We start from the raw sequence: 57062 nt of genomic DNA on the forward strand, positions 1-57062 counted from the left end.
CTCGATACGGAGCAGAAACTCTCCACCTGTTTTTTTCGCCCAAAGCCATGAGAAAAGTGCGGTTCTAAGTCCGCCGATATGCAAATACCCTGTCGGAGAGGGTGCAAAACGTGTGACTGCCATAGTAATACCTTGAAATTAAATTATGAAATTGTAACAAAGTTGTGGTTAAAAGGAGAGTGTCACACCGACAAAGAGAATACTCCTCTCTGCCGATGTATTTTCGGCTAAGTTTTTGGACTACTTAGACCTTCTATTTTGATTTGACATCGTTTTTGACATTCTCTACCGTTGATGCCCCGATACCCTTCACTCTGACAAGATCATCTACAGAGCTAAAGGCACCCTTTTTTCTCTCTTCAATGATCGCTTCAGCTTTTGCAGCGCCGATGCCCTTGATCGCCATCAGCTCCTCTTTTGAAGCCGCATTGAGTTCACTGACGCTCATCGCCATCAATGAACTGCCGACAAACACTAAGATACCCAGAATGATTTTCTTGAACATTTTGTCCCCTTTTTATTGATATTACCCCTCTTCCAAGAGGCAACCTATCTTAGCATATTTATCTTTACGTTAAATATAGTGCATTTAAGCTATCATGTTAAAATTTCTTTAAAAAAGGTACTTCATGACCTATGCATGGGAGCTTGCATTCAGTGCATTTCTGATCTCATTGGCAGTGCAGATCATTACTATCAGATACAGCAAAAGGTTTAACCTCTTTATAGACTCTCACCTGGAGGATAAACCTCAACGGTTTCACCAGGATTCAACACCACGTGCAGGAGGGATCGGTATTCTGCTGGGTATGTTCACCCTCCTCTTCACGCCTATCGGCTGGAAACTGCTTGTTTCAATGATCTTAGCCTTTTGCAGCGGTATCTTTGAAGATTTTCACCGATCTATGCCGCCAAAGGTCCGTCTGCTCTTACAAATGTTTGCTGCCGGAGCTGCGATCCTGCTTATGCACTCGGTTATCAGTTACCTGGGCCTTGGTATCTACCTGCCCTACCTTGTAGCCATCACCTTCAGTCTCTTCAGTATCGTGGGATTGATGAATGCCATGAATATTATCGATGGCTTCAACGGTCTTGCATCGGGAGCTGCTTTGATCATACTGCTTTCTCTTGGGCATACCGCATTGATCGTAGGAGACCAGGAGATGCTCAACATGATCCTGATCGTGGGAAGTACCCTGCTGGCATTTTTTATCGTCAACTTTCCCAAAGGGCATATCTTTATGGGAGACGGAGGGGCATACCTCATCGGCTTTGTCATCGCACTGATAGGTATCTTTTTGGCAAGTACCTACACCAAAATCAGCCCGTGGTACATTTTGGCTATCCTGATCTATCCTGTATGGGAGGTGATCTTTTCGATCTACCGCAAGCTGAAAGCGGGACGTTCCCCTCTGCAGCCGGATGCCTACCATCTTCATATGCTTGTCTACAGGCACCTTACGAGAAACAACCCGCTGACTTCTATACTGCTGCTTGCGGGTTACGCACCTTTTATCCTCTTCTCATCGCTATACCCGCACAACTCAAAAGCCAATATCCTGATCGTAGTGGTATTTGTCATATGCTACGGTATGCTCTACCGCTTTCTCTTTCAAAAAGAGAAAACAGCGTAGTGCTTTCTCTTATTTTTTGAGACGATAGATCTTGCTGTAGGGGCTTGATACCACAAGCTCGAATAGATCTGAGTTATATTTCCCCAGTATAAACATCTGAACATAGGTAGAGTGGAATGTCTCTCTGTCCATCATAAGAAACTGTCCGTAACTTTTCATATAGATGACAACATACTTGCCCTCTTCATGATACGGTTGCGCTTTAGCCTTTACTTCACCATTGGTTAAGTTTTCTGTCACGATAAACAACTTGATATCACTTTTTTGTCTGCCAAGGTACAGTTCACCTTTTTTCACATCCATCACAATACCGTTGCTAAACTTCCAGAGTTCATTGTTCTGCTCCGCCAGAGATAAGGAGTAGAACTTAACCTCACGCAACGGTTTCCCGGTATTCAGGTCCAGATTTCCAAACTGCGTTACCGTAGGGAATATCCGCAACATACGGTAAGGAAGATAGAGGTAGATATCTCTTGTCTTTGGAGGCAGTTGATAGCTTGGCAGCTCCAGTTCAGAGAGCATCAGATTCGGATCGAGCTGATCCTTCTGTCTGTTTTTAAAGAGCGTGTCTGCAACCACTTTATACCCGGAGTCTACATAGGTCTCTACTGCCAAACGACTGAGGTTAGCCGCAAGTTCCGCAGAAGGGGTCTGTAGAAGCTTTGAAATGATAAAGTTGTCATTCTGGTGCTTCCCGCCATCGATCAATGTATTGGTTTCAGAATAAAACCAGACAGGGTACCCGTAGTCCCACCAGGTCAAGGTATAGTCTTCAGGCTTTGCTATCGACTTCAAGGTCTCCAGGTCCTGTACCTCATTGTTTGTCAAGACCGTCGGGACTTTATATCCGATGATATGCGTGATATTGGGGTAGAGCAGTGCAGCAGTAGCGGCCACGACCAATGCATACTGTGCTTTTTTACTGCCGAAGTAACTTCCCAGAAGATAAAAGAGGTAGACTGCACCCATCGCTGCTACCGGCACAGCATATACCGTAAAACGCAGTCCCCCCCACAAGGCGAACATACCAATCCCCATCAACGGAAGTGCCAAAAGAAACGCACGATGCTTCACGACCAACAGCAGATAACCCAGCATTGCAACAATCAATCCGGGTACCGAACCGCTGATACGGTTGGCAAACACATCAAACGGTATCTTACCTGCCTCTCGTACCGTCTGATGCACTCCAAAGAAATGAAGCCCTTCAGCTTTGGTTCCCGTAGCCATATAGCTCATCATCTTGCCCAGGATAAGACCAAAGACATTCCCAAAGAAAAGCAATGCGATAAAGGCTGCTGCGGATGCACCGATAAGATATTTCTGGGATATTGATGTTTTTGAGAGGACACCGTAGGCTGCCAGAACCAACACGATATGGACCAGATACTCGGAAGGATCAGGCAGGCCGAAGGGGATCATCGCAAGGAATACCAGCAAAAGTGAGCTATAGGTCAACTTCTCTTCACGGTGATACCAGACAAGATAGAGCCCATAGATGATCCCTATCGCATAGATGACCGATGCACCCTGATCATACAAAAACGGGTAGATAGAGATCGCGATCGCCGCATACAAGGCACTGCGCAGATTGAAGTCAATCGTACTCTTCATCAAAAAGTACAGAATGAACATCGGCGCCATCGCCGAAAACATATCGGTATCATAGTAACCGATCATCGTACGGTTGTAGTAGCTCCATGCGATCGAACCCAGCAGCGCAGCGAAAAATCCCCAGAGAGCCTGACCATACAGTCTTGCGATCAAAATAACAGGGATCACCACGAGACTTGATATCACTGCCGGTAGATAAAGTGTCACTGTCTCCAGACTAAAAGGGGTCAGCTTCACCAGCCAGGTCGTCAAAAAGACCATCCCGTAGCTATAGATATCCGGAATCCTCGGGTTGTGCTGATGCATATCAAAAAGCGCCTGCTGCGCACCAGCCGCAAAGAAGTAACCATCATTGGTATTGATCATGATTTGATCATTCCAGTAAAAATTCGGGTTATCCTGAAACTGCCATACCCATATCATACGGATCAGAAAACTAAAGGCGTAGGCCAAAAGCATCAGTAGCACTAGATATTTTGTATCAACTCTTTTATTGTCATTCATTGGGGACTGCATATATACCTCTCTGGATTTTTATGATTTATACTTCAAAAGACTTCTATAAGTATACCAAGCAAAGTAGTAAACCGCTTTATACCAGGGCAGTTTTTCTACTTCACGGTAAAGTTTCCAGTTATATTTACTTGTAATGATCTTATTGCTGGAGATAGAGTCTGTATGTATCCTGTAATAGGCCAAAGGTTCTTGAAGCGCATAGGCATAGGGAACTTCTTTTAAGATCTTCAGCCATAGGCCAAAGTCCTGCCGCTTGCGTATCAGCGGCATAGTGACTTTTCCCAATATCCCGGTGTCATACACCGCTGTCAAACATCCGATGATATTCTGCTTGAGAAGTTCATGATAATCCACCTTCAACGGCACAGTGATCTCATCTTTGATCTGATCTTTAGATTGTTCAAAACGGTAGTATCCGGTGTAACTCAAAGCGATGTTTTCTTTTTGCATAAAGGCGATCTGTTTTTCAAGCTTTTGGGGCATCCAAAGATCATCCGCATCCAAAAAGGCGATGTATCTCCCTTGTGCCTCCTCGATCGCCCTGTTTCTTGCCACTGCAGGACCGCTGTTCTCTTCCAGCACAATACACTTAATGCGTGTATCTTTTTGTGCATAAGCGTCAATAAGCTTCACAGAATTATCCGTACTTTGATCATCAACAATGATCATCTCCCAGTTATTATAGGTCTGATCCAACACAGCCTCTATCGTCTGGGCAATGAACTTCTCACTGTTATAGGAGGGGGTGATGATAGAGACTAATTCACGCATCACATTTCCTGCTTAAAAAGTCATAACTGCCTGACCACATCAGTTTAAGATACCGATAGAATGTATACTCTTTTTTGTACTCTTTGTGATGTTTCAAACTGAAATATATATCCACAATAAAAGACAGATACCCAAAAACTCTTGCGAATACTGCTCCTTTTGCAAACACAATCTTTGCGGTCCAATCATTTCCTGTGCTGTTTTGCGGATGTTTTACAATAGGTATCGGGACAAACAGCATTTTTGCTTTTCTTTTATACAGATCCATCGTAAAAATAAAATCCTCACCCGAAGGATACCTTTGAGTACCTGGACCAAAGTTTTCATCAAACCGTATTTTGTGACGGAGAATAAAGTCACTCTTAAAAGCGATCTCCGTTGTTCCTATTCCGGTAAGTGTGCGTAAGCTATGCCATTGTTTTACTTTGGGATAGGACTTAAAATCCTTATCCTCCAAGTCTAAAATTTTAAATGATATGAAGTCCGCAGAAGGGTTTTCTTTAAAAGTTCGGCGTACATTACCCAATGCATTTTTGCACAAAACAACATCATCATCCAGTATCAAACAGAGAACAGAAGGTCTAATGAGATTTAGAGTATTGTTTCTATTGATCGCTACGCCTCTGTCTTCTAAAGCACTATAAGTTACATCTTCTCGTTGTTCAAGTTCATTGATAAATTGCTCTATAGACAGATCATCTATCTCACCATTCTGCTGATGACTGATGATATAATGAATATTTTCATCGTAAGACTGTAAGATATTTTTGATGTTTAAAATTCTACTGTCTATCGTAGATATTAATACATATAGTTTATTGATCATTTTATTAATTGTTTCACTTTGTTGATAACGAATCCTTAGATTAAAATCATTGCAAACTCTTTTTATTCTATAGGCTAGATTTAGATTATCTTATTTTAGCATAACTCCCAAAACACCCTGATATTGCTAGAGAGTCTCTTTCTTAAAACATATTAAATCAGCAACTACAAGAATTATCTCATGAGACTTCTAAAATTTTATTATATAGATTACTCCATGAGTACTTTTTGATTATATAGTCTCTCAAACTTTTTCTACTTATTTTGTTCGTTTTATAATAAAGCTCATATGCTTTCAGAATTGCTTCACTATAGCTTTTAGGACTTAGCTCTTGAGCATAAATGGCATAATCAGCAAGTATATCTACCGTAGCAGTCTTTACGATACTACTGTCAAAAGCAACGGTAGGAATACCACAACTTGAAGACTCCAAAAGTGTTTGCCCAAAAGGTTCATAGATTGAAGGGAGTAAAAAGATATGTGCTTTACTATAATATGAAACCACCTCTGCCTGAGCACCCTCAAATTTCACTCTTTCCTCTAACTTTAATTTAGCAGATAATGTTTGAAGCTCTTTAAGTAATGGACCATCTCCTACGATCGTTAATCTATAGTTAGCAGGAAGATATAAAAGCGACTCAATAGCTATGTTGATGTTTTTAGCCTCAGTTAATCTAGCAACGATAAGTAAATGAATGAGTGAGTTACTCTGCTCTTCTATATAGTAAAATCTTTCGGAATCTACTCCAGGTGAAGTTTTAATCACGGTACATGATTTATCAACTGAATGTACTTGTTTTTCCATATTGTCACTAAATACAAATACTCTATCACTCACTTTAAAAGCCAAATACTGTAAACAGTAATGATAATAATAAGATATATTACGGATTATAGAGTTTGAATATTTGTTTGCACTTTCAAGCGTAGTCTGATATTTCACGACTCCGGGAACGATATAGTTTATATTTCTCAATCCGGCAAGATAACAAAGCACAGTACTAAAATGATATCTACTTATTACGATATCACAACCTTCTTTTTTCATCTGTCTATATGCATTGATAGCGTTTTTCCAATTTAAAATTATTTTTAATACTTTATTTTTATTTCCTGGAACATGATATCTGATAATACGACAATCCAATTCCTCTCTTTTGCTTGAACCTTCAACTTTATTAACAATATCACTAGATACAATTGTTATATTATCTTGTGTTCCAGCTTTTGCAAGATAGTAAAGTGAATTTTCTATACCTCCAATATTTGGTAAATAAGTACTACTTGTAATTAATACATTTTTCACTTTTCATTTCTCCAAAATACTCTTAGAAGAAAAATAAACAATTTCTTTCCATGCTAAATCGTTTTTTGTCCTACCAAAACCCAAATAATCTAGACCCTTACCAATAGTATTATTGTAAATTTTATTAATAAAAAATTTTTTATGTACCAAAAAATTAATATTGTCTAACCCAGATGTATGTTTTAAGTATATATTTTCCCTATCTATATATGGACAGGCCGATATATTAATATTTTTTCGCATTGATGCCATTTTGAACCATAGATCATCTGTCGTAGGAGCAATATTTAAATATTTTTTATCCAGTAAAAATTGAATATCCAGAAAGGATTTTTTAAAAACAGTACCTGCGCCATTGGTTGGTAATATATTTATTTGTTTGTGAGTCTTATTGATTAAACTCCACATACTGTAGTTTGTATATTTTCCAAAAATATTCTTTTGCATCTTTCTCGCTCTGCAACATACAATATCTTTTGGATTTCTGTCACTCTCTTTCACTAAATTTTTTATCCAGTTTTCACCATATAAAATATCATCATCCGCCGTGATAATCAAGTCGTCATCTTTAACTAAATTTTTCTCAAATAAAGGATTTAATTTTCTATATGGTCCTGTATTTTCAACAAAATTAACAATAACTTTCTCATTGTTTTTCAACCAATCGGGTAACGTTGATATACCCTCGTCAAATAAATAAGGTTGTTTTGAAAGATTGATATAAATGAGGTCCGGTTGTAAAGTCTGTTTTTGCAATGAAATCAACATATAATACAAAAAGTTCAATCTATTTTTTGTAGAAGTACAGCTTATTATTATTTTTCTATTTTGCATTTTATGGTTTCCTTAGTATATTTTTAACTGAAGTTAAAAATGAATAAAAATAGATATAAGTATAAAAGTATAATCTATTTTTCGATGGTACGCTATATCTTAATTTTAATAAAATATTATTTTTATATGCATGATTATATATTGATTGATATAGTGGATACGATTTCCTATATAACGCCATATTTAAATAGTCACAATGAATATTTTTTATTCTTAAATCTACTGCTTCACCGGGAATGTCTCTCATCTGTTTCATCATTTTAGTTAAATGTATCACTTGTTCAAATCGCTCGATTACTTTATCATTTGTCATCTTTTTTGTATTTATAGTATATGAGCCAGATACATTTCTACGATATACACTCATTGTTTTTGGTAAGTATGCCAACCCATTTTTTCCAATAATTGCTTCTATAAAATAGTCCCCAAACGGCAATTTTTCTTTGAAAAACCATTCTGGCATATCCTTTAGAGCTCGACTCCTAAATAAATATGATGCTGTCGGAGCAAATTGAGACAAAGAAGCGATCGCATCAAAACCATTTAATATTTTTTCTTCATTTCCATGATAGTATTTAATAGTTTTATGATTATTTACAACATCATCCATTTCAGCCGGATGAATACTAATATTTAGTTTGAAATAGCGACTTAATAAACCTACCTGAACCTGCAACTTTTCAGCATCTGTCCAATAATCATCCCCCTCACAAAGTGCAATAAACTCTCCCTGTGCTCTAGGGAAGTTAAAGGTTGGATTCATCGTATACCCTTTAGAATACTGATTTTCCACTTGATAAATTGGCTTAATAAGCTTCGGGTACTTCGCCTCATACTCTCGAATGATATCTGCCGTACGGTCGGTAGATGCATCATCATGTATGAGTATCTCAAAAGGGAAATCTGTCTCTTGTATTAAAAAACCCTCTAGTGCATCTTCGATATACAGTTCATGGTTATAAGTGATACAGCACACACTGACTACAGGTTTATTTAGATCACCTTTCCAGTTTTGTATGATCTCTTCCTCTGTTCTTAGCTCTCTCACCTTCTTCCTCTCATCTTTTTCATCACTAGTTCTTTTGCCATCTCATACGCATGCAGTTTCAGGATATGCGCTCCTGTCAAATACAGCAATACCGCCATACTTCCAAATGCTACCAGCTCTGCCCAGCTTCTCCATTGCACCCATAGTTGCAAAGTGTAGACTACCAATGCAACACCACTACTGAGCAGCATCACAGGGGTGAAGTCAGCTATCTGCTCTTTAATACCATAGTCTATGAGCTTAGCAGAGTAATAGCTGTTTGGCACATATGCCAAAAATGAACTAATGATCTGACCTATTAATATCCCCATGATTCCAAACTTTATACTAATCGAGAGTATCATCACGATCAAAATCTTTTTAAGAATTTCTAAGTACAAAAATAGATCTGACCTACCTTTGACTTTGAGGATATTGAGGTTTATCGCATGAAGTGGGTACATAAGCCCGGCTACGCTCATTAGCTGTAAATATACCACCGCACTCCACCACTTTTGAGGCAACAAAAACTCAAACAAAGGTTCTGCCAATGCTGCCAAAAACAGCATCGCGGGAAAGAGCAAAAAAGTCGTCACGCCTATCACTTTTTTGTACCCTTGTTTGAGCCTTTTATTATCATCTTGCATCGTAGCCAATGCAGGATAGGTTACTGTCTGTACAGAAGTCACAAGCTGAGATATCACAAGCTCTTTTATCTTTTCAGCAAAAAAATACAAGCCCGCTACAGATGCACTGAAAATCTTGGCGATCACTATCACATAAAGATTTCTAAAAACAGTATCAAGGATACCTGAGAGAAAAAGCTTATAGCCAAAGTTGTACATACTCTTAAGCGATATAACACTAAAGCTCATAGTAGGTCGCCAAAGTCCCTGTAGCCACAAAAACAATGTCAAAAGCAGAGCTGAGACTAACATCTGAGCCACTAGTACCCACACGCCAAACTCGAGATACGCCAAGACAACAGCAACAATACTGGAGATTGTCACAGCAGGCAGATTAGCTTTCAGCTGGGCTTTAAAGTTTAACTCCCGGCTCAAAGTAGCTACCTGCACCACCTGAAATGAATGTATAATGACTGCCAAAGATGCCACACGTACCAACTCTATCAGCCTGGGTTCTTCATAAAATTCTGCTATATATGGAGCCACTACAAAAAGCACTCCATAACTCAATATTCCCAAAGCAATATTCGCATAAAAAGCAGTGTCAAAGTCAATCTGACGGGTATCCTTCATGCGAATAAGCGCTGCCTTGAAACCTGACTCCATCAATGTAGATCCAAGTGCCAAAAAGACAGCCATCATCGCTACGAGCCCATAGTCTTCAGGAGCTAAGAAGTATGCTAGTATCAACGTTACAACAACGCTGATCCCACGCCGTGCTAACTGTTCTGCAAAGTTCCACGCAATACCTATAGTAGTTTTTTTAGCTAGACTCATTTAGTACTATTCTCTTTATTTATCATATATTTACTTCTATTGTCTCTCTAGACTCTAAACCAGAATCTCCTACTATAGTGATATTGTCAGTATTACTAATTTCATCTTTATGATACTCTATAAAACTATCATCTATATCATACAATACTTACCTCCATCGTTTTATAAGAAAAGTCTCATAATGTACGAATTGTTTCTTTTTTCAATAACTGTAAAACCATTTTTTTTATAAAATTGAATTGCACGTTCATTATATTGATTTACTTCTAAGTTAACTATCCTAAAGTCAATTTTATTTAAATGTTTTAACGCACTATTTAATAACTCTTTTGCAACGTTTTTGCCACTATAATTTATCTTAACTCCAAAAGTAGATATAAAAGCTACTTTCGTTTCTAAGTCATTACAATACATTGACACTATACCTATATCATCTCCTTCATCTTGCGCTATAAAGGTTTGAGCATTATTAGCTAACTTCTCTGCATAATTTTCAAGTGAGCTTACTTGCTCAGATAAAGAAGGAATATAGTAGTCTTTAATTTTCAGTAAAAGAGCATAAATTCTTTGCTTTTGTTTATTTTTTATATGTTCTATATACATTTGAGTTTTAAAGTTTCTTTAGTAAATTGAAATTTTCTTGAGCCTTGTTTTTTACCTCAGGAATTTTTTTCTCTAAAAATTCTTTATACTGAATATTATTATTCCAACATTTTTTGATTTTACCGATAATATCTTCCTTGATAGCTGGATCAGCGACATACTCTTCCACCCCTGCAACAGTTGCAAATCCCATAATTTTATGTGCTTTAGGTTCATGTCCGTAATCTATGATAACGGTTGGTACACATTGAGAAAGTCCACCTACTGCACCGTGAACCCTACCGCTTACAAGCATGTCAAAGTTTCCAAGTATGGCCTTAGTTTCCCAAGTATCATATATGCCATCCAGTGCATATACGTTTTTAGCGATTCCTCGTTTATGCACCACTTGCTGGAGCTGTTTTATGATAGGGTAATCTCTACCGTGTATTAACTTAAACTCTTTTGGAGGTATCGGGAAACCGTTCGAGTGAGACATAAGATATACATCCAAACCCAACTCTTCAGATATAAATTCTATTGCTTCTGCAAATTGAGTGAACTCACTGTCTTCTCGTTTTTCTTTATCAAATGGTCCTAGAGTAAAGTTCCATCCACATAAGATAAATCCAACTTTTGGTCTATTGCTATTCAGACCTTCGGCTTTTATAAGTTGATTTACCTTTTCACCTTTTGCAGGTTCGAATATAAATGCTGGACAAGCCAAGCTTTTGGTATTTGATGTATTAAACCCTTCTTTATTCATCAGATCTATACTAAGAGGCTCTCTATTGGTAACTAAATCAAAGTTTTCATATACTTCTTTAGCAAACTCTTTTACTTTTTGATTTTTGAATGGCCCTGGTGAGCCTGCAAGCATAACAGTCTTTTTACCTAATAACTGAGGAACTCTATCCTTGATAAGCCCTATTAAAAACCTGTCTTTACCTAAAAAGTCCGCATTATCTCCCCATATATCACCACTAAAGTCTATGACCAAGTCCGCCCACTTTACCTCTCTTATATATGGTGTTTCCTTTGGCAGCGTACCTGTTTTTCTATATATGTCTGCACTTGCCAACTCACTTAGAGCTATATCCAAATCATCTTCACGCCAACCATAGTAAAGTTCCATTGGCAAGCACTCAACGCTTTCATCCTTTTGAAACCTTTCACTCATTTGCATGGTTGTTTTGATCTTGGCATTTGGAAACACTTTGTAGAGTTCTCTCACAAATGGTTCAATAATATAATAATTTCCAATATTCCCAAACTCCATTCTACCCCAATGAAGTGTACACTGTCCTATAATTAATATATTCATCTAATCGTTCCCTGTTAATGTATATTGATTTAACATCTCTTTTATCTCACTTTTACTATTAAACATAAGGATATCAATGATAGATAGATATGGGATGAAATCGTAGTTAAATTGTTTATACTCTGGTAAATCAGATTTTAAAAATAGAAGCTCTATATTTTCAGAGCTAAACACATTTTTATCATACAACTCCACTCCACCTATCGGATTGATATATCTATTGGCACCCACTGCTTTATTGAGCGCGATAACCTTATCTTGAGATTTTAGAGTATGGTCTATATTTATCGTTGATGATATGATTATTTTAGTATCTATTTCTAAAAATTTACATACCTCAACAATAGAGTGATAGATATAATCAAATAAATTTTTTCCCTCAAACAAAAAAATCTTTTGAATCAATGGATATACTTCATCAAAATATGGAGCCTTTCTGTAACTACTTTGTATTTGTCTAAACATTTTATCAATCTGTTGATATGAGGTTTCAGATAAAAACCGATCTTTCACATCTAAATAATCAGAATCTTTTTTTATGGGTATAGAAAATAATGTTTTTTGCCCATTAACCAAAATATTATTTCTATGGAACCAACCCTTTTTAGAGAATTGAATATTATCATACACGATAAATGTATCTACGGCATTGATAAGTTGCCAATATCCAATATATGGGCATAAATAGGGCTGCATAATAGCTAATGTCATAACTGCCCTTTCACTGTTTTTATAATTGCCATTTGATCTTTATATGCTAGTTCACTATAAAGTGGTAAACAAAGTATCCTCTTTGAAATATCTCTTGAATTTTCACACTTTTGTTTTGCTTCAATATACTCCAAAGTATCAAGAGAGGGATAAAAATACCTTCGTGGGAAAATCTCTTTTTCATTTAATGCTTTTTGCACCTTCAGAAGTTCTTCTTCACTCTTAAATACTACCGGACAATAGCTATAGTTTTGCGTATCATATTCATTTTGTTTTTGAAACTTCACTATGCCATATAACTCTTTTTTATATAAGTCATATACTTCCTGTCTTTTTTTATTTATGACGTCCATCTCATCAAGCATACACAATCCCATTGCCGCTTCAAATTCGTTCATCTTGGCATTGGTTCCAAGCTCAGGAATAGACTCCGGATTTTTTATACCAAAATTGATAAGGTATCGTGCTTTTTCTACTAGACTGTCATCATTGATGATCAGTGCTCCGCCTTCAATTGTATGAAAAAGCTTGGTTGCATGGAAACTGAGCGTCGAGATATCACCATAGTTAAGAATACTCTCTCCTTTATAGTTCACACCGAATGCGTGTGCAGCATCGTAAACGACTTTCAAACCATATTGATCTGCAATCTTTCCTATTCTTTCTACTTCGCAGGCATTTCCGAAGACATGGACCGGAACGATCGCTTGCGTATCGGGAGTGATCAACGCTTCTATATTGTCCGGGTTTAGATTGAAAGTGTCAGGGTCTATATCTGCAAAAACCGGCTTGATCCCATTGGTCACCAAAGAGCTTGTTGTTGCGACAAAAGAAAAAGGTGTGGTGATAGCTTCTTTACTTAAACCAAGTGTTCTGTATGCGATTTCCAAGGCTGCCGTCCCATTGGCAACCAAAACGATATGCTTCACGCCAAGATACGCTGCAAGCCTTTGTTCAAGTTTTCTTACCAGTGGTCCATTATTCGTCACCCAGCCATTCGCATAGATCTCATCCACATATGCTTTATATTTATCCTTATCGGGGAGGTGGGTTTTGGTTACATTAATCATGATACCGCCCTAAATACCACTGCACGGTCTTAACAATCCCGCTCTCAAAATTCTCTTCAGCTTTCCATCCAAGCTCACGCTCTATCTTGGTAGCATCGATTGCATAGCGCCTATCATGCCCTGCCCTGTCTTCGACATAAGTGATCTGTTCTCTATAACTGCTGTTTTCTTTTGGCCTTAGCTCATCAAGGATACTGCAAACCTGCTGTGCGATATAGTTGTTCGTGCGTTCATTCTTTCCACCGATATTGTACACCTCACCACTGCTCCCTTTATGATAAGCCAAGTCGATCCCCTTGCAGTGGTCGAGTACATAAAGCCAATCACGGATATTGTTCCCATCCCCATAGATAGGAATTGTATTACCTGAAAGTGCATTACGGATGATCGTAGGTATCAGTTTTTCATCGTGCTGTTTTGGGCCGTAGTTATTGGAACAGTTTGTAATAACCGTATCCATCCCATAGGTATGATGATAACTGCGAACAATCATATCGCTTGAGGCTTTAGATGCTGAGTAAGGTGAGTTGGGGGCATAGGGGGTAGTTTCAGTAAAAAACCCGGTTTTTCCTAGACTTCCATAAACCTCATCCGTTGAGATGTGATGAAAACGGCATCCTCTATAGGCATCTTTGTATACAAAAGGTCGCTCCATCCACTTCTTATAGGCTACATCAATGAGTGTAAAGGTTCCATTCACGTTAGTCTCGATAAATACTCCAGGATTTTTGATAGAGTTATCTACATGGCTTTCAGCCGCGAAGTGGATCACACCCCGGATATCATACTCCACAAAAACCTTTTCAACCAGTTCCCTGTCACAGATATCTCCTTGGACAAATTGATACCTGGGATGATCTTCTACCTCTTTTAGGTTTTCAAGATTTCCTGCATAGGTTAAAAGATCAAGATTGACCAGCTTATAGTGAGGATACTTTTCTAAAAAATAGGGAAGAAAGTTCGACCCTATAAATCCTGCCCCTCCTGTCACCAATATCGTTTTAGTTGTTGGATTAGACATGTTTCTCTTTCACAAGGTCTTGAAGATATTCTCCATAACTGTTTTTACTCAATGGTTTGGCTATTTCCAATACCTTTTCTTTAGTGATCCATCCATGATTATAGGCAATCTCTTCCAGACAAGCGATCTTGTACCCCTGTCTCTTTTCAATCGTCTGGACAAACTGTCCTGCATCTATAAGACTCTCATGTGTTCCCGTATCCAGCCATGCAAACCCACGTCCAAGCAGTTGCACTTTAAGCTTGCCTCTCTTAAGGTACTCTTGATTAATCGAAGTAATTTCCAGCTCTCCCCTCTCTGAGGGCTTCACTTTTTTTGCTATCTCTATCACATCATTATCATAAAAATAGAGCCCTGTAACAGCAAAATGTGACTTTGGATCTTGCGGTTTTTCTTCGATACTGATCGCATTTCTCTCCTGATCAAATTCAACCACTCCAAAACGTTCCGGATCTTTTACCTGGTAACCAAATACGATAGCACCATTCTGCAACTGAGCTGCATCTTGCACCATAGGCCGAAGCCCGCTACCATAAAAGATATTATCACCCAGGATCAAGCAGACACTATCCTCGCCGATAAACTCTTCTCCCAGGATAAAAGCCTGGGCGAGTCCTTCCGGTGAAGGCTGTGCTTTATACTCCAGTCTTATCCCCCAATCACTTCCATCTCCTAAAAGCTCTTGAAACTTCCCTTCATCTTCAGGGGTCGTGATGATAAGTATCTCAGTAATTCCGGCTAACATCAAAACAGATAGAGGATAGTAGATCATAGGTTTGTCATAAATAGGAAGCAGCTGCTTACTGATACTTTTAGTGATAGGGTATAATCTGGTACCGCTTCCTCCCGCTAAAATAATCCCTTTCACTCTCCTTCTCCTGTATCGTTTTCATATAAATTCTTATCTTTCTCTAAACTTTCCTGCAACACCTCATACTCTCGCTTTTTAATCTCGATAAACGCTTCGGTTAGACCGATTTTCTTTTTCAGTCCTGCTTTGGTGAGGAGGTAACGGTAGGCTCTTTTGTCTTCAGCTTTGACGAACTTGTTCATCTTCACATAGCCTTTTTCGAGCAGTGCCTTGACGACATAGTTCACCTTCCCTACACTGAAACCTACATTCTGTGCCAACTCTTTTTGGGAACTGCATCTCTCGATATGTTGCATCACCTGCAGGTGATCTTTCTCTTCCGGTGTTACTTGCATAAAAACTCTTATGTAATATTCATTCAATGATTGAATGAATATTGTATACTTTTTCATATCTTATGTCAAATGATTCAGACAACAAATTACTTATCCCTGTAACTTTTACCCCTTTATGCTATAATTTTTAAAATTAAATCGGGACTGATCATTCAATGCTAAAAAAAATCACACTTTTACTAAGCCTGCTTTTTTCTCTTTCTGAAGCGAAAGTACTGGATGCCATCGCAGTCACTGTGGATGGTGAAGCGATTACCACTGCCGAGATCCGTGCAGTAAGAGAACAGATGGATGTCTCCAAAAAAGAGGCGATCGACATTTTGATACAGGACAGACTCCAGCAGATTGCTATCAGGGATATTCATGTACCCGAAAGTGATGTGGACAAAAAAATTGAGATGATCGCAAAACAGAACAATATCAGTGTCTCTAAAATGCAGAAGGTCCTCAAAGAGCAAGGCACCTCGTGGACGCAATACCGCACAAGCATACAAAAGGCGATGAAAAAAGAGAAATTCTTTGCTCAGAAAGTAGCCAGAGAGATGCCTCAGGCAACAGATGAAAAACTGATGGCTTACTACCAAGAGCATCAAAACGAGTTTATGATACCTGCCACGATCTCTGTAACCGAGTATAGTGCATCCACAAAAAAAGGGCTGGAACAGCTTATGAAGAGGCAAGAGGGAGTTGAGGGGAAAGCCCAGGAACTGGATACCGCTGCGCTCAATCCAACAATGCTTCAGATGATGCTTCAGACACCAACCGGAGGATTTACACAGCCTCTTAATGCAGGGGATAGATATATCGTCTATAGAGTAGAATCCAAAAACGGTCAGGCACAAATAGCATTTGAACAGGTAAAACCGGTACTTGCAGGTAAATGGCAACAGGAACAACGGGAAAAAGCACTCAAAGACTACTTCAAAAAGATGCGTACCGGTGCAGTTATTGAATTTATAAGAAAATAAGGAAAAGTATGGGACTGAAATCCGATAAATGGATACGTGATAAATCACTGAATGAAGAAATGATCACCCCTTTTTGTGAAGGATTGGTGGGTGAAGGTGTAGTAAGTTACGGACTGAGTTCTTATGGCTATGACATCAGAGTAGCAGATGAGTTTAAGATATTTACCAACATCAATGCAGAAGTGGTAGACCCTAAAGACTTCAATGAAAACAATGTCGTAGACTATAAAGGTGATGTCTGTATCGTGCCGCCTAACTCTTTTGCCTTGGCACGTACGGTAGAGTATTTCAAAATGCCTAGTGACACCCTGGCTATCTGTCTGGGGAAAAGTACCTATGCCAGATGCGGGATCATCGTCAACGTCACACCGTTTGAACCGGGGTTTGAGGGGCATATCACGATAGAGATCTCCAACACAACACCGCTTCCTGCAAAGATCTATGCCAATGAGGGTATCGCCCAGGTACTCTTTTTAGAGGGAGATGAGCAGTGTGAAACCACCTACTCTGACCGTAAAGGAAAGTATCAAAGTCAGAGAGGAATCACTCTTCCGAGAATTCTTAAAGAATCCTAAAAATTTACGTATAACGTGACATTGCGTTATACGTAAAAGAGATCCTATCCCTTAATAAACTTTCTACCCATTAAACCTTTTTTACTCTTTTGTGTTACAATGCCAAAAAATCAAACCACTCTATAAAGTAAGTACCTATGAAAAATTTAATTATCGTTGAGTCACCTGCAAAAGCAAGAACTATCACCAATTTTCTAAGCAAAGAGTACAAAGTGATCGCCTCCAAGGGGCATATCCGCGATCTTCCCAAAAGTACCTTCGGTATCACGATTGACGATGAGACGGGTGACCTGGTCCCCAAATACTCTATTCCCAGAGATGCCAACCCTACGGTAAAAGAACTCAAAAAACTTGCGAAAGAGGCTGAAACCGTCTATATCGCGACCGATGAGGACCGTGAAGGAGAAGCGATCGGATACCATATCGCAATGGCTATCGGGAAAAACCCTACCGAGCTTCCGCGTATCGTCTTCCATGAGATCACCAAAAGCGCGATCACCCATGCGCTGGAAAATCCGCGCCGTGTCGATATGGACTCGGTCGATGCACAGCAGACCAGACGTATGCTTGACCGTATCGTAGGATATAAGCTCTCTCCTCTGCTTGCAAGCAAGATCCAAAAAGGTCTGAGTGCGGGAAGAGTACAGAGCTCCACCCTCAAGCTCGTTGTGGATAAAGAGCGTGAGATCAAAGCCTTCAAGCCTGAAGAGTACTGGACCATCGATGCAAAATTTCAAAAAGATATCGATGCCGCTATCTATGAGTTCGATGGACTGAAGATCGAAAAGCTGACGATCAAAAACGAAGCTGAAGCGACGAATATCACGACTACGGCAAAATCTGAAAGCTTTACGGTACTCTCTATAGAGAAGTCCAAAAGAAAGACAAAGACACCCCCGCCGTTCATGACCTCAACCCTGCAACAGGCTGCCTCCACACAACTGGGATTCTCTCCGAAGAAAACAATGATGATCGCACAGAAGCTCTACGAAGGGGTAAAAACCGACCAGGGTGTTACCGGTGTCATCACCTATATGAGAACAGACAGTATGAACCTGGCAAAAGAAGCCGTAGAGAGTGCGAGAAGCTATATCAAGGAGAATTTCGGAGACAAATATCTTCCTTCCAAGGCCAAAAGTTATGTCACCAAGTCCAAGGGAGCACAGGAAGCCCATGAAGCGATCCGTCCGACCAATGTGCATTTCGATACCAAAATAGCGCCGGAATATCTCTCCGGCGATGAACTCAAGCTCTATCTCCTGATCTATAAGCGTTTTCTTGCCTGTCAGATGACCGAAGCACAACTTGAGTCGCAAAGCATCCTTTTTAAAGGAGACAAGTCCGTTTTCAAGGCAAATGGAAGAAAACTCCTTTTTGACGGTTTCTACAAAGTCACAGGCTATACGGAAAAAGACAAGCTCTTGCCTGAACTGACTCAGGGGGAGAGTGTCAGCCTGGACGATATCCAGCAGGAGCAACACTTCACCGAACCCCCGGCACGCTACAACGAAGCAAGTCTCATCAAAAAGCTTGAATCTTTGGGTATCGGTCGTCCAAGTACCTATGCACCGACCGTGACGATACTCCAACAGCGTAAATATATCGAGATCGAAAAAAAGCGTATCCATCCTACGGAAGTTGCCTTTACCGTGACAGAGATGCTTGAAGAACACTTCCCCGAGATCGTGGACAGTGACTTTACTTCGAATATGGAAGAGGTGCTTGATGAGATCGGTGAAGGACACAAAGAGTGGCAGAAGGTACTCAAAGAGTTTTATACCCCTTTCATGCAAAAGGTCGAAGAGGGGAAAAAGAGTATCAAGAGCCTCAAAGTAGCGATACCTACCGGGGAGATGTGTCCAAAGTGTGGTTCCGAACTGCTGCTTAGAAAAGGACGTTACGGCGAGTTTATCGCATGTAGCAATTTCCCTAAGTGTAAATACACCAAAAATACCGACGGTACCGAACCGGAACAACCCGAAGAGACAGATGAGAAGTGTGACAAGTGTGGCGCACCGATGGTCATCAAAGAGTCTCGCCGCGGAAAATTTTTGGCATGTTCTGCCTATCCGAAATGTAAAAATGCCAAACCCCTCAACCCGCCTAGAGAACTCGATGTACCCTGTCCGGAGTGTGGCGGGAAACTACAGGAGCGGGAAGGAAAACGCGGAAAGTTCTTTGGATGTACGAACTATCCGAAATGTAAATTTATCGCCAACTTCGAACCTGTGAACAAAAAGTGTCCGGAGTGTAACTATACGATGGGTAAAAAGACACTTCGCGGTAAAGAGGTCTATGAGTGTCTTAAATGTAAACACCGGGAAGATGTACCCACGGAAGCATGATGAATCAACTGGATGCAAGATTTACTCCCCTGGTCGAGGCGGTATCATCGGTACTATACGGCAAAGAGGAGAGCATCACACTGGCACTTGCAGCCTTCTTTGCCAAAGGGCACCTGCTGGTTGAGGATATTCCCGGCGTAGGGAAAACCACGCTTGCCAAAGCACTTGCTTCACTGCTTGGACTCGAGTTCAATCGTATTCAATTCACCTCTGATCTTTTACCCTCCGATATCCTCGGGGTAAACTACTTCAATCAAAAGCAATCAGAATTCGTCTTCAAAAAAGGTCCCATCTTCACCCAGTTCCTGCTGGCCGACGAGATCAACCGTTCGATGCCCAAAACCCAATCAGCCCTGCTTGAAGCGATGGAGGAGAATAGTATCACGATTGATGGGGAACGTTACGAATTGGAAGAACCTTTTTTTGTGATGGGGACACAAAACCCCTATGAAGAGGTCGGTACGTTTAAGCTTCCCGATTCCCAACTGGATAGATTTATCTGTGCCATGAGCATCGGCTATCCTGCCCATGAAGCAGAACGGGCTATCCTGGCGCAAAAAAAACCTAAGCGCATTCCTGCACATACCCATATCACGCCGGAGGAGATCAAAGAGATACAGGATGCAGTAAGCCGAGTACACCTGAGTGATGCTCTGCTGGACTATCTGCAGGCCATTATCGCATTGAGCCGGAACGGCGTATACTTCACACACGGTCTCTCTACAAGAGGTGCACTGGCATTGGCGCAAATGACACGGGCCTGGGCCTGTATGCATGGAAGAGACTATGCCATTCCTGACGATGTGACTGCGGTTGCACCCTATGTCTCTCTACATAGACTGCACTTCAAAGAGGGCAAAACTACGTTAGAGCGCATCAGACATGTTATCACTTCGAATACTCAACCAGACGCGTAAACGTCTGAAACAAAAAGCAACACTGGGTTCGCTTCTGGTTGTGATCATACTTTTCGGGCTTTTTCTGGAAGCCTATATGCATAACTTCAACCTGGTCTATATCGTCCTTTTTTTTGTCTTTGCTTTGGCATTTATCGCTTCACCTTTCGGGATAGTCAATATGTCCAATCTCACACTTACACTACAGGGTTCAGAGAGACTCTTTGCCAAGGAAACATCCTCTCTCTACTTCTCCCTGAACAACAACAAAAACAGGGAAAGCTACGCACTCACGCTTGAATGTATGAATAAAACGCTTTTTATCCCCTCCGTAAAAGCGCACACACAGGAGATGATTACACTCTCCCACATGCCTGAGCATAGAGGAGAGTTGAAGATTCAAGAGTGTCAGCTCCAAAGTCTCTTCCCTTTAGCCACCATCCGTTTTATTCTCCCAGTAAAACTGAAGCCCCATAAAGTCATCTACCCTCACCCTAAAGGGAGCAGTTTGGAGACATTTTTAAGCCGTCAGAAGGGACGCTACGGTCTGGAGAGTGATTTTGAGGGGATCACACCCTACAGCGGCAATGCACCCCTGAGTAAAATACATTGGCCCTCTGTGGCAAAGGGAGAAAATGCACTGAAAAAATTTGCCCATGAGATACCGCTGGAACAACTCCACTTTGACTTCTATACGGCAGGCAAAAGCGATGAAGCCAGACTTTCACAGCTGACACGCTGGATACTGGAGTGTGAGGCGCAAAATCTTGAGTTTCAAGTTCGAATGCCCCGGGAAAATCTGAGTTCAAAAAGGATGTCTATAGATGAGATACTTGAAAAACTGGCTCTCTACTAAACCGACTCCGTTAAGGGTACTTGATATTGCCTATATTGTTGCCTTGATACCATTGGTTTTTTTTATCAAACTTCCGATCCTCTTTTTCCTGCTGCTCGTCCTGACGCTGCTTATTATCGATAAGAAACCTACTGCTTTCACACTCATTACTGTTACAGCAGTAGGCATGGTTGCGATATTCTTCTCCCTTTACGGCAGTTTCAACCTTGCAGGTCTTTCCCGGCTTAAGCTCTTTGTCGAACTCCTGATTTATATCCTTCTGGTCGCCATATCCCTGCAAAGGCTTACCAAAGAGGTCAACTTTTACCTGAAAATCTCTCCTCTGCTGCTGCTGGCAATGAGCCTCTTTTTCTTTCACTCTATACCGATGCTCCTCTATGTAGTATGTGAGGTCTTTATCCTGACAACGATGCTTGTCTGGCAGATCATGCAGTCCAGCCTTTATAGCTCTTTACGGGTCTCTTCAATGCTCTATATCGCTGCCCTGCCTATCGTCATACTCTTCTTTATCTTTTTCCCCCGAATCTCCTTTGAGCACGCGAAATACGGTTTTAAAGGGGATTTGATCCATAGAAGCGGTCATGACGGGCTCATGTACCTGGATAAAAATGCCCTGCTTGTTCCCTCGCAACGTATTGTCATGGAGGTAGGGTTCAAGGAGAAGATCCCTTCTGCTCATCATCTCTACTTCAGGGGAAGTGTACTCTACAACAAAACCGATAACATCTGGAGACCTCTGAAACCCTCACATATACCTTTAAAATCTGACCTTTCCGGGGGGAAAACAACTACCTATAAAGTCACCCTCTACCCTACCAATAAAAAGTGGATATACCTGCTTGACACCCCCGTAGTGCTCCCTCAGAAAGCCACACTCGATTTTCATCTCGAAAGTACAATGCCGGAGCCTGTCAATGACACTTTTCTATACCAGGCTGGCTCTCTCCTCCAATCAAGTTATCAAAGCCGTCTACCGGATACCCTAAAGAGAGTCGCCTTGGGTTACGACCGTAACAGTGACCCTAAAACACAAGCATTAGCCGAAAAAATCAAATCCAAATTCAGCGATCCGGAGCAGAGACTTGATGCGATCCGGTCGTTCTTTAGGGCACAGAAACTTACCTATACCCTTAAGCCTAAACCCTTTGATCTCGACCACTCTACAGACAGCTTTCTTTTTAAAGTAAAAGAGGGATACTGTGTCCACTTTGCAGCTGCGTTTACGACACTTGCAAGGATGAGTGGAATTCCAAGCCGGATCGTGACAGGATACAGACCTGACGGCTCAGACAGCATAGAGAACTACCTTATCATTAGAGAGAGTGATGCACATGCCTGGGTCGAAGTCTATCTTGATGGCTACTGGAAGAGGATAGAGACGACAGCGTTTGCCAGTTCCATCAAAAAGGATAGAGACCGTGAGAACAGTCTCAATAACACTCAAGAGGAAAAAAGCAGCTGGAAAAAGGTGACTCTATACCTTCACTATATCAAATACCAGATAGACACATGGATCCTGGAGTATAGTGCACTGAGTCAGAAAAAGCTCTTCTCCTACCTCAAAACCGATACGCTGTTTCTCGTCAAATTCATCGTAAGCTTTATACTGCTGCTTGCACTGCTGATCTTGATACTTTACCTGTTGAGCCGTGCAAAATGCCATGATGCACTTCAGTGTACACTTAAACCGCTTCTTCAAAAGCTTGAGAAATTGGGAATGCACAAACTTCCGGGGGAGAGCCTTAACCGGTACTTCAGCCGGGTCGAGCAGAAAGAAGATATCCCTCTATCAACCATCAACAGACTTTACCATCAACTCAAGTATCAAAAAACGGCAGGGGATAATACCCTGGCACAGTTGAAACAAGAGGTCAAAAATATTCGTAAAAGTTTAAAATAAAGTGCATGGGAGAGGAGCCCTCCTCTCCCGCGAGCATCATCCATTATCATTGCAGGATTACCTCTATAAGTTTATTTAATACTAATCACCTATCAGCAAAAATTCGATAAAATATTAACATTTAAAATAGTATATTGCAGACATAAAGGAAAAAGATGGTTTTTATCGATGACATCATAGCAGACGAGGTAATGGATAGTAGGGGAAATCCTACCGTAAGAGCTAAAGTAAGCCTAAGTGATGGAAGCGTTGCAAGTGCGATCGTACCAAGTGGTGCAAGTACAGGTAAGCGTGAGGCATTGGAGCTTCGTGACGGCGGTGACAGATACATGGGTAAAGGCGTTCAGCAGGCGTGCGAAAATGTAAACGGACCGATCTATGAAGCACTTGTAGGGATGAGCCCGTACAACCAGGCAGAAGTTGACCTGACGATGAAAGAGCTGGACGGTACACATAACTATGGTAACCTGGGGGCAAATGCTGTGCTTGGTGTCTCTATGGCAGTGGCACGTGCAGCAGCAGCAAGCATGAAAATGCCTCTTTACAGATACCTTGGCGGTGCCAACGGTGTGACAATGCCTGTACCTATGCTCAACATCATTAACGGTGGAGAACATGCAAATAACTCCGTAGACTTTCAGGAGTATATGGTCATGCCGATAGGATTTGACAGATTTTCTGAAGGACTCAGAGCCGCTGCTGAAGTCTACCACAACCTAAAGAAGATCATCGATGGAATGGGTGAGAGTACTGCCGTTGGTGATGAAGGTGGATTTGCACCGAACCTAAAATCAAACGAAGAGCCTATCCAGGTGATTATGGAAGCGATCGAAAAAGCGGGTTACAAACCGGGAGAGCAGATCGCAATCGCACTGGATGTTGCTGCGAGTGAACTGATCAATGATGCAGGGAAATATGTACTCAAATCTGAGAACAGAGAGCTTACAAGTTCAGAGATGGTAGCATACTACGCTGACCTTTGTGCAAAATATCCGATCGTATCGATCGAAGATGGTCTCAGCGAAGATGACTGGGATGGATGGAAAGAGCTTACTAATGTACTTGGCAGTAAAGTACAGCTTGTAGGAGATGATCTTTTTGTAACCAATGTATCAATCCTTGCTGAAGGGATCGAAAAAGGCATCGGTAATGCGATCCTGATCAAACCAAATCAGATCGGTTCTGTCTCTGAAACAATGCAGACCATCAGACTTGCACAAAGAAGTGGGTATAATTGTGTCATGTCACACCGTTCAGGAGAGAGTGAAGATACATTTATCGCGGACTTTGCAGTCGCACTCAATACCGGTCAGATCAAAACAGGTTCTACTGCGAGAAGTGATAGAATCGCCAAATACAACAGACTTCTTGAGATCGAAGCAGAGCTGGGACAATTTGAGTACCTGGGTGCGGAGCCATTTGCAAAATAACCTATGAGAGTGGTACAAAAAGCAGGAGAGATAGCAGGGTTATCCATCAAAACTTTTCTGATAGGCCTGCTTGGAATTCTGCTTTTTGGCATCTATCTCGGTATTTTAATCTATGGAGAAAATTCACTCACGGTTTTAGATCATCTCAAAACAAAAAAAGAGGCGTTAATTTACAAAAAAAAAGCGTTAAAGGCTGAAAACCGAAGACTGCAAAAAGAGTACTTTGAGCTTAAACAGCTTGAACCCAGTGAGAACTGAAAGAGGAGTAAAATATGAAGCGGTATCTATTGACAGGCGTTGCAATCCTTTGCATCGGGCTGGAGGCATCTGAAAATCCATTTGATCTACAAACGAACCTTAAAAGTTTAGATGATGAACAGAGTTCTCTTATTTCTGAACTGAGAGACTCAGCCGGAGATAAAGATGACCTTCTCCTGGATGAAGAGATAGATGCCATAGAGGAAGGAAACACGACCGATGAAGTAGAAGCATCAGAGAAAAATGCTACACCTTCACAAGAGAGCAAAGTAAAATCTCCGGAAGCAGCTGCCAAAGATACCGAAAAAACAACGCCTTCGGAAACATCGGTAGAAGAAGAAAAAAAGTCTGCCAAAGAAGCAGAGACTCTGGAAGAGATCATGGCAGAGGAACAAAAACAGGCTGAAAAAGAACGTTTAAAAGCATTGGAAGAAGAACGTATCGCCGTGCAGAAATATGAAGCTGAACGCCTTAGAAAAAAACAGCTACAAGAGGCAGCACAAAAGAAAGCAGCCAAAGCCGCTGAAGAGACTCCGGGAACCAAGCAGCCTGAAGAAAAAGCCAAAGAGAAAACTGCGATAGAAGCAGAGATGGAAAAAGCAAAAAAGGCGGTAGAAACCCCGCAGGAAAAACAGCCTGCCTCTTTAGAGAAAAAGCCGCAATCGAAAGCCGCTGAAGAGACTCCGGGAACCAAACAGTCTGAAGAAAAAACCAAAGAGCATACAGCGATAGAAGCAGAGATGGAAAAAGCAAAAAAGGCGGTAGAAACCCCGCAGGAAAAGCAACCTGCCTCTTTGGAGGAAAAGCCGCAACCGAAATCCGCTTTGGATGATATCGACCTGACAGTTGAACAAAAACAGGCAAAAGAGGAAGCAGACAAGCTTTACCTTGAAGCGATCAAGGAAATGGATGGAGAGTAATCTCTGTCTCTCTTCTCCTTCCCCTCTTTCTCTCTTATATTTTTTTACCGGTGATAAATTTAATCGTGATCATTGAGATCAGTATCTCAAATATACTTGCCAGAATCAGTTGATAATAATGCAGTTGTTTCAGTAGATGTGCTTCATATCCGATCGTCGCTACAGCAATAAGAAGTGTAAGCGGCATCGACAGGGAGAGTGCCACCAAAAGCGCATCCTTCCTGCTACTCAACCCCTGGAGTACTGCCGCAGCCAAAACCCTGGAGGATATCATCAAAAATGTGATCAGCAGTGCACCGGAGACCACTCCAGGTACAACAAGTGCTTTGATATCAAACGAAGCACCTACATGTATAAAGAAGAGGGGAACCAAAAATCCGAATCCCAAACTTGACATTTTCTCTTCAAGCTTCTTTTCATGGTGAAAAAAGGCTGAAATGGCAACACCGGCGATAAATGCCCCCAGTGCCAGTTCAAGCTCCAGGGAAAGCATCACTGCGATAAGAATAAAAAAGAGTGCGATAGAGAGACGTATATCCTGGTCCGAGGTATCAAACTTTGGGACCAGGGTACTCTTAAGCTCAGGATACCACCAAAAGAGTAGATGTAAAAGGCGATAGACAAAATAGACGATCACCATAAAAAGTACCAGGTAACCCAAATGGACCAAAAGGGTAATATTCACCCCTGTCTTACTTGCAGCATCAAACACTGTCAACACGGTAATACTCGCTATTTCTCCCAGGACACCCGCGATAAATGCCATACGTATCCAGGGCTGCTCTTTACCATAAGCTTTGGAGAGTGATGCCAGAAGACCGATAGAGATCAAAGGCATGGAGATGATGATCACCGTATCCAGATCAAAGAGGAACCCGGAGAGCGTCGAAAAAAAGACCATCGCGAAGAGAAAGAGTATAGATTTTTTGATCACCGTTTTAGAACTTCCGCTGATCTGCTTCAAGTCCACTTCCATGCCGGCAAGGAACATGAGATAAAGAAACCCAATCTGGGCAATCAGCGCAAAGTATTCACTCTCTACAATAAACCCCAGGTAGGCAAAAAAAGATCCTAATATAATTTCAACCGGAGGCGTTGGAACACGAAGAACCTTCGCCACAAAAGGACTGCCCCATATCAGGAGAGAAAGGGTTAAAATAAGCAGAATATTCTCTTGCATGCTTTTACCTGCGTGGTTTAATGTTTTTCACAACTTGTTGCGATTTCATATCCTAATTCCTGAAGTATATGTTGATCTCTTGATGGTGTGCTGCCTGAAGTTGTAAGATAATTACCTATCACCATAGCATTGGCGCCTGCTTCAAACATTTTATTTTCCTGCCCATTGAACAGCAGTTCCCTTCCGCCAGCAACCATCAGAAGTTTCTCTTCACCCAACAGCTTACGTGCTTTCCGTATCACTTCAACGGCCTCATCAAGCTCTATATTACGTGTTTTAATAGGTAGTGCGGGATTCGGGTGGTAGAAGTTCAGCGGCGTGGACTCCGGCTGAAGAGAAGCGATAGAGTCAAGCAGGTCATTACGATCCTGTTCTGTCTCACCCATACCGAAAATTCCCCCACTGCAAAGTGCCAATCCTACCGACTTCACATTTTCACAGGTAGTGTAACGCTCATCCCAACCATGCGTCTGACAGATCTCGGCATAATATCGCTCTGATGTCTCAAGGTTATGGTTATAACTATCCAGTCCATGCTCTTTGAGATATCTAAGCTGTTCGACAGAAGCGGTACCGTTACAAGCAATCAGGTTTAATCCATCTACCTCTTTTTTGATTGCCTGTGCTGCTCTTGCAACAAAATCTACCTTTTTGTCATCCAGTCCCTTGCCTGCTGTCACAAGACAGTAACCTAATGCTCCATACGATTGAGCGATTTTCGCTTCTTCTACGATTCTATCAATCTCTTTATAGGTATAGCGCTCTATATCCGCATGATACCGTACACTTTGTGTACAGAACTTACAATCCTCTTTACAGGTTCCTGAGAGGATATTGTTAATTGCACATAAAAATATCTGTTTTTGTTTCATCATGATCGGATTATACCCAAATCCTTTCATATATTAATAAAGCGGAATATTTGAATCAGAAGTTCAGGATAGCAGGTCCCAAAAGGAACCCTTTTCTTTCCTGCAGCCATTGAAAAAATGGAAAAGAGGGGTGAAGTATGTCTACTTTTCAGAAATGTACGGAGTTTACTCCGTCATCTCACTTTCATCTACCGTAAGACCTGCACCAAAACCAAGTCCTTCTTTGATCTTGCCTTCGATCTCGGCACGCAATTCAGAATTCTCTTTGATCGTCTGTTTTGCATTCTCTTTACCTTGCCCCAGTTTTTCAGCACCATAGCTAAACCACGCTCCCGATTTGTCGATGATATCCAGTTTTACCCCGTAATCGATCAACTCACCTTCTGATGAAATTCCTTCACCGAACATGATATCAAACTCCGCTTGCCTAAATGGCGGTGCGACTTTATTTTTCACCACTTTTGCTTTCACACGGTTACCGATCTGTGACTCGCCCTGTTTAAGGGTAGCGATACGTCTTACATCGATACGTACCGAACAGTAAAACTTCAATGCATTACCGCCTGTCGTCGTTTCAGGACTTCCATACCCCATAGTACCGATCTTCATACGGATCTGGTTGATAAAGATCACTGTAGTATCGGTTTTATGTAGGATTGCTGTGAGCTTACGCAGTGCTTGTGACATCAAACGTGCCTGAAGTCCTACGTGCTGATCCCCCATCTCACCTTCGATCTCTGTTTTCGGTGTCAGAGCAGCTACCGAGTCGACAACAATCAAATCGACCGCACCTGAACGCGTGAGTGTCTCAAGTACATCAAGTGCCTGTTCCCCGAAATCCGGTTGTGAAACCAAAAGGTTCTCCGTATCTACGCCGAGATTCTTTGCATAGATCACATCAAGTGCGTGTTCTGCATCGATAAAGGCACAAATCTTCCCCTCTTTCTGTGCAGATGCGATCGTCTGCAGTGAAAGTGTTGTTTTCCCTGATGACTCCGGACCATAGATCTCTATGATCCTACCGACAGGAATACCGCCTATCCCGAGTGCCATATCAAGTCCAAGCGAACCGGTACTGATCGATTCGATAGGCTCGATCTCTTTATCCCCGAGCCTCATCAGGGTACCTTTTCCAAACGCTTTATCAATCTGCTTGATCGCCATATCCAATGCTTTTTGTTTGTTTGCGTCCATTGCCATAGTCATGATCCTTACCTTTTAATATGAAATTCTATCACCATTTTAATAGGTTTAGGTCATCGTATAAAAAAATATGTCATATTGTCATACTTTTTTTGAATTCAAACCGTTGACATCCCATATAGTGCCAGGAACACAGGGCAGGGATACGCTTAAAATATAGAGTGTGATACAGAAGTATATACCTCATCGCACTACCCATATCCATCAGATGGTTTTGCTTTTAGGGACGCTTATGATAAAATGATGACATTACTAATTGAAGCGAGTTTAACCCGATGAATCCTATCCAACTAGCCCACTCACCCGATGCTGATGATATCTTTATGTACTATGCGATTAAATTTGGCTGGGTAGATACCAAAGATTACCAGTTTGAGAACATCGGATTGGACATAGAGACATTGAATGAAGAGGCACTCAAAGGTACTTATGATGTCAGTGCGATCAGTTTTGGCATGTACCCGTTGATCAAAGATGAGTATGCACTGCTTCGTACAGCAGTCAGTTTTGGTGAGGGGTATGGCCCCAAACTGATCCGTCGTAAAGATAAAAAGCTTAAACGCAATTTTAAAGTGGCCCTCTCCGGGAAATACACTACCAATGCCATGCTCTTTCGTATCTACTACCCTGAAGCACGTCCTGTCTATATGAACTTTCTTGAGATAGAGGAAGCTGTAGTCAACGGAACGGTGGATGCCGGAGTTTTAATTCACGAATCAATCCTTGATTTTGATGAGAGCCTGGAAGTCGAGAAGGAAGTGTGGGATATCTGGGTAGAACTGGCTGGTGAGGGCTTACCTTTACCGCTTGGAGGGATGGCGATACGCAGAAGTCTTCCGCTCAACCGTGCCATAGAGATAGAGAATATCCTCATTGACGGGGTAAAAGTAGCCAACGATCGAAAAGAGGAACTCTGTACCAAACTGGAGAACGATGCACTTGTACGTATCTCTGACAAGATGCTTACAAAGTACCTGGATATGTATGCATCGGATGAATCCATAGAGCTCAGTGCCCTGCAGATTCAGGCACTGGACAAGCTTTATGAGTTAGGCTACAAACATGGACTATGGGAGACACCGATAAAAACGGAAGAGTACCTCATCCCACGAGAATACAGTGAGCTCCGCTCAAGATAGTAGGGAGTAGATAGGAGATGAAGAAAACATACCCTATATATCATCGTGTTGCAGAGCAACACATACCAAATTTACTACCTGCTACCTGCTACCTGCTACCTTTTAAAAAACAAAGGCAAACCTTTGTTTTTTAAAACCATCGATTTTTCAAAATACTCCAGTATCAAAGTGGGGCAACCTACAGAAGTACTGATAGTGGAAAAAGGTGATGAGATACCTCAAAACCGTTACCTGATCGGAGGAGCCAATAATCTCCTTGTCTCCCCTACCCCGCCTCCACTGATGAAACTGAGCAAAGCCTTTGCCACTATTATCCAGGAGGAGAATATGCTCAGGATCGGTGCGGCCACTCCCACCGGACGCATCGTCTCCTATGCAAGGAAACATAATATCGCAGGTTTTGAGTTCTGTTCCAAACTACCAGGTACACTTGGCGGGATGCTTGCGATGAATGCAGGGGTTAAAGCGTATGAGGTGTTCAATATACTCCACTCAGTCAAGATCAACGGGCAATGGATCAAAGCAAAAGATATAAAGCATGGATACCGCTATGCCGAACTCGGAGGCATAGCTACTGAAGCGAAATTTGAGATCAAAGAGGGGTTTAGTCAGGCACTACTTGATAGCCTGCTCTCTTTACGAACCAATCAGCCTCCGGAGCCGAGTGCCGGCTCGGTATTTAAAAATCCTGATGGAGATTACGCAGGACGGCTCATTGAAGCGGTAGGATTAAAAGGGGTGAAAAAAGGAGATATGCAGTGGAGCCCCATCCATGCAAACTTCCTGGTCAATCTCGGAAACGGCACCTTTGAAGATGCCATCTACCTCATCAACCATGCAAAAGAAGAAGTAAAAAAAGTCTTTGGTATTACCCTAAAAGAAGAGATCAAGATTCTCTAGTTCTTCTTTTCACAGCGTACACATCTGATATAGTTGCTGTCACTCACTTTTCTCTCATAACGGTAGGCATCTACAGGATACACAGCATAATATTTCCCTGTTTTTGCGGGTGTCGATGTCCAGAAATCTGCAGCTCTGGAGTTGATAAAGGCCTCTCCGGGTTCTCTATGCAGTGCCATCAGTTCATCTGAAGTAGGCAATCTCCAGTCTGAATGACCGGCATAGTAAAGAGTGCTACAATATCCTTTTGCATACTGAAAGCTTCCCGCTTTTCCAGAGGTATGGTTGTTCCTGTAGGCTCCGTCTTCTGCATCTTGATATGCCTCATCCTGCCACATCAATCCTGTCTTATCATCATGGTAGACAGTATTCTTCCCGCAATCATTTGCCGGTGCTTCTATCGCAGGTACAAGTTCCGGGATATCCTCCGGTGCAAGTTTTCCTCCTGCCATCAATAAAACAGCTGAAAACAATGCTGATGAGATCAAAACCTTTTTCATATTTTCTCCTTTTACCAATATTATTCAATATGATAATATATCATTACTCAATTTAAGCTAAAATTACTTTATTATGCATAAATCTCGATCTTCGCACCGTTTTTTATCGATTTCCATAAGATATCCATCGCCCTGTTCGTCACTGCGATACACCCTTCAGTCCAATCATATGCCAAAGTATACTTGTCCCCTCTTCCGTCTGCATTCCACTTTGGCTGTCCGTGAATGGTGATATACCCTCCGGGGTCTACGCCTCTTTTTTTCGCCTCTGCGATATCCTCTCGATCCGGATAAGAGATCATTAATGACTTATAAAGCCTATTGTCACACTTTTTTCTCACGATCGTATATCTGCCTACAGGTGTTCTATAATCTCCTTTAGAAACCTTATCCCCTTTTGTACCGTTCTTCCCCAATGAGATACGGAACTCCTCTACCAGTTTTCCTTTGCGATAGAGATGCATGATATGCTTCTCTTTATAGACAATGATTTTATCTGCCAGTAATGACTCATCTATCTCAGCACCATTTGCAAGCGCCTGCCAACAGGTTTTGGTCTCATAAGGTGTCTTGTCCACCTTTCCATACGCTACAGGTTCCTTGTTACAGCCGGAGATCCATAACATTGTAACGGATAGTAAAAGCATGGTTTTTACGCTTATCTGCATCGTTTACCCCCAGTCTTCATGATGATGTTTTGATTTATGTTTGTCTTTTTTGTAAGAGACACGGTTTTTCATTTTTTGTAAACGGTTCAGGTTACTCATCTCTGCCTCTCGGATATCCGAGAACTCATTCTCATCAAAGTGCTCATTCTGACAGGTTTGCTGATAGAGCCTATTGATATATGCTTTCAGTTCTCTATGATATTCTGAGTCAAGGTGAGTCTCCTCTCTCTCATCCAGTTTCTCCTTCAGCATTTGAAACTTGGAGATAAAGGATTCTGCCGTACAGCTCTCATCTCTAAACATACGAAAAAGATTTTTTGACACTTTTTCCAACTCACCGATATATTTTTGTCTTTGGTATTTGTCAATCTGTTTTTGGGTATAGCGTGCGATCTCTGACCTCCTACCTTATAGTTACCGGAACGCCTTCGCGTACGGCATACCATAGTTCTTTCATCTCACTGTTCGTCACAGCTACACACCCCTGAGTCCAATTCTGGCTCAGGGTATAAGCATCCTCTTTTCCGTCTGCATTCCATTTAGGCTGTGCATGGATGGTGATAGCACCACCGGGATTGACTCCTCTTTCCCTGGCACTCTCGATATCTTCCGGCCTTGGGTAAGAGATACAGAGGGAACGATAGTATTTGGGAGAGCAGAGCTTACGATGGATAAAAAACTCACCCTCCGGGGTACGGTTGTCTCCCTGTCTCTGTTTATGTCCTACAGGGTTCTTCCCCAGAGAGACAGGAAGTATACCTTTGACCTTCTCTCCGGCATATAGATACATTTTTCTTTCTGCTTTCATCACAACGATGTGGTCTATGCTTCCTTCACTTTTAAAGTCTGTTGCCTCCAGCAGCTCTTCTCTGCACTCTTCCAGATTATACTCGTCTTTCTTAAGATCCGGATCGGCACACCCTGTGAAAATAAACAGTGACAGAGGTAAAAGCATCAAATATAAGAAATTTTGCACAGAAATTCTATCCTTTACAAAAATGACACTTTGCATTTTAATTGTGTATTTTAGCACAACTACACTAATGAATAAAGCGTGATAAAAAGGGGAGGGAATAAGAGGTAAACAACCCTCTAGTGAGGGTTGTTTATAAAGATTACAGCGCTGCCTTAGCTGCTGCAAGTGCTTCTTCATAGTTTGGCTCTTCAGTGATTTCAGGAACTACTTGTTTGTAAGCTACTTTTCCGTCTTTTCCGACTACAAAGATAACTCTAGCAAGTACACCTGCAAGAGGACCGTCTGCAAGAAGTACTCCGTAAGCGTTACCGAAATCTTTGTTTCTGAAGTCTGAACATACTTTGATATTTTCGATTCCGGCTGCACCACACCATCTTGCTGCTGCAAATGGAAGGTCCATAGATACAGTCATTACTTCTACACCCTCAAGGCTAGCTGCCTCAGAGTTAAATCTTCTTGTTTCAGCGTCACATACACCAGTGTCTAGTGAAGGTACTGCTACTACAAGTTGTACCTTACCTTCTCCTCCTACTGTTTCATCTTGGAGCATTGGGTTACAGTTTGTTACTGTTACTACCGGTGCTGTATCACCAACGTTTACTTCTGTTCCTGCGAGGTTACATGTAATGTCGTTTTTAAAAGTTACTGTTGCCATTAATTTTCCTTTTATTTAAATTGTGTAGAAGCATTATTCCTTAAATAGGATAAAAATAGTCTTAATTAAAAAAATATTTTTTATTTTTTTTGTTTGAGATCTATTGTCGACTGTTCCAAAACCCTTTTGAATGCAGCCTCCCTATCTAATTTATAATCACTCTGTACCTTATAATAGCATGTAAAACCTTTCAGGATTTCCAAACGTACATACCCTTCAAAGTCACTTCCTGTACTCTTTACCACAGGGTTATTGCATTGTCCGATTTTGTATTTGGTAAGTTTCACATAATAGGGACAGGCGGGATCTTCTTTGACTCCAAGCGCCTCTTCTAGGCGTAATTTATCTTGAGGCTCTACCAAAGGGTAGCGAAGGCAGGAGAGGGAAGGAGCCTCTTCCTGCGTACAAAAACTTGCATAGACAGGAAAACGCTCTTCACACCCCGTGAGTAAAAAAGTAACAAATAATAAGGAAAAGAGTCTGTTATTTATTTGCAATGCCCTTCACCCACTTTTCCATAGCAGCATTTGCATCTGGATTCGGCGCTTCAAGAAAACTCACAACAAAAGAGTCTTTCATCTCTGCCACACCGATAGAACGCGGTCTTACTCCCAATACTTCAGGCTTTGGTAATGCTTTACCAAAACAGCAGATAAGATTTTTCGCATCTTTGATATCTTCTGAGATCTCTCCGACTTCAAGTGAAGAAGTATGACCATAGTGGTCAAACTCTCCGATATAGACAGCGACAGGATGTGCTTCTACCTGTCCTTTAAGGTATGCCAGGATCTCATCAACATTTTGATAGCTTGTTTCACTCTTCTCTATCTCGATTGTAAAGACCGGATATTTTTCCATAACGGTAATTTGTTTCATTGGTTTCCTTTTGGTTAAATTTGATGTTTCATTGGTTTTTCTGCTTCCCATCAAGGACGATGAGAATGCATACCTGAGTTTAATAAGCTGAAAAATGAACTGATTCGTCAAATTCAGGTATGTATTCTTTGAAGCGGGAATGAAAAAATATGGAGCAGCCTGTCGTTCCGAGCTTATAAAAGCCGTTTGCTTTTACTTGACAGTTCGCATGATTTCGCACGAGGTTCTGACCTTCGCGGGTCGCTTTGCTCCACCGCTCCGGTTTCGCAGCTATAATCGACACGCAGGTGTCATTTATTTACGCTGCTCCCGACCTCCGTGGCTTCACTTCGTTACGACCACTCCGGTTTCGAACCTATAAATGACACGCAGGTGTCATTTATTTCACGGTTCTCACATTCCAGGGATTCTTGGGATTTTTCCTAGTTTGGACATTTTACAGTACCAGCCCCATCCCTTTTTCATCCAGTGACCTATGATCGGCATAGGGATCATTTTGGCACTCTTGTCGCTTCTATAGACAAATGCTGCACCGTTACCCGTATCCATCACACAGAGGATATTGAGATGCCCTACATAACTCTCTTTTGAGTCTATATTCTGGGAATCTTGGAAGATGTTATAGGCGGTATTTCTCGCCATCACTTCTGCTACGTGTCCCTGCTTCGCTCTCCAGTCCGGCCCCATCAGGTTTGCTGAGTCTCCGATCGCATAGACACCCTCAAATCCTTCTACTTCATTATATTCATTCGTCAAAACAAAACCTGCTTCGCTCAACGGGAGGTCTGAAGCCTCAAGGATCGGATGCCCTTTACCTGCTGAGATGAACATTGTCAGATCAGACTCAACCTTTGTCCCATCCTCAAAACTGATACCATCCGCATCAAAAGAGACGATCTTGGAACCGATTTTCTTGCTGATATTGGTCATCTGGAACATCTTGTCCATCATCAGCAATGCCTTTGGCCCCATCTTCTGCCCAGGTTTATCCATCGGGGCAAAGAAAGTCAGTTCAAAGTTATCACGTACACCTTTACGCTTCAGGTAGGTATCTACATTGAAAAGCACTTCAAACGCCGGACCGCCGCGTACCGCAGAACTATCCTTTGGATTGCCGCCAAAGCCCATAGCGATCTTCCCTTTACCCTCTGCGATCAGCTTATCAAGCTTCCCGTAAAGTGCAGTTGCCTCTTCGGGAGCACCACAGATAGATAAAGAGTGTTCGCCCATACCCGGCATTTGGATCTTACCCTGACCGATCGCAACCACGAGGTAGTCATACCCCTCCATCACACGGCCGCTCTCAAGTGTTACCTTTTTTTGTGCCGCTTCTATCTTGCTTACAGGATCAATGATCAGTTGAAACCCATGTGCTACTGCTAACTTATCGAGCGGAACAGAGACATCTTCTCTTGTTGCCTCACCTGTAGGGATCCAGATTGATGTCGGATAGATATAGAAATAATCACGGTCACTTACCAGTGTGACATCCATCTCATTTCTTCTAAGAAAGATTGCAGCCTCTACACCCGCAAATCCTCCCCCCAGTACCAAAACTCTCTTTCCCGTTGACATCTTTATTTCCTTCTCACTCTGATTAATACTTTAAAATACCGGTTACTTCCTGCGTATTGGCTGCTTCGGCAGACGATACATCAGTCAGTTTCACAATGCTGTAAAGCGCACCCACCAGCAGACCGGAGAGGATAACCAGCCAGATCGTCAATCGCTTCTCTGACTTCTCCTCTCCTCTGTAATCTTCCAAACTCTCCAATGAAGGCTCACGCTGCTCCATCATCACACACTTTACTTTTTGAGTGCTTCAAGTCTAGGGTATGTAAAGATCAGGTCTCTTTCGATCACGATCTTCTCTTTCTCATCAATTGCATACGCCTTGATCTTCACAGGGACCGATACATCCTTATCATGACTCTGAGCCAATGGTTCTTTTGTCTCAAGGATAACCACCTCTTTTGCTTTAAAGCCCGGACCTATCTTGATAGGATTTTTCGGACGTACAATCTCGATCTTATCGTTATTGATCACTTCAAACGTATAGGTATGCGGTTTGCTATCTGTATTCTGGAACAAGAAAAGATAGTCGTTTTGTACCACACCGCCCGGTATCGTTTTATAAAGTCTTGTACCTTTATTGATATTGAGAAGCATATGCTCTTTTTTACTTCCCATAACAAAGAGTGAGACAAGTACGATCGCCAATACGGTAAAGTAAGCGATCACCTTTCCTCTGAGGTATTTTGTCTTACCTTCATAGCGTACGGCCTCTTTTTCACTTGACCATCTTACCAACGACTCTTTTCCAAATGCTGCCATTACCTCCGTACAGGCATCCACACACTCAAGACAGTTGATACACTCAAGTTGAAGACCTTTACGGATATCGATATGCGTAGGACATACGGTCACACAGCTTTCACACGTCGTACACTCTGCTCCCGGTTCCACTTCAAGCAGCGCTTTCTGTTTTGTATACATCTTCTGTCTGTCATTTCCGTGTCCCTGGTAGATCTCTCCACCACGTTTAGGATCATAGACTGCCATAATGGTGTCTTCGTCATAAAGTACTGACTGTACACGGCTGTATGGACAGATGAAGACACAGAAATCTTCTTTAAGGAAAACAACATCCACGATCAAGAAAGCAGCCAAGCCTCCGACAAATCCGAGCAATACCATGTGCTCCATCGGGTTTGCCAAATACGCAAAGAAATCTTCAGGAGGCACAAAGTACCACATAAAGTTTGCTGCAGCCACGAGTGAAAGTACCGACCACATTAGGATAGCAACGACTTTTTTCACTTTATTCTCGGTCTTACTCATATCAGGCTCTTTTTGCTTATTGCTGATACGCTTACGCAGACCAAGGATCTTCGTCTCGATCAAATCTCTGTAGATTACCCTGAAGATCGTTTGAGGACAGGCCCATCCACACCATGCTCTACCGCCCACTGCTGTGACTGCGAAGATTCCCAGGAAGAGAAGCATCAACAGGAACGGCATCAAGTAGAGCTCCTGCATATCAAAGACTGTTCCGGCCAAGTGTAGCTTCTTATGGTCAAAACTAAGCAGGAAAAGGTGATTTCCATTGATGGTGATCCAAGGCATACCGACACCTACGATCGTTGCGATCAGATACGCCCAATAACGTTTTACACTATAAGGGATCCACCCCTTTAAATACTCTTTTTTACTGACTTTCTTTTTTTGAGCTGTTGCTTCCATTTTACAATACCTCATCTTTTAATTTATGTTTTTCAAAAGGACAGATCAGAACCCTGTCCTCACCCTCTTGCATCCCGTCTGGACGATTAACCTCCACCCAGGACCCTTCGACCAATTCCCTAAGGTTTCTTGACTCGATATAATCTTTAAGAGAACTACGACTCACCTCAAGCTCCCGTGCGATCGCACTCACACTCATCCCCTCTTTGAGGTGATCCATGATCTGAACTTTAAATTTATCGAACTTTGAAGAGGATCTGCTTCCTTTAGGGCGCCCTATCTGGGTACTCTTGGATACTTCCGCCTCTCTCAAGTCATTGAGTAGAGGAAAAAGATCAAGGATTTTGCTTGTCTTATCGATCAGCCGCTTAGGATTCACAACATACAAGGTAACCTCTTTGCTCAGTGAACAGTTGATCAGTTTGATCAACTCTTCAGTACGCTGACTGAGTACAGAGAGCGACGAAATCACAATCATGTCCCCTTCGCGTAGAGAGCGCAAAAACTCCTCAAACTCTTTTCTCTCCTCGATCTTAAGTGGTCTGTTTGAATACTCCACTACCTCTTTATCGATTTGAATATCATTAGCCAATGAAAAAGAGAGAATATCACGCTGCTGATCTGACAAACTACTTAAACCGTGAAGCTGTCTGATGTAACCATATACCATTCTATTTCCTTTCTCATTTCTATTATCATACTCTTTTTGATGATTAAAGTCAATGGTTTTTAGATAAAAATCGTCAATTGTATCTTTTTTTCGTCAGACTGTCTGTCTCTTAGCAATATAATTATGATAAAATAACCTGATAATCATTTGGAAACATTTCAAAGGAATAACGTGGATCTTACACATTTAGATGAACAAAACAAACCCAAAATGGTCGATGTCTCAGACAAAGACAATACCATACGTATCGCCGTGGCGTCAGGTATGATCGAAGTGACACCCGAGGCCTATGATGCTGTCATCGGCAATACCGCCAAAAAAGGACCCGTACTCCAAACCGCGGTCATCGCTGCGATACAAGGTGCCAAACAGACCAGTACGCTGATCCCTATGTGTCATCCCTTGATGCTTACTTCGGTAAAGACCGATATCGAGGAGTTACCAGAACTACCGGGATTCAAGCTGACCGTAACAGCAAAGCTTAAAGGCCAAACCGGGGTAGAGATGGAGGCCCTGACCGGAGTCAGTACAGGACTGTTGACGATCTATGATATGCTCAAAGCCATCGATAAGGGCATGGTGATCAGAAATATCCAATTGGAAAACAAATCCGGCGGGAAATCCGGAGACTTTACAAGAGTGTAAGGAGAAAGTATGATACTGGACAATAATACACAGGAAAAACCAAAAATCGAATATCCGACCCAGTGGGGGTTCAAACTCATTGGGCGGGATAAGGATGCGCTACTGGCCTGCATCAAAGAGGTAATGGGGGAAAAGGAGCACCTCTGTTCACTTGGCAACAGATCCAGGACAGGAAAGTTCACCACCTATAATGCTTCATGCGTCGTTGATACCCAGGAAGAGAGAGACAGGATCTTTAGATACTTTCAGGAGCATAAAGATGTGGAGATGGTGATCTAGTATTACCCTCTCTGCTTTACACATTACTTTACTCTCTCCAACATCTTGTCCGCACTCAAACTTACCAGCATAGAGACAATCACATAAGCCAAAAAGAAATAGAGCCCTACCTGTACCTCTGCATGGCTTACATCCGAACCATTGCCGGTCATATAGACCAGCAGCGTAGCCACCACAAAGACATCAAGCATCGACCACTTTCCGATCACCTTGAAAAACTTCACGATACCATGCGCGAACCTGCTCTCCATCACGACAGAAACAAACATCAAAGAGAGGGTTTTCGTCAACGGTATCAGTACGGAAAAGAGCAGGATCGCCAATGCGATAGCGATATCACCACTCTCCCACAGCTTTACAACCGACCCCAAAAGGCTTTTAGACTCAAAAGAGAGTACGACATCACCGATATACTCCAGCTCTTTATGGATCGTAACGGTGAGGAGAGGTGCAAAGAGACCGAAGTAGAGTACGACCAACGCCGATAAGGCACCAAAGAAGGTGAAAAATCTAAGCCCTGCCATTAAAGATCCCATAAAAATCATGGCAAGCATTCCCATTACATAGAGGGTGTAACGCTTCGCCTCCGAGCGATGCAGCTCTTGGGCACTGATGACCTCTTCACGCAATACCCGCTTCTCATTGGCATAATATCCCAGGCTTAACTTCTCCACCCACGCCTTCGCCTGATATTCGGCCTGTTTTGAAACATCCTTCTCCATCACCAGCTTTTGGGTACTCTGCTCATACTTCTTTGCCTGGGAGTAAGCCTGCAGTCCAAAATACCCCATGATTATCACCATCAGGGACAATAACGGTATCATTATCTTATTCTTCATAGAGAGATTATACTATAATCGTTCCTATGAATATAGATAGATTAAAACAGATAGTACTGGAAGCAGGAGAGATCGTAAAAGAGGGATATGTTTCTCACAAAGAGGTCTCGCACAAAGGGGTAGTTGATCTTGTCACCGAATTTGATGTTAAGACGGAGACCTTTATCATCGATCAGCTCAAAGAGGCATTCCCCGGATATGCACTCGTAGGAGAAGAGAGCCATCAGGGGAGTTACCACTATGAGAAGGCGATCTATATCGACCCGATAGACGGTACGACCAATTTCGTACACGGCATCCCACACCTTGCCATCTCACTCGGCGTCTGGGAAGAGGGTGAGCCGGTACTGGCTGTCGTCTATAACCCCATTCTCGAAGAGCTCTTCTGGGCAGTCAAAGGAGAAGGGGCCTACTGTAACGGAAAAAAACTTGAGGTGAGCACGCAAAGCAGACTGCAAAATGCACTGATCGCCACAGGGTTCCCCTATGCCAAGGTCAATGCCGGTGTTGAGTACCGATGGGTGATCGACTGTATGACCAACCTTCTTCCTCATATCCAGGATATCCGCAGACTGGGTGCAGCGGCCGTTGACCTCTGCTATCTTGCCCAGGGAAAAGTAGAAGCCTTCTACGAGATCGATCTCAAACCATGGGACGTGGCCGCAGGTATCCTGATCGTACAGGAGGCAGGCGGAGAAGTGAGCAATGTAAATGGGGAAAGATACAACTTTGACGACAAGAGCATCGTAGCCAGCAATAGCAAAGTACATACACAGCTTCTGGAAAAGCTTGAAAAGATCTAAAGGAGACCTTTCAAGCTACTCTATCACCTCAAAGTAGATCAGGAGCGTACGCTGGAAAAAGTTGTCATTATCATCACTCACCATAACAAAGCGTTTTTTTCCCACACGCGCAAGCCCTTCGAAGTTGTCGACATCCCATCCTTTGTGGGAGTCCATCTTGATGAGTACCTTGCTTTGACATAGACTGTTTTCTTTACAGCCTGCCAGATAGACCTTTTTAAGAGTAATCACAAACGGGTCGAGAAAATCCGTAAAGGAGCGCTCCAGTACCAACAGGTTGCCGTCATCCATTACCTCTATCGCAGTCGTAGCACTTCGCGCTTCAGGTTCCGCCTTGAAGTGCCACGATTTACCGCTGAGTGAATAGATCGTCTGCTGTTTCTTATGATCACTTTTCAGCGGCCACTCTGCTACCATCAATGCCCCATACTTTGGGTGATATGCCAGTGCTTCAAGTGACTTGTTTTTGCTACGGTAGTTCTTGGCCTCTCTCAGCGGCTTGGGAAGTCTGTACTTCTTGATACGTTTGCCGTCTTCACCGAAAAGCCCAAGTTTCGGTTCTCCCTCAAACGAGATCAGCACTCCTCCCCTTGATCCCAGACAGAGCCCCTCTGTGTCTCTTCTCCATTTTTTAAACTTCTTTCCGTTCTCCTTCGTGATACGTGTCGCACCAAGAGGCTTTAAGAGATCGATCTTATCAGAGAAGCGTGCATGAAAAGTAAAAAGTCTTCCCTCGTCACTGATCATGAAAAGCTTTTTTTCTTTGGGATCATATGCAAGGTCTGAAAGTTCAGAGAAGTCTATTCCTTCGATGTTTTTATAAGAGAGATACTTTTGATCAAGTATCTTGATCCCGATTTTTTGATCACATTTGCCGCGTGGAGTAATATCTACGGAAAGCACCCCTGCATAGAGAGAGGTGAAAAAGATGCATATGAGGGGGATCAGTCTCATTTGACTTCTGATTTGTCAGGGAAAAAGTAGATCATGACCAGCAACCAGACGATCCCTGCATCGATCGCCACATCGGCATAGTTAAAGACTGCAAAATCAAATCCGCAGTGCCATGCAACATAATCTACTACCCCCTCATGCACAAACCGGTCATAAAGGTTTCCCAATGCGCCCCCTATCACTAATCCCACGGGAAGAGCATACCGCTTCAGGTATCCCTCTTTGACCACAAAAGCGAATATTCCCGTGACCAATAGTGCCTGTATCCACTTAAGATAGGGACCAAGGAAAGCAAATAGGGAAAAGGCCACACCTTTATTGTAGTGCAGTTCCAGATCGATACAGGATCCTGCACGGTAGTACCCCTCTATAAAGATCGACTTTATCCCCTGGTCAATGATAAATGTGCCGACAGCAGCCAACAAAAAGATGAAAATCCCTCGCATTAAGCCAATGCCCCTTTGAAGAATGTCACACACTCCTCCATCATCTCTTCAAGTACCTTTTCATCTTTTCCTTCCAGTAAAAGACGTACTTTGTTTTCCGTACCGGAGTATCTAAAGAGATGGCGCATACCGAGTTTTTCTACCTTCTCTTTGAGCGCTGGCAGTCCCTCTATCTCGTCAAAATCCCTCTTCTCATCCACAAGTAGGTTCACCAGCATTTGAGGATAGGACTCATAGGGATTGAATGCTTCGCTGGCCTTCTTGTCTTCGCTGACCAGATAGGCTAATGCCTGCAGTGCACTGGAGAGTCCGTCACCTGTCTTGGCATAATCAGAAAAGATGACATGTCCGCTCTGTTCACCCCCGAAGTTCATACCGTTCTCCATCATCATCTCCACCACATGCTTATCTCCGACTGCTGAGCGGTGAAGCTCAAGGTTTTGTGACCGCAGATACTCATCCAGCCCCTGATTACTCATCACTGTGGCAACCATCCCGCCGCCTTTCAGTTCTCCCTGTCTGTGTAGATGTACCGCAAGTACTGCCATAAGCTTATCCCCGTCAACTACTTCACCCGTTTCATCTACCACAACTACTCTGTCTGCATCGCCATCCAGTGCGATACCAATATCTGCACGGTACTCCCGCACTGCTTTGGCCAACACTTCAGGATGCATCGCCCCACAGCTCTCATTGATATTGAACCCGTTAGGCTTATCTCCGATCACGACCACATCAGCACCCAGTTCCTGTAAAATCGTCGGTCCGACCACATAACCCGCACCATTCGCACAGTCAATCACAATACGTTTACCTGCTAACGTAAGATGCTTAGGAAAAGAGTTTTTAATATGTACGATATAACGGCCGATCACATCATCGATACGTTTTGACTTACCGATCATCTTCTCCGTCGCCTGAGAAGCAGCGATCAGATCACTGTCGTTATAGATCTTTTCGATCTGTTCCTCTTTGTCACGGTTGAGCTTGTTCCCTTCACAATCAAAGAACTTGATCCCGTTGTCATAGTACGGGTTATGGCTTGCAGAGATCATGATCCCCGCATCACAACGCATGCTTTCGGTCAAAAAGGCTATCGCAGGTGTAGGCATAGGCCCGATCTGTATCACATCAAACCCTACGGCAGTCAATCCTGATACAATGGCATTTTCGATCATATAGCCACTACGTCTTGTGTCTTTTCCTACCAATATTTTTTTTGTTTTAGCAAATTGCTTAAAATAGATACCCGTTGCCATTGCCAGGCGCATTGATGCCTCAGCTGTTACCTTCTTCCCCGCTTTTCCGCGTACCCCATCAGTACCAAATAGTGTCAAGGTTTATCCTTCATAAAAAATTTTCCAATATTTTACCCAAATAGCATAAACAATCAAGCAATGAACAGTTGTTCACTTTAATATTATTTTAAGTTTAAGATGCTAATATTCGCTCAATATTTATAAGAAGGAACATTATGGCACACCATAAATCAGCACAAAAACGTATCATTCAAACTGAAAAAAGAGCAGAGAGAAACAGATACTACAGAACAAGACTTAAAAACATCACTAAAGCAGTAGAGAGCGCTGTAGATGCTGCAGATAAAGCTGCTGCTACAGATGCACTTAAAGTGGCAAACAAGCAGATCCACTCAATGGTAAGCAAAGGTTTCATCAAGAAAACAACTGCTGCAAGAAAAGTAAGCCGTCTTCACAAGATGGTAAACGCTATCGAAGCATAAGTTACGCTTCACTCTTTCTTTTACAGATACCATTGATGGTATCTGTACATCCCAATACAAAGAACACCCAATGTTCAAAGAAAAACTTCAACCATTTATTGACAGACACAAAGAGATATCTGAACTGTTAAGCTCACCTGATATTGCAAGTGATATCAAGAAAATGACAGAGCTGAGCAAAGAACAGTCCGGTTTGAACGAACTTGTCGAAAAGGCCGAACTCTATATCCAGACTGCTGAAGCAATCGAAGAGAACAAAGAACTTCTTGGCGATCCCGAACTGGGAGAACTCGCAAAAGAAGAACTGACAGAACTTGAGCCAATGCTTCCTAGACTTGAAGATGAGATCAAAGTGCTTATGATCCCAAAAGACAAGAATGATGATAAAAATATCTATCTTGAACTGCGTGCAGGGGCAGGTGGGGATGAGAGTGCACTCTTTGTTGCAGATGTCTTTAGAATGTATACCCGTTATGCTGATCTTGTAGGCTGGAAAGTAGAGATCGTAAGTTCCAGTGACGGAACAGCAGGAGGATACAAAGAATTGATCGCATTGATCAAAGGTGACAGTGTATACTCTAAACTCAAATATGAAGCAGGGACACACCGTGTACAACGTGTACCGGACACTGAAACACAAGGCCGTGTTCACACCTCTGCTATCACTGTAGCGGTTATCCCGGAAGTGGATGATGTCGAAGTTGATATCAAACCAAACGAGATCAAAATGGATGTTTATCGCTCAAGCGGATGTGGCGGACAATCGGTCAATACCACAGACTCAGCCGTACGTCTTACACACATCCCTACAGGAATCGTCGTTGCCATCCAGGATGAGAAGTCTCAGCACAAAAACAGAGACAAAGCGATGAAGATCCTCAAAGCGAGGGTCTATGAAGCAGAGCTTCAAAAACAGCTGGATGAAACATCCTCTCAGCGTAAACTACAGGTAGGCTCAGGCGATCGTTCTGAAAAGATCAGAACCTATAACTACCCGCAAAACAGGATCACAGATCACCGTATCGGTCTCACGCTCTATGCATTGGATGATGTGATGAATAACGGTAAACTAAGCCTCGTTGTCGATCCATTGATACAACATGCCCAGGCAGAAGCGATCCAGGAGGCTGGACTATAAGTCCACCTCTACTCTTTTCTCTCTTTAAACCTTTTCTTTCTATAATATCAAAAACCATTACAAAAGAAATTCTATGAGCAACTTTAAACCACTTCTACATGAGAGTAATCTCAAAGAGATTATCAAATCAGCCTTTGATATGGATCTTCCTATCAGCGGAGGATGGGGATATACACAGGAAGAAGCAACGATTATCCACGAACTAAATACCATGCCTCTGATACAGTTTGAACATACCTTTGCCTCCATCAGAGCCTACGGTGAAATGAATATGTCACTCCCTGAAGATCAAAGGTATGGCAGTATCAACCTCAATGAACGCGATAGAGAAACAGTGACCATCGATAATAAAAAATATGAAAAGGTCACTTACGAAATCAGTGCCATGAAAGAGAACGTTTATGCAGCACTCATTGATGAATATAAAGAGGGTTACGGGAAAGAGGGCTTTGATATGGAAGATCACTTTCAAAGGCGTAAAGAGAGCACTCTTAAAAGAGAAGTGATACACTGGTTTGATATCACCCGGATACTGTAGATATAAAACAACTACTTTGCAAGTAGCTCTCTCATAGCTACGGTCTCAACTGACCAAAATGGTCAGTGAGAATACAAATTATTTAAGACCTTTAATATCTTTATCTTCAGTCACAGTTTTTCCAGAAAGGTCCGTCCAACTCATCTCAAGTTTGTCACCTTTTTTCAATCCTTCAGTGCTGAAGTTAAATTTGATCAACGGGTTTTTTGAAAGGAACTGACTTGTAGACATGTCAAGTACAACTTTACCGCCTGCTTTTGCAGTAATATGTGTAATAAAGTTTGCGTCCTTTCCTTTTGCTTTTGCCTGATCGTATGTAAGCATGTCGTGTTTGATCATTACTTTCGCTTTTACAACACTACCACTTGCTTTTGCTTTGATTTTCATATTTGCCATAGGTTTTCCTTTATTCTATTTCTACGCTAATTCTACTGATTCTCTATACTTATACAGGGTGAAGATTAACCTTCACATCCACCAAGTGCAACTTCTAGTGAAACTTTACCAAGGTAGAACTTACCGTCTTTACCTTCTACGATTGCAGTGATAGTACCAGAACCCTTCATTTTGATCTTGATTGAGTAGTCGATGATTCCACCTTCAGAAAGATCGTAAACCGCTACAGTTGCTTCCGGGTTAGCATCCTGGAAAATAGCTACAGTTTTCGCTGGAATATCAGACTTGATTTTCACTGGCACTGCACCACCGTTTGATGCTACTTTTGGAGCTTGTACTGTTACACCCTCTTCTACCGGAGTGATTTTACCGTATAGTGCTTCGATTGCGGGTTGTACTTTATGTGCAGTCCATGCATCAGGCTTTTCTTGTCTGAAATCTTTTGCGCTAAGTGCTACCGGTAGTACAGCTGCAGCTGTCAAACCTAAACCTAAAAATTTTCTTCTTTCCATTTTTGAATTCCTTTCATTCATTCTGCAAGCCGCTATGGCCTAGCATCTTTCATAATATTACTGTCTAATCGTGAAGCAATAGTGAAAGAACACTATTACTTGCTTTGGCTTACCATATAGTCTACGATCTGCTTGATCTTATCATCAGATAATGATGTTCCACCTTTTGGCGGCATACCGTTGATACCGTTAATCGCGTTGTGGTATACATTGTCCATACCCTTTTTGATCACAGCATCCCAAGCGTTTTTATCACCTACTGCAGGTGCACCCATCGCATCTGTAGCATGACAAACTGAACAGCTTGCTTCATACTCTTTCTTACCAGGCATCTCTCCGCCTTTTTTAGCAGGCATAGATCTCTCAGTTGAAAGTGGCGGCTCATAGTCACTGATTCCGGCACCTTGGATTCTAGCGATCACCGGTTCACCCTCAAAACAGTTCTTCATACATCTTGTACCGTTACCGTAGTTACTGAAGTCATTGTAGTACTTACGAACATTCTCCAGACCGTCTTTACCATCGATCTTAGGCTCAAACCCATCTTCGTTAGGCATTTTAAGTCTCAAGAACTTCTCTCTGTCAAGTACGTACTCATCATCAAGCTCTTCACCGTCAATTGTCAACTCATTGATAGCGATGATATATGCAGTAATCGCATAGACTTCATCATCTGTCAAACTAAGTGGCGCCGGGTGAGGCATACCTGTCTTGATGTACCACCATAGTGTACTAGCTTGTGGCCAGTAAGAACCAAATACACGTCTTGGCGCATCTACAGTAGAATCTGTTCTTTGGTTTTTAAGAGATTTCACACCTTCGTATGCATTTCCTTTTTGAAGTGCCGGATATCCTGCACCACCTGCACCAAAGTCAAAGTGACATGACGCACACTTCTCTTCATACAGTGCATCACCATCTTCTACAGAACCGCTTCCCTCCGGAAGACCGGTACCATCAGGCATTACATCGATATCCCAGTGTTTGATTTCATTATCTGTAGGTTTTCTACCGTATGTGAATCCACCTTTACTGTGTGCCTTCTCATTGACGAAGTAAGCTGAAGTCTTCCCGTTTACTACAGGGTATGTTGCCCCACCGTCAATTACTTTCTTACCGTTTTCATAAGTACGAGAAGTCGTTTTGTCTCCCGCCACTGCAGCAGAAGTAGCTGCAGATACAACTAATGCTGCTGATAGTAATAATTTATGATAAGACTTGAACATTGTTCACCTCTCCTTTCGCTGTAACTTCCCAGATATGTGTAGCATTTCTATGATACACAGACTCAATTCCCATAACCGCTCTTTCCTGCTTAACGCTTGGTTGGATATGCCCGGCATCATCTCTCGCACGGCTTCCAAGAAGTAATGGTTTACCTTCATATCTGTACATAAAGCTGAATCTTGTCCATGCTTTTGGCAATACAAGTCCTTTAAGGCTTGCTTCTACCCAGTTCTTACCACCGTCAAATGTGATATCCACACCTTCGATAGTACCCTGTCCACTCCATGCAAGTCCTTCGATCTCAACCAGGTCACCTTTTTTAAGGTCTTTCCAGTCGTACTCAGGACATGGAGATGTGATAATAGAGTTTACTTCGTTCGCATAGAAGTGCTGGATCGCTTTTCCGCTTGGTTTCAATGCTGTGTACTTCGCTGTCTCTTCTTTCGCATAGAACGGCTCATCAGCGAACTCAAGTCTACATAGCCATTTTACACATAGGTTACCTTCCCAACCCGGGACAAGTAGTCTGATTGGATACCCTTGCTCTGGACGTAGTGCTTCACCGTTTTGACCCCATACAACCATTGCATCGTCAAGTACTTTATCGATCGGAACAGTTCTACCCATGTGTGAGTTATCCGCACCTTCAGCCAACATCCATCTCGCATTTGGTTTCAATCCAAGATCTTTAAGGATATCTTTGATGTAAACACCAGTCCATTCAGCACAACTCATCATACCTTTTGCGAATTGAGTTGAAGGGAACTGTGGGTTTCTCCACTCTGGTCCACCGTTAGCCGGACACTCGATAAAGTGCACTCTACTTACACTCGGATATCTTTTAAGTTCATCCATAGTAAGTACAAGCGGTTTATCAACAAGACCATGGATCATCAAACGGTGTTCATTTGGATCGATCTCTGCTGTACCACCGTGGCTACGGCTAAAGAATAGTCCGTTTGGTGTGATGATACCGTTAAGTTCATGGATCGGGCACATCGCAATAGATGCATACCAGTTTCCAGAAGTCAGAAGTTGAGTATTTCTTCTTGTTACGTTATGCTCATACGGAGATGGTTGTCCGTAAAGATTGTGAGTTACAGGGTAACCGAATGTTGTACCCATGGTTTCTCTTCAACAATTGCAGGATCATCCTCTGGATTCGTGCTTGGATGTTTTGCATTGATTTTCACCGGCGCCATGACACTTGCTGCTGCAAGGGCACTTACAGAATACGCCGCAGTCTTCCTAAAAAAGTCTCTTCTCTCTGACTGAATTTCAGTTTGAGAAGCATTACTTATCTTAGTCATATAACCTCCTTATAGTAGTTAACAGTACTCATTTTTTAGTTTATATAATAGAATCACTATTGCCACCGATTGTATTAGAAAATAAGTTAAAATGTCAAGAAATTTTATAAAGATTTAGATATATAGAACATTATCTCACAAAATTCTACAATTTTAAGAGAATAATTATCTTTAATCAATAAAACATTTCATTTTAATAAATTTAACTGATTATACTGGAAGGGTGGAAGTAATATTTTTCTTTTTTTTTACTTATATTATTATAATGTAATTACTGTAAAACCTCAGTAAAACTCATCAATTATGTTAAAATACATTTACAATACTTTTTGAAAATATAGGACAATCATGCAATCAAAAAATGTAGGAAAAGTGATCGCTTTATATATCACAACCCCTGAAAATAATGAGCGAATTTCAAAAAATATACTTCAGGTAGATGAAGAGGGGATTTTACTCGATAAACATTATGGAAAGGACCTTGACCGCTCCATACTCGTTACTTCTATTGATAGTTATAAGCTGGTAGAAAAAGAGGGTATTACGATTCCACAGGGTGCACTGGGAGAAAACCTTTTGATAGACTATAACCCTTATGCACTTCCTGTCGGTACACGGATACAGATAGGCACTTCTATCGTTAAGATCTGTCAGGACTGTACGATGTGTAAACACCTCTCATCGATTGATAAAAAAGTGCCAAAGCTACTTAAAGACGACAGAGGAGTTTTTGTCAATGTGGTTAAACCGGGATGGATAAAAGTAGATGATGAGATTCTGCTTTTAGATGAAAAGTAAGTTTGATTGTTATGTGATTAAAAAAGGGGAAAGAGGATCGACTCGGTAGACCCGAGTCGATCAGAGAAAATTATTTCTTGATTTTTCCTAGGATATCTTCAAATCCTTTTTGTGCCTCAAGTAATACATCGATTGACGCCTTATCTGTGATATTGAGCGCATCGATCCACTTATGTACATTCGGGAATGCGACATGAATTGTCTTCTCGCCTCTCTTCTGATACATATATGCTGAACAAGGAGCAAAAGCACCTGCTTCAGGGTGAAGCTTTGATACTTCATAAATCACAGCGATCTTACAGATTGAGTAGACATCATAGAAGTAGTACCACTCTTTGTCATTCTCTTCGAAGTCATAGTTCAGGTCTGTAAATCCAGCCATTACAAATCCTTTTGGCGCCAACTCACCTTCGAATGCCATCTCGTAGTTATCTTTTGACTCTTCCCAGTCATCACCGTCCTGTTCAAATGAAGTACGTGTGATAAAGTCACGCTTTACATTTTTCATCGCATATGGAAGTGTGATCCATTTACCGTTAGGCATTGCAGCTTTCAGTGCCTCTTCCACTTTTTTACCGTATGCGATAATATGCTCATTGTCTTCAGGTACGCCCATGATTCTCGCCATTGCATGTGGCGCTATAGAGGATACAGAGACCGTAGTGTCACCCTTTTTTGTCCAGATTGACATACTCATTGGAGTGAAAAGCCCGATTTCAGGATATTGCTCAGCCAATGCCAGTGCAGTATCTTTTCTAAATACCACTGCAAGATTGTAAAAATCAAATGATGTATCGTTGAAATCTCTCAGATACGGTGCATTCATATTATTATTCGCAGCAATGACGAATCCTGTTTTTTTAAATGCCTCTTCGATCGTTGTCGCTGTGATCTTCTTATCAGCATTGTCCGATACAAAGACTCTCACATCATGCTTCACTGCATCTGCAGCCATCAAACCTGCTGTCAAGAACATTGCCAAAGCAAAAAATTTTGCTATAAGTTTCATAGTATTCCTTTTACTTTTTGTGTATTATAACTCAAATTTTTTAATCCACAAAACTATTTTCTATCATTGTAAATATAAAAGATAAAAGTGTGAAGATTGTGAAAAAAGAGTCATTTTGTGATAACAAAGGGAGGAGATCCCTTTGTTGTTTATAAGATTAGAATCTATATCTGATATAGAATCTTAGATCTTGAGCCTTATCAACTATCATATCAGCCATATCATGTGCCATATGCATACCTGCTATCTCTTCAGCAGTCAAACCCATACCTTCCAATTGTGTATCATCATAATTTTCGATCATAGTATATGCTTGTTTAATCCCATCTATGTCCATAGGCGTACCACTGTAGTTACCGAAGAATCCATTACTTCCTGTGTAATCATAATCAATAGCAGTATATCTGATCTGTGCACTCAAAGCATCAGTTAACTGATAAGTAAAGTACGCTTCATATGCATCTCCACGCGCCGCAACTTTAGAACCGATCATAGTATCTTCAGCATATGTAAATGGTCTCCAGTATTTACTACCGTGATTATACTCTAAACCAAGTTTACCATTTTCAATGATAGGCAACTGAGTACCAACCCAGTATGAGGTACCTGTTTCACTCTCATTTGAGCCCAACATATAACCTCCATCAACATTATTTGCATCCGGATGAGTTTTACTATATGCAATTGAAGCAAATACCTTTGTATCAGCAAGGAATCCATCATCAGTTAGACCATCAACCAATACCGAAAATGCACCCCCTTCCATATCGCCAAATTGATGAAAGTAATCATCAGGATCTGGATTCATAGGGCTTTTCATACCTGGAAGATCAAATGCCTTATACCAAGTTGCCTTAGTTACAAACTGGCCATCATTGTATGGTTCAAATATAAAACCAGCCAATGTAATATCCTCTAGTTGATTATCATCATTCGCATATTGTGTAGGTGTTAACATTGGATAGGCATTAGTTGATCCCTGCCCCATACAAAGTTTAATACTCATACCGGAAATGCCTGTAACGTTAGAAAGATCCAATTTTGAACTTAGTCCGTCAAACTCTACATTAATCACATGCCCAAGTGGAGACTGTGCTGCGTCATCCTCTCTTAGGTTTGCCAAGAAACCATTAGTAGATGGTCTTCTACCCAGTGAGAATGTCCATGGAATATCAGCACCAAATGCATTATCTCCAAGATAGAGCCAGTATGCTTGTCTTACTTTAAGAGAATTATCAGTCAATGCTTCATTCCCAGTCCAGTCAAATGAACCACCCATACTCATAGAACGGCTGTAACCATCACTCATTGGATCATAGAAATCAGCACCAAATGCTTTGTTCATAGAAAGTTGACCTTTAAAGATGTTTTTGCTATCTGCCGCATACTCCATATTTAACCATAGTCTTAAAGACATAAGATCACTCTTGCTATAATCATTACCACTAGCCATATCATAATTGATATTATCAATGGCAGTTCTTACATCAGCACCCCACTTGATATTATCTCCGGCATCATGTGCTTTTACTTCATTGATCTTTTTATTTTGTTTTTTAAGATCTTTCTTGAGTTTTGCAAGCTCAGTTTCTAGTTCACTTATTCTGTTATCTACCGAACTCGCGTTTACACTCGTCAATGCCATAGCAGTCACGAGAGAAGCTGTTAAAATTTTTTTCATGTTTACTCCTTTATTCTTTTGTCCAAAACATGTAGCACATATCTTATGACACAGTGACTAAGTGTAGACTTAAATAGATAAACTTTTTTAAAAAAATTAGATAAATTAATATGGAGTTATAAATATTATATTAAAGATAAAAGTTGAAAAGGCAACGCAAGCAATAAGCAAGCAAAACGTTGTTTGGACAAGGTGTAAACAATGCTTGATAGATGTTACCTTTTCATACACATTATAAAGTATTTTAGTTGATAAGTAATTAAGAAGTTTAAAAATAAGAGGATATTATGAATTTAATTATCCTATAGGAGTAAGTAGACTAAATATTTGTGAGCTAAAAGTGAACAATGATAAATATAAATGATTGAATAAAAAGGAAGAAACTCAAAGTGGCAGCGACCTACGTTTCCACAAGCGTAGCCTGCAGTATCATCGGCGATGGGAGGCTTAACTTCCAGGTTCGGAATGGAGCTGGGTGTGACCCTCCCTCTAACCCCACCACAAAGAGAAAGAAATACATCGTAATGTACTTGTTTCTCTTTGCTCTAAAGAGCTTTGAGAGCTTAACATTGTTAAGAGTCTAAAGAATGCGTAAATTACAATCGGTTGCAATCTTACTAAGTTTGCACTTAATAAGGTAGTACCCGTAGTTGAATAAAATAAAAACGAACGATCTATTAGTACTGGTCAGCTAAATGACTCTCATCACTTACACACCCAGCCTATCAACGCAGTAGTCTTCTGCGGATCTTCAGGGATGATTCATCTTGGAGTTGGCTTCCCGCTTAGATGCTTTCAGCGGTTATCACATCCGAACATAGCTACCCAGCGATGCCCTTGGCAGGACAACTGGTACACCAGTGGTTCGTTCAACCCGGTCCTCTCGTACTAGGGTCAACTCTCCTCAATCATCCAACGCCCACGGCAGATAGGGACCGAACTGTCTCACGACGTTCTGAACCCAGCTCGCGTACCGCTTTAAATGGCGAACAGCCATACCCTTGGGACCTGCTTCAGCCCCAGGATGCGATGAGCCGACATCGAGGTGCCAAACCTCCCCGTCGATGTGAGCTCTTGGGGGAGATCAGCCTGTTATCCCCGGCGTACCTTTTATCCTTTGAGCGATGGCCCTTCCACACAGAACCACCGGATCACTATGACCGACTTTCGTCTCTGCTCGACATGTACGTCTCGCAGTTAAGCTGGCTTGTACCATTATACTCTACGATGGATTTCCAACCCATCTGAGCCAACCTTTGTAAGCCTCCGTTACTTTTTAGGAGGCGACCGCCCCAGTCAAACTACCCACCAGACATTGTCCTCCGTCAGGATAACTGACGCAAGTTAGCAATCAGAATATATAAGGGTGGTATCTCAAGGATGGCTCATCATCAGCTGGCGCCGATGAATCAAAGCCTCCCACCTATCCTGCACAAATATATCCCAATTGCAGTGTCAAGCTGTAGTAAAGGTGCACGGGGTCTTTCCGTCTTGCCGCGGGTAGGAGGAATTTTCACCTCCACTACAATTTCACTGGATCCCTGGTTGAGACAGCTCCCATCTCGTTACGCCATTCATGCAGGTCGGTATTTAACCGACAAGGAATTTCGCTACCTTAGGACCGTTATAGTTACGGCCGCCGTTTACTTGGGCTTCGATCAAGAGCTTCGCACGAATGCTAACCCCATCAATTAACCTTCAAGCACCGGGCAGGCGTCACACCTTATACATCCTCTTACGAGTTAGCAAAGTGCTGTGTTTTTGATAAACAGTCGGGAGGGACTCTTTGTTGCAACCTCTCTCGCTTTCTGGAGCAAGTCCATATACAAGAGTAGGCACACCTTATTCCGAAGTTACGGTGCTAGTTTGCAGAGTTCCTTAACCAGGGTTCTTCCACGCGCCTTAGAATACTCATCTCACCCACCTGTGTCGGTTTACGGTACGGGCAACTATTAATATACTTAGAGGCTTTTCTCGGCACGACGGTATCAACGATTCTGAATCTTCTCCGAAGAGCGTCATCAGCCTGTCAGGTCTCGGAAACAGCCGGCGGATTTTCCTATCCAGCTTACCTACACCCTTCGACCCACTATTCCATCAGTGAGCTCGTTTAACCCTATGCGTCCCCCCATCGCGCTTAATAGTTGGTATTGGAATATTAACCAATTTGCCATCGTCTACCCCTTTCGGACTCGACTTAGGACCCGACTAACCCTACATTGACGAGCATCGTGTAGGAACCCTTGGGTTTTCGGCGAACAGGATTCTCACCTGTTTTATCGCTACTCATGCCTGCATGCTCACTTCTAGCCGCTCCACCACTCCTTACCGGTATGGCTTCAATGCTGACTAGAACGCTCTCCTACCACTTACACTAGTGTGTAAATCTACAGCTTCGGTGTCTATTTTAGCCCCGTTATATTTTCGGCGCAGAATCGCTAGACCAGTGAGCTGTTACGCTTTCTTTAAAGGATGGCTGCTTCTAAGCCAACCTCCTGGTTGTCTAAGCAACTCCACATCCTTTTCCACTTAAATAGAACTTTGGGACCTTAGCTGGTAGTCTGGGCTGTTTCCCTTTCGACCTAGGATTTTATCACCCTATGCCTGACTGCCATGAATTCATATATGGTATTCGGAGTTTGACTGGGTTTGGTACCTTGGTGTAGGCCCTAGCCCAATCAGTGCTCTACCCCCATATACTTCGAACATGACGCTATACCTAAATATATTTCGGAGAGAACCAGCTATCACTAAGTTTGATTGGCCTTTCACCCCTATCCACAGGTCATCGGAGGAGTTTTAAACCTCCACCCGTGCGGTCCTCCACTGGCTCTTACACCAGCTTCAACCTGCCCATGGATAGATCACTTAGTTTCGGGTCTGCAGCAACTAACTATTCGCACGTTAACACTCGCTTTCGCTACGGCTTCGGGTTTCCTTAACCTCGCTAGTCACCACAACTCGCAGGCTCATTATGCAAAAGGCAGTCCATCACCCTGATAAATCATAGGGCTCTGAATGATTGTAGGCAGATGGTTTCAGGTTCTATTTCACTCCGCTCACCGCGGTTCTTTTCACCTTTCCCTCACGGTACTGGTTCACTATCGATCCTGGAGTAGTATTTAGCCTTGGAAGGTGGTCCTCCCATATTCAGTCAGGGTTCCACGTGTCCCGACCTACTCGAATAAAGTCTAATTAGTTTTCGTATACGGGACTTTCACCCTCTTTGGTCAAGCATTCCAGCTTATTCTACTAACACCTTAAACTCTTTAGGGCTAATCCCATTTCGCTCGCCGCTACTTTGGGAATCTCGGTTGATTTCTTTTCCTATAGGTACTGAGATGTTTCACTTCCCTACGTTCGCTCTCTCGAAAGAGTAACATGCGTCACCACATGCTGGGTTGCCCCATTCGGAAATCCAGGGATCAATGCTTCTTGGCAGCTCCCCCTGGCTTATCGCAGCCTAGTACGTCCTTCATCGCCTCTCCTGGTCAAGGCATCCACCATCTGCCCTTAGATTAATTTATTTAATTCTAAGGTACTACCTTATTAAATGCAATCTGAGTCATTTTTACATGATTCATCTTTATCTAATAAAAGTATGCTTTTTTATGAGTTTGCACATGAAAGATTATCATTTCTGATAATTTTCTGTTAAATTGTAATTTGTTTATGATATATGAAGTAATTCATTTACCATGCAACATTACGTTAGACTCTTAACAATAATAAGTTAAAAAACATTTAGGTAAAACCTAATACAAATTCTTATCTCAAGAACTTGTATTAAGTCTTTTCTCTCATCTATCTC

At 42.0% G+C, this 57062-nt stretch carries 60 protein-coding genes and 2 rRNA genes (1 of these 62 only partly in view); 19 read left to right on the forward strand and 43 right to left on the reverse strand.

Annotated elements, in window-relative coordinates; translation table 11 throughout:
* Together gltX and AC4JOV_RS12395 are read right to left on the reverse strand one after the other, a co-directional pair.
* Positions 1-123 carry the start of a glutamate--tRNA ligase gene (gene gltX / locus AC4JOV_RS12390; protein WP_229937274.1) on the reverse strand. 1266 nt of this gene lie to the left of the window's left edge, so 123 of the gene's 1389 nt are visible here — the first part of the coding sequence; its start codon is at positions 121-123; its stop codon lies off the left edge, out of view.
* A gap of 130 nt (positions 124-253) precedes the next feature.
* Entirely contained in the window at positions 254-505 is a 252-nt protein-coding gene (locus AC4JOV_RS12395; protein WP_229937273.1) for a ComEA family DNA-binding protein, read from the reverse strand.
* Between the two features lie 124 nt (positions 506-629).
* On the opposite strand from AC4JOV_RS12395, the gene AC4JOV_RS12400 reads away from it, so the two are divergent.
* The gene (locus AC4JOV_RS12400; RefSeq protein ID WP_229937272.1) at positions 630-1634 is read left to right on the forward strand and encodes a glycosyltransferase family 4 protein; all 1005 of its coding nucleotides are present in this window, start codon (positions 630-632) and stop codon (positions 1632-1634) included.
* A gap of 9 nt (positions 1635-1643) precedes the next feature.
* Here the strand turns inward: AC4JOV_RS12400 and AC4JOV_RS12405 are convergent, their stop codons facing one another.
* From AC4JOV_RS12405 to AC4JOV_RS12470, 14 genes are all read right to left on the reverse strand, one after another.
* Complete coding sequence (locus AC4JOV_RS12405) at positions 1644-3752, reverse strand: STT3 domain-containing protein (protein ID WP_491522157.1); 2109 nt, start codon at positions 3750-3752, stop codon at positions 1644-1646.
* A 30-nt stretch (positions 3753-3782) separates the two neighbouring features.
* Entirely contained in the window at positions 3783-4535 is a 753-nt protein-coding gene (locus tag AC4JOV_RS12410; RefSeq protein WP_229937270.1) for a glycosyltransferase family 2 protein, read from the reverse strand.
* Positions 4528-5361, reverse strand: a complete 834-nt coding sequence (locus AC4JOV_RS12415; RefSeq protein WP_229937269.1) for a hypothetical protein — start codon at positions 5359-5361, stop codon at positions 4528-4530. The genes AC4JOV_RS12410 and AC4JOV_RS12415 overlap by 8 nt, the downstream gene beginning before the upstream one ends.
* Positions 5362-5539: 178 nt before the next feature.
* A complete protein-coding gene (locus AC4JOV_RS12420) occupies positions 5540-6667 on the reverse strand; it encodes a glycosyltransferase family 4 protein (protein WP_229937268.1) in 1128 nt (375 codons plus the stop codon).
* A 3-nt stretch (positions 6668-6670) separates the two neighbouring features.
* Positions 6671-7501 (reverse strand): glycosyltransferase family A protein, encoded by an 831-nt coding sequence (locus AC4JOV_RS12425; protein ID WP_229937267.1) that lies wholly within the window; start codon positions 7499-7501, stop codon positions 6671-6673.
* Position 7502: 1 nt separating this feature from the next.
* Positions 7503-8549: a glycosyltransferase family 2 protein gene (locus AC4JOV_RS12430; RefSeq protein ID WP_229937266.1), complete on the reverse strand. Its 1047-nt coding sequence runs from the start codon at positions 8547-8549 to the stop codon at positions 7503-7505.
* A complete protein-coding gene (locus AC4JOV_RS12435; protein WP_229937265.1) occupies positions 8546-9991 on the reverse strand; it encodes a lipopolysaccharide biosynthesis protein in 1446 nt (481 codons plus the stop codon). Before AC4JOV_RS12435 ends, AC4JOV_RS12430 begins: the two co-directional genes overlap by 4 nt.
* A gap of 162 nt (positions 9992-10153) precedes the next feature.
* The gene (locus tag AC4JOV_RS12440) at positions 10154-10594 is read right to left on the reverse strand and encodes a GNAT family N-acetyltransferase (protein WP_229937264.1); all 441 of its coding nucleotides are present in this window, start codon (positions 10592-10594) and stop codon (positions 10154-10156) included.
* A 7-nt stretch (positions 10595-10601) separates the two neighbouring features.
* Positions 10602-11897, reverse strand: coding sequence for a polysaccharide pyruvyl transferase family protein (locus tag AC4JOV_RS12445; protein WP_229937263.1), 1296 nt, complete (start codon positions 11895-11897; stop codon positions 10602-10604).
* Positions 11898-12608: a WbqC family protein gene (locus tag AC4JOV_RS12450; RefSeq protein WP_229937262.1), complete on the reverse strand. Its 711-nt coding sequence runs from the start codon at positions 12606-12608 to the stop codon at positions 11898-11900. It abuts the gene before it with no gap.
* Positions 12605-13678, reverse strand: coding sequence for a DegT/DnrJ/EryC1/StrS family aminotransferase (locus AC4JOV_RS12455; RefSeq protein WP_229937261.1), 1074 nt, complete (start codon positions 13676-13678; stop codon positions 12605-12607). The genes AC4JOV_RS12450 and AC4JOV_RS12455 overlap by 4 nt, the downstream gene beginning before the upstream one ends.
* Positions 13671-14699 (reverse strand): dTDP-glucose 4,6-dehydratase, encoded by a 1029-nt coding sequence (rfbB, locus tag AC4JOV_RS12460; protein ID WP_229937260.1) that lies wholly within the window; start codon positions 14697-14699, stop codon positions 13671-13673. The genes AC4JOV_RS12455 and rfbB overlap by 8 nt, the downstream gene beginning before the upstream one ends.
* On the reverse strand, positions 14692-15567 hold the full coding sequence (gene rfbA / locus AC4JOV_RS12465; protein ID WP_229937259.1) for a glucose-1-phosphate thymidylyltransferase RfbA: 876 nt from the start codon (positions 15565-15567) through the stop codon (positions 14692-14694). The genes rfbB and rfbA overlap by 8 nt, the downstream gene beginning before the upstream one ends.
* Positions 15564-15905, reverse strand: coding sequence for a MarR family EPS-associated transcriptional regulator (locus AC4JOV_RS12470; protein WP_229937258.1), 342 nt, complete (start codon positions 15903-15905; stop codon positions 15564-15566). Before AC4JOV_RS12470 ends, rfbA begins: the two co-directional genes overlap by 4 nt.
* Positions 15906-16060: 155 nt before the next feature.
* On the opposite strand from AC4JOV_RS12470, the gene AC4JOV_RS12475 reads away from it, so the two are divergent.
* The 9 genes from AC4JOV_RS12475 (at position 16061) to AC4JOV_RS12515 (ending at position 26053) form a co-directional block, all read left to right on the forward strand.
* Positions 16061-16873: a peptidylprolyl isomerase gene (locus AC4JOV_RS12475; protein WP_229937257.1), complete on the forward strand. Its 813-nt coding sequence runs from the start codon at positions 16061-16063 to the stop codon at positions 16871-16873.
* An 8-nt stretch (positions 16874-16881) separates the two neighbouring features.
* Complete coding sequence (dcd, locus tag AC4JOV_RS12480; protein WP_229937256.1) at positions 16882-17448, forward strand: dCTP deaminase; 567 nt, start codon at positions 16882-16884, stop codon at positions 17446-17448.
* 137 nt (positions 17449-17585) lie between these two features.
* Positions 17586-19793: a type I DNA topoisomerase gene (topA, locus tag AC4JOV_RS12485; protein ID WP_229937255.1), complete on the forward strand. Its 2208-nt coding sequence runs from the start codon at positions 17586-17588 to the stop codon at positions 19791-19793.
* Positions 19793-20710 carry an AAA family ATPase gene (locus AC4JOV_RS12490; protein ID WP_229937254.1) on the forward strand — a complete coding sequence of 306 codons (918 nt, stop codon included), beginning with the start codon at positions 19793-19795 and terminating at the stop codon, positions 20708-20710. The genes topA and AC4JOV_RS12490 overlap by 1 nt, the downstream gene beginning before the upstream one ends.
* Positions 20676-21545: a hypothetical protein gene (locus tag AC4JOV_RS12495; protein ID WP_229937253.1), complete on the forward strand. Its 870-nt coding sequence runs from the start codon at positions 20676-20678 to the stop codon at positions 21543-21545. The genes AC4JOV_RS12490 and AC4JOV_RS12495 overlap by 35 nt, the downstream gene beginning before the upstream one ends.
* The gene (locus AC4JOV_RS12500; RefSeq protein ID WP_229937252.1) at positions 21514-23445 is read left to right on the forward strand and encodes a transglutaminase TgpA family protein; all 1932 of its coding nucleotides are present in this window, start codon (positions 21514-21516) and stop codon (positions 23443-23445) included. The genes AC4JOV_RS12495 and AC4JOV_RS12500 overlap by 32 nt, the downstream gene beginning before the upstream one ends.
* Positions 23446-23600: 155 nt before the next feature.
* A complete protein-coding gene (eno, locus tag AC4JOV_RS12505) occupies positions 23601-24875 on the forward strand; it encodes a phosphopyruvate hydratase (protein ID WP_229937251.1) in 1275 nt (424 codons plus the stop codon).
* A 3-nt stretch (positions 24876-24878) separates the two neighbouring features.
* A complete protein-coding gene (locus AC4JOV_RS12510) occupies positions 24879-25133 on the forward strand; it encodes a hypothetical protein (RefSeq protein ID WP_229937250.1) in 255 nt (84 codons plus the stop codon).
* A 14-nt stretch (positions 25134-25147) separates the two neighbouring features.
* Positions 25148-26053: a hypothetical protein gene (locus tag AC4JOV_RS12515; protein ID WP_229937249.1), complete on the forward strand. Its 906-nt coding sequence runs from the start codon at positions 25148-25150 to the stop codon at positions 26051-26053.
* 34 nt (positions 26054-26087) lie between these two features.
* Here the strand turns inward: AC4JOV_RS12515 and AC4JOV_RS12520 are convergent, their stop codons facing one another.
* From AC4JOV_RS12520 to recA, 3 genes are all read right to left on the reverse strand, one after another.
* Positions 26088-27233, reverse strand: coding sequence for a cation:proton antiporter (locus AC4JOV_RS12520; RefSeq protein WP_229937248.1), 1146 nt, complete (start codon positions 27231-27233; stop codon positions 26088-26090).
* Positions 27234-27250: 17 nt separating this feature from the next.
* Positions 27251-28108, reverse strand: a complete 858-nt coding sequence (locus tag AC4JOV_RS12525) for a biotin synthase (protein ID WP_229937247.1) — start codon at positions 28106-28108, stop codon at positions 27251-27253.
* 162 nt (positions 28109-28270) lie between these two features.
* Positions 28271-29305, reverse strand: a complete 1035-nt coding sequence (recA, locus tag AC4JOV_RS12530) for a recombinase RecA (RefSeq protein WP_229937246.1) — start codon at positions 29303-29305, stop codon at positions 28271-28273.
* Between the two features lie 278 nt (positions 29306-29583).
* Between recA and AC4JOV_RS12535 the strand changes: the two genes are divergently transcribed.
* Positions 29584-30447, forward strand: coding sequence for a menaquinone biosynthesis family protein (locus AC4JOV_RS12535; RefSeq protein ID WP_229937245.1), 864 nt, complete (start codon positions 29584-29586; stop codon positions 30445-30447).
* 123 nt (positions 30448-30570) lie between these two features.
* Complete coding sequence (locus AC4JOV_RS12540; protein ID WP_229937244.1) at positions 30571-31347, forward strand: UDP-N-acetylmuramate dehydrogenase; 777 nt, start codon at positions 30571-30573, stop codon at positions 31345-31347.
* Here AC4JOV_RS12540 and AC4JOV_RS12545 read toward each other — a convergent pair.
* The 11 genes from AC4JOV_RS12545 to AC4JOV_RS12595 all read right to left on the reverse strand — a co-directional run bounded on the left by AC4JOV_RS12545 (position 31344) and on the right by AC4JOV_RS12595 (position 38935).
* On the reverse strand, positions 31344-31847 hold the full coding sequence (locus AC4JOV_RS12545) for an Lcl C-terminal domain-containing protein (RefSeq protein WP_229937243.1): 504 nt from the start codon (positions 31845-31847) through the stop codon (positions 31344-31346). The genes AC4JOV_RS12540 and AC4JOV_RS12545 overlap by 4 nt on opposite strands.
* Before the next feature lie 71 nt (positions 31848-31918).
* Entirely contained in the window at positions 31919-32515 is a 597-nt protein-coding gene (locus AC4JOV_RS12550; RefSeq protein ID WP_229937242.1) for a L,D-transpeptidase family protein, read from the reverse strand.
* 3 nt (positions 32516-32518) lie between these two features.
* Positions 32519-32818, reverse strand: a complete 300-nt coding sequence (locus AC4JOV_RS12555; protein ID WP_491522158.1) for a hypothetical protein — start codon at positions 32816-32818, stop codon at positions 32519-32521.
* A 100-nt stretch (positions 32819-32918) separates the two neighbouring features.
* The gene (locus tag AC4JOV_RS12560) at positions 32919-33491 is read right to left on the reverse strand and encodes a L,D-transpeptidase family protein (RefSeq protein WP_229937240.1); all 573 of its coding nucleotides are present in this window, start codon (positions 33489-33491) and stop codon (positions 32919-32921) included.
* A gap of 139 nt (positions 33492-33630) precedes the next feature.
* On the reverse strand, positions 33631-34146 hold the full coding sequence (gene tpx / locus AC4JOV_RS12565) for a thiol peroxidase (RefSeq protein WP_229937239.1): 516 nt from the start codon (positions 34144-34146) through the stop codon (positions 33631-33633).
* Positions 34147-34226: 80 nt separating this feature from the next.
* A complete protein-coding gene (locus AC4JOV_RS12570; protein WP_229937238.1) occupies positions 34227-34643 on the reverse strand; it encodes a hypothetical protein in 417 nt (138 codons plus the stop codon).
* The gene (locus AC4JOV_RS12575; protein WP_229937237.1) at positions 34630-35022 is read right to left on the reverse strand and encodes a DUF6858 family protein; all 393 of its coding nucleotides are present in this window, start codon (positions 35020-35022) and stop codon (positions 34630-34632) included. Before AC4JOV_RS12575 ends, AC4JOV_RS12570 begins: the two co-directional genes overlap by 14 nt.
* Positions 35023-35415: 393 nt before the next feature.
* Positions 35416-36597, reverse strand: a complete 1182-nt coding sequence (locus tag AC4JOV_RS12580) for an NAD(P)/FAD-dependent oxidoreductase (RefSeq protein ID WP_229937236.1) — start codon at positions 36595-36597, stop codon at positions 35416-35418.
* Between the two features lie 22 nt (positions 36598-36619).
* A complete protein-coding gene (locus tag AC4JOV_RS12585; RefSeq protein WP_229937235.1) occupies positions 36620-36820 on the reverse strand; it encodes a hypothetical protein in 201 nt (66 codons plus the stop codon).
* 8 nt (positions 36821-36828) lie between these two features.
* Positions 36829-38265 carry a cytochrome c oxidase accessory protein CcoG gene (gene ccoG, locus AC4JOV_RS12590; RefSeq protein ID WP_229937234.1) on the reverse strand — a complete coding sequence of 479 codons (1437 nt, stop codon included), beginning with the start codon at positions 38263-38265 and terminating at the stop codon, positions 36829-36831.
* A 1-nt stretch (position 38266) separates the two neighbouring features.
* Positions 38267-38935: a recombinase family protein gene (locus AC4JOV_RS12595; protein WP_229937233.1), complete on the reverse strand. Its 669-nt coding sequence runs from the start codon at positions 38933-38935 to the stop codon at positions 38267-38269.
* 171 nt (positions 38936-39106) lie between these two features.
* On the opposite strand from AC4JOV_RS12595, the gene moaC reads away from it, so the two are divergent.
* Complete coding sequence (gene moaC / locus AC4JOV_RS12600) at positions 39107-39580, forward strand: cyclic pyranopterin monophosphate synthase MoaC (RefSeq protein ID WP_229937232.1); 474 nt, start codon at positions 39107-39109, stop codon at positions 39578-39580.
* 9 nt (positions 39581-39589) lie between these two features.
* Positions 39590-39859 carry an HP0495 family protein gene (locus AC4JOV_RS12605; protein ID WP_229937231.1) on the forward strand — a complete coding sequence of 90 codons (270 nt, stop codon included), beginning with the start codon at positions 39590-39592 and terminating at the stop codon, positions 39857-39859.
* A 23-nt stretch (positions 39860-39882) separates the two neighbouring features.
* Here AC4JOV_RS12605 and AC4JOV_RS12610 read toward each other — a convergent pair whose 3' ends face one another.
* Positions 39883-40698: a paraquat-inducible protein A gene (locus tag AC4JOV_RS12610; protein WP_491522159.1), complete on the reverse strand. Its 816-nt coding sequence runs from the start codon at positions 40696-40698 to the stop codon at positions 39883-39885.
* A gap of 26 nt (positions 40699-40724) precedes the next feature.
* Between AC4JOV_RS12610 and AC4JOV_RS12615 the strand changes: the two genes are divergently transcribed.
* The gene (locus AC4JOV_RS12615) at positions 40725-41501 is read left to right on the forward strand and encodes an inositol monophosphatase family protein (protein ID WP_229937229.1); all 777 of its coding nucleotides are present in this window, start codon (positions 40725-40727) and stop codon (positions 41499-41501) included.
* 15 nt (positions 41502-41516) lie between these two features.
* Here AC4JOV_RS12615 and AC4JOV_RS12620 read toward each other — a convergent pair whose 3' ends face one another.
* Genes AC4JOV_RS12620 through glmM form a run of 3 tightly spaced genes read right to left on the reverse strand, consistent with a single transcriptional unit; the run spans position 41517 to position 44238 of the window.
* A complete protein-coding gene (locus AC4JOV_RS12620) occupies positions 41517-42455 on the reverse strand; it encodes an esterase-like activity of phytase family protein (protein ID WP_229937228.1) in 939 nt (312 codons plus the stop codon).
* Positions 42452-42901, reverse strand: coding sequence for a signal peptidase II (lspA, locus tag AC4JOV_RS12625; RefSeq protein WP_229937227.1), 450 nt, complete (start codon positions 42899-42901; stop codon positions 42452-42454). Before lspA ends, AC4JOV_RS12620 begins: the two co-directional genes overlap by 4 nt.
* On the reverse strand, positions 42901-44238 hold the full coding sequence (glmM, locus tag AC4JOV_RS12630; protein WP_229937226.1) for a phosphoglucosamine mutase: 1338 nt from the start codon (positions 44236-44238) through the stop codon (positions 42901-42903). The genes lspA and glmM overlap by 1 nt, the downstream gene beginning before the upstream one ends.
* 137 nt (positions 44239-44375) lie before the next feature.
* On the opposite strand from glmM, the gene rpsT reads away from it, so the two are divergent.
* The 3 genes from rpsT (at position 44376) to AC4JOV_RS12645 (ending at position 46318) form a co-directional block, all read left to right on the forward strand.
* Entirely contained in the window at positions 44376-44642 is a 267-nt protein-coding gene (rpsT, locus tag AC4JOV_RS12635; RefSeq protein ID WP_229937225.1) for a 30S ribosomal protein S20, read from the forward strand.
* 70 nt (positions 44643-44712) lie between these two features.
* Entirely contained in the window at positions 44713-45780 is a 1068-nt protein-coding gene (gene prfA / locus AC4JOV_RS12640) for a peptide chain release factor 1 (protein WP_229937224.1), read from the forward strand.
* Between the two features lie 73 nt (positions 45781-45853).
* Positions 45854-46318 carry a hypothetical protein gene (locus AC4JOV_RS12645; RefSeq protein WP_229937223.1) on the forward strand — a complete coding sequence of 155 codons (465 nt, stop codon included), beginning with the start codon at positions 45854-45856 and terminating at the stop codon, positions 46316-46318.
* Positions 46319-46396: 78 nt separating this feature from the next.
* Here AC4JOV_RS12645 and soxZ read toward each other — a convergent pair whose 3' ends face one another.
* From soxZ to AC4JOV_RS12670, 5 genes are all read right to left on the reverse strand, one after another.
* Positions 46397-46714 carry a thiosulfate oxidation carrier complex protein SoxZ gene (gene soxZ, locus AC4JOV_RS12650; RefSeq protein WP_229937222.1) on the reverse strand — a complete coding sequence of 106 codons (318 nt, stop codon included), beginning with the start codon at positions 46712-46714 and terminating at the stop codon, positions 46397-46399.
* A 65-nt stretch (positions 46715-46779) separates the two neighbouring features.
* Positions 46780-47226, reverse strand: a complete 447-nt coding sequence (locus tag AC4JOV_RS12655) for a thiosulfate oxidation carrier protein SoxY (protein WP_229937221.1) — start codon at positions 47224-47226, stop codon at positions 46780-46782.
* A gap of 95 nt (positions 47227-47321) precedes the next feature.
* The gene (locus tag AC4JOV_RS12660) at positions 47322-48452 is read right to left on the reverse strand and encodes a c-type cytochrome (RefSeq protein ID WP_229937220.1); all 1131 of its coding nucleotides are present in this window, start codon (positions 48450-48452) and stop codon (positions 47322-47324) included.
* Positions 48433-49578, reverse strand: a complete 1146-nt coding sequence (gene soxC / locus AC4JOV_RS12665; protein WP_491522160.1) for a sulfite dehydrogenase — start codon at positions 49576-49578, stop codon at positions 48433-48435. Before soxC ends, AC4JOV_RS12660 begins: the two co-directional genes overlap by 20 nt.
* On the reverse strand, positions 49551-49763 hold the full coding sequence (locus tag AC4JOV_RS12670) for a hypothetical protein (protein ID WP_491522161.1): 213 nt from the start codon (positions 49761-49763) through the stop codon (positions 49551-49553). Before AC4JOV_RS12670 ends, soxC begins: the two co-directional genes overlap by 28 nt.
* A 348-nt stretch (positions 49764-50111) precedes the next feature.
* Here AC4JOV_RS12670 and AC4JOV_RS12675 point away from each other — a divergent pair, with 348 nt between their 5' ends.
* Complete coding sequence (locus AC4JOV_RS12675) at positions 50112-50561, forward strand: MOSC domain-containing protein (RefSeq protein ID WP_229937218.1); 450 nt, start codon at positions 50112-50114, stop codon at positions 50559-50561.
* A 70-nt stretch (positions 50562-50631) separates the two neighbouring features.
* On the opposite strand, the gene AC4JOV_RS12680 is transcribed toward AC4JOV_RS12675, so the two are convergent.
* The 4 genes from AC4JOV_RS12680 to AC4JOV_RS12695 all read right to left on the reverse strand — a co-directional run bounded on the left by AC4JOV_RS12680 (position 50632) and on the right by AC4JOV_RS12695 (position 56779).
* Entirely contained in the window at positions 50632-51570 is a 939-nt protein-coding gene (locus tag AC4JOV_RS12680) for a DUF302 domain-containing protein (RefSeq protein WP_229937217.1), read from the reverse strand.
* A 157-nt stretch (positions 51571-51727) separates the two neighbouring features.
* Positions 51728-53251 (reverse strand): DUF3373 family protein, encoded by a 1524-nt coding sequence (locus AC4JOV_RS12685; protein WP_229937216.1) that lies wholly within the window; start codon positions 53249-53251, stop codon positions 51728-51730.
* A 387-nt stretch (positions 53252-53638) separates the two neighbouring features.
* Positions 53639-53754 (reverse strand): 5S ribosomal RNA (rrf, locus tag AC4JOV_RS12690).
* A 153-nt stretch (positions 53755-53907) separates the two neighbouring features.
* Positions 53908-56779 (reverse strand): 23S ribosomal RNA (locus AC4JOV_RS12695).
* Positions 56780-57062 lie beyond the last annotated feature (283 nt).

This window comes from Sulfurovum sp. MH2-6 (assembly GCF_058374785.1).

Coding starts and splice junctions, on each gene's coding strand:
- AC4JOV_RS12395 (WP_229937273.1), bottom strand. CDS start 505: ATGTTCAAGAAAATCATTCTGGGTATCTTAGTGTTTGTCGGCAGTTCA.
- AC4JOV_RS12400 (WP_229937272.1), top strand. CDS start 630: ATGACCTATGCATGGGAGCTTGCATTCAGTGCATTTCTGATCTCATTG.
- AC4JOV_RS12405 (WP_491522157.1), bottom strand. CDS start 3,752: ATGAATGACAATAAAAGAGTTGATACAAAATATCTAGTGCTACTGATG.
- AC4JOV_RS12410 (WP_229937270.1), bottom strand. CDS start 4,535: ATGCGTGAATTAGTCTCTATCATCACCCCCTCCTATAACAGTGAGAAG.
- AC4JOV_RS12415 (WP_229937269.1), bottom strand. CDS start 5,361: ATGATCAATAAACTATATGTATTAATATCTACGATAGACAGTAGAATT.
- AC4JOV_RS12425 (WP_229937267.1), bottom strand. CDS start 7,501: ATGCAAAATAGAAAAATAATAATAAGCTGTACTTCTACAAAAAATAGA.
- AC4JOV_RS12435 (WP_229937265.1), bottom strand. CDS start 9,991: ATGAGTCTAGCTAAAAAAACTACTATAGGTATTGCGTGGAACTTTGCA.
- AC4JOV_RS12440 (WP_229937264.1), bottom strand. CDS start 10,594: ATGTATATAGAACATATAAAAAATAAACAAAAGCAAAGAATTTATGCT.
- AC4JOV_RS12445 (WP_229937263.1), bottom strand. CDS start 11,897: ATGAATATATTAATTATAGGACAGTGTACACTTCATTGGGGTAGAATG.
- AC4JOV_RS12450 (WP_229937262.1), bottom strand. CDS start 12,608: ATGACATTAGCTATTATGCAGCCCTATTTATGCCCATATATTGGATAT.
- AC4JOV_RS12455 (WP_229937261.1), bottom strand. CDS start 13,678: ATGATTAATGTAACCAAAACCCACCTCCCCGATAAGGATAAATATAAA.
- rfbB (WP_229937260.1), bottom strand. CDS start 14,699: ATGTCTAATCCAACAACTAAAACGATATTGGTGACAGGAGGGGCAGGA.
- AC4JOV_RS12470 (WP_229937258.1), bottom strand. CDS start 15,905: ATGCAAGTAACACCGGAAGAGAAAGATCACCTGCAGGTGATGCAACAT.
- AC4JOV_RS12475 (WP_229937257.1), top strand. CDS start 16,061: ATGCTAAAAAAAATCACACTTTTACTAAGCCTGCTTTTTTCTCTTTCT.
- dcd (WP_229937256.1), top strand. CDS start 16,882: ATGGGACTGAAATCCGATAAATGGATACGTGATAAATCACTGAATGAA.
- topA (WP_229937255.1), top strand. CDS start 17,586: ATGAAAAATTTAATTATCGTTGAGTCACCTGCAAAAGCAAGAACTATC.
- AC4JOV_RS12490 (WP_229937254.1), top strand. CDS start 19,793: ATGAATCAACTGGATGCAAGATTTACTCCCCTGGTCGAGGCGGTATCA.
- AC4JOV_RS12495 (WP_229937253.1), top strand. CDS start 20,676: ATGTTATCACTTCGAATACTCAACCAGACGCGTAAACGTCTGAAACAA.
- AC4JOV_RS12500 (WP_229937252.1), top strand. CDS start 21,514: ATGAGATACTTGAAAAACTGGCTCTCTACTAAACCGACTCCGTTAAGG.
- eno (WP_229937251.1), top strand. CDS start 23,601: ATGGTTTTTATCGATGACATCATAGCAGACGAGGTAATGGATAGTAGG.
- AC4JOV_RS12510 (WP_229937250.1), top strand. CDS start 24,879: ATGAGAGTGGTACAAAAAGCAGGAGAGATAGCAGGGTTATCCATCAAA.
- AC4JOV_RS12515 (WP_229937249.1), top strand. CDS start 25,148: ATGAAGCGGTATCTATTGACAGGCGTTGCAATCCTTTGCATCGGGCTG.
- AC4JOV_RS12520 (WP_229937248.1), bottom strand. CDS start 27,233: ATGCAAGAGAATATTCTGCTTATTTTAACCCTTTCTCTCCTGATATGG.
- AC4JOV_RS12525 (WP_229937247.1), bottom strand. CDS start 28,108: ATGATGAAACAAAAACAGATATTTTTATGTGCAATTAACAATATCCTC.
- recA (WP_229937246.1), bottom strand. CDS start 29,305: ATGGCAATGGACGCAAACAAACAAAAAGCATTGGATATGGCGATCAAG.
- AC4JOV_RS12535 (WP_229937245.1), top strand. CDS start 29,584: ATGAATCCTATCCAACTAGCCCACTCACCCGATGCTGATGATATCTTT.
- AC4JOV_RS12545 (WP_229937243.1), bottom strand. CDS start 31,847: ATGAAAAAGGTTTTGATCTCATCAGCATTGTTTTCAGCTGTTTTATTG.
- AC4JOV_RS12550 (WP_229937242.1), bottom strand. CDS start 32,515: ATGCAGATAAGCGTAAAAACCATGCTTTTACTATCCGTTACAATGTTA.
- AC4JOV_RS12555 (WP_491522158.1), bottom strand. CDS start 32,818: ATGTTTAGAGATGAGAGCTGTACGGCAGAATCCTTTATCTCCAAGTTT.
- tpx (WP_229937239.1), bottom strand. CDS start 34,146: ATGGCAACAGTAACTTTTAAAAACGACATTACATGTAACCTCGCAGGA.
- AC4JOV_RS12575 (WP_229937237.1), bottom strand. CDS start 35,022: ATGAAACAAATTACCGTTATGGAAAAATATCCGGTCTTTACAATCGAG.
- AC4JOV_RS12580 (WP_229937236.1), bottom strand. CDS start 36,597: ATGTCAACGGGAAAGAGAGTTTTGGTACTGGGGGGAGGATTTGCGGGT.
- AC4JOV_RS12585 (WP_229937235.1), bottom strand. CDS start 36,820: ATGATGGAGCAGCGTGAGCCTTCATTGGAGAGTTTGGAAGATTACAGA.
- ccoG (WP_229937234.1), bottom strand. CDS start 38,265: ATGGAAGCAACAGCTCAAAAAAAGAAAGTCAGTAAAAAAGAGTATTTA.
- AC4JOV_RS12595 (WP_229937233.1), bottom strand. CDS start 38,935: ATGGTATATGGTTACATCAGACAGCTTCACGGTTTAAGTAGTTTGTCA.
- AC4JOV_RS12605 (WP_229937231.1), top strand. CDS start 39,590: ATGATACTGGACAATAATACACAGGAAAAACCAAAAATCGAATATCCG.
- AC4JOV_RS12610 (WP_491522159.1), bottom strand. CDS start 40,698: ATGAAGAATAAGATAATGATACCGTTATTGTCCCTGATGGTGATAATC.
- AC4JOV_RS12615 (WP_229937229.1), top strand. CDS start 40,725: ATGAATATAGATAGATTAAAACAGATAGTACTGGAAGCAGGAGAGATC.
- AC4JOV_RS12620 (WP_229937228.1), bottom strand. CDS start 42,455: ATGAGACTGATCCCCCTCATATGCATCTTTTTCACCTCTCTCTATGCA.
- lspA (WP_229937227.1), bottom strand. CDS start 42,901: ATGCGAGGGATTTTCATCTTTTTGTTGGCTGCTGTCGGCACATTTATC.
- rpsT (WP_229937225.1), top strand. CDS start 44,376: ATGGCACACCATAAATCAGCACAAAAACGTATCATTCAAACTGAAAAA.
- prfA (WP_229937224.1), top strand. CDS start 44,713: ATGTTCAAAGAAAAACTTCAACCATTTATTGACAGACACAAAGAGATA.
- AC4JOV_RS12645 (WP_229937223.1), top strand. CDS start 45,854: ATGAGCAACTTTAAACCACTTCTACATGAGAGTAATCTCAAAGAGATT.
- soxZ (WP_229937222.1), bottom strand. CDS start 46,714: ATGGCAAATATGAAAATCAAAGCAAAAGCAAGTGGTAGTGTTGTAAAA.
- AC4JOV_RS12655 (WP_229937221.1), bottom strand. CDS start 47,226: ATGGAAAGAAGAAAATTTTTAGGTTTAGGTTTGACAGCTGCAGCTGTA.
- AC4JOV_RS12660 (WP_229937220.1), bottom strand. CDS start 48,452: ATGTTCAAGTCTTATCATAAATTATTACTATCAGCAGCATTAGTTGTA.
- soxC (WP_491522160.1), bottom strand. CDS start 49,578: ATGGGTACAACATTCGGTTACCCTGTAACTCACAATCTTTACGGACAA.
- AC4JOV_RS12670 (WP_491522161.1), bottom strand. CDS start 49,763: ATGACTAAGATAAGTAATGCTTCTCAAACTGAAATTCAGTCAGAGAGA.
- AC4JOV_RS12675 (WP_229937218.1), top strand. CDS start 50,112: ATGCAATCAAAAAATGTAGGAAAAGTGATCGCTTTATATATCACAACC.
- AC4JOV_RS12680 (WP_229937217.1), bottom strand. CDS start 51,570: ATGAAACTTATAGCAAAATTTTTTGCTTTGGCAATGTTCTTGACAGCA.
- AC4JOV_RS12685 (WP_229937216.1), bottom strand. CDS start 53,251: ATGAAAAAAATTTTAACAGCTTCTCTCGTGACTGCTATGGCATTGACG.